Origin of the sequence: Flavobacterium sp. C4GT6, from assembly GCF_036347315.1 — a bacterium.
Lineage (GTDB): Bacteria > Bacteroidota > Bacteroidia > Flavobacteriales > Flavobacteriaceae > Flavobacterium.
Map to the genome: position 1 here is coordinate 1 of NZ_JAZGZU010000012.1, position 57,671 is coordinate 57,671.

A 57,671-nucleotide genomic window follows, 5' to 3' on the forward strand; every position below is an offset into this window, starting at 1 on the left:
AGTTAAGCCCGCTTGCGCAGATGGTACTGCAATTTGTGGGAGAGTATGACACTGCCTTTCTTTTCAAAACCCTATCCGATAAAGGATAGGGTTTTTTGTTTTATATAGGTTTGTATTTAAATTAAAAAATATTCGGTTTTATTCTATATTTTTAAAATGAGGCACAATGTTTGATTTTTCGTACTAAAAAATCTAAACTTTACTATATTAGAAATCATTAACCAAATTAAACCTATGAAAAACAAACTGTTAGGGTTAACCCTAATCGCCTTACTTTGTGCAGGAAAGATGAATGCACAGGATACAGAACAACAAGATCCAAGTGTTGAGAAAGAAATTAAAGGAGTACAAATAGGAGATCCCGGCTTGGTGTTATATTATGAATTTAAACTGGCTAATCAATTAACATTAAGAGCTGAAGCTGGTTATGCTGTAGGGGTTAAAGCCAATGCAGACTGGTTTTTTGATGATGGAAGTGAAGATGGTTTTTTTGCTCTTCCAGCATTTACAATAGAACCCAGATGGTACTATAATTTAGGCAGACGAGTAAGAAAAGGAAAAGATATTACAAGAAACAGGGCAAATTACTTTTCTGTTACCACAACTTATTATGCTGATTTTGGTGTTATAAAGATTAATGATGTAGGTGATGTACCTAGCTTTTTAAATATTGTGCCTATGTGGGGGATGAGAAGGACTTTAGGTAAAAAGTTTGATTATGAATTGGGTGCAGGGATTGGTTACGTGTATATTGGATCATATGTACACAGGGGGCATGTGCATAAATCAGAAGAAGGAGCGATATTGCTTTTAAGAGCCCGTTTTGGTCTTGGTTTTTAAACTTTAGCAATATTTTAATACGACTAGAGGTTGTATGTTGTAACTTTGGGTAGATTCAACTAACTAAATAGCTAAACATGAAAAAACTGATTTTTGCTTCAGCAATGCTGATGGCTGCTTTTACTGCAACCGCATCGGTTACTGTTTATTACAATGATTCTACTGTACTTTATGAGCAGGAGAACGAATATAAAGAGATTAAAATTAGTGAAATACCTAAGGAAGTAATGGATAATATCCACAAGGATTATGGAGATTATAAGGTGGTTAAAGCCTATAAGTCGGATAAAGGAAACTATAGGCTGGATATGAAAACCCAGGATGGTATTGGCCTAACGGCATCGTTTACCGGAGAGGGGAAACTGATAAAGATATATTCTTAAATATATATTATATAGTTGCTGAAAAAGAGAGGTTTATACCTCTCTTTTTTTGTTTTATGATGTGTTGTTTTATTGCCCTTTTGTTATAGCACAAAAGCGAAAAAGTCAAAGCTATGGTTCTTTAAGCTAAAAATTACTTCGTTTTTTAGACTTATTTCATCAGTTCGGCTTTCCAGCCTCGAGTTTCGACTCCACTTCGTTACGCTCAAAATGACAGAACGTGTTTGTCGTCCTGACGGTAGGAAGGATCTCATTAATATTTATGATAGAGATTGACACGTCATTCCTCCTCGTAATGACAATAATACTTAATACTGTTTTGTTTTTATACTTAGAGTAGTTATTTCTTTTCGTTTTGGTAGTATTCGCAAACATCTTTCATGATGCATTCGCTGTGTTTTGGGTTGCTTGGACGGCAGGTTTCACGCCCCAGGTAAGATATTGCCATTCCGGCATCGGCCCACATGTCACGTGGTAGTGCTTCCATCATTTGTTTCTCAATTTTAACGGCATCTTTACCCTGCGCAATCCCTAATCGGGGAGCAACGCGTATAACGTGTAAGTCGGCCATGATGCCTTCTACCGGTACACCTGCTTCACGCATTATTACGTTTGCCGATTTTCGCCCAACACCTTTAAGGGCAGTTAGCTCTTTCATGGTAAGGGGAATATTTTTGTCTTCTTTTACAGTAGATGCTATATCCTGAAGCCATGCTATTTTGTTGCCGTGAAAGCGTATTTCGCTCAGTATTGCGGTAAGCTGTTCGGTATTGGCTTTTGCGAGCGACTTCATATCGGGGAATTCTTTAAAGAATTTTGGTGCTACTTTATTGATATGGGCATCACTGTCTTGTGCCGAAAGTACTACCATTACCAGTAGCTGGTATATGTTTTTGTATTCCAGCGGATGTTTTGCGCCTTTGTATTTTTCCAGTAACGGCTTTAAGGCCTTAGCCCAGTCGGGTTTTTCGTTAAAGAGATCCATAGAATAAAGTTACTGTTTTATTTGATATGATTGATGTGTTTATGTCCTTTTGTCTTGACACAAAAGAACGAAAAAGTCAAGGCTTTGGTTCTTTAAGCTAAAAATTATGGCTCTCGGCTAAACCATCCGAACTAGGCTATCGCCTCAAACAGCGGATGCTTATTAACGCCTCGTTTATAATTTTCTATACGCTACAGAACCTAATACCGTTTGCTGACTCTTATGCTAACACTACTATTGTCATTCTGATTGCAGCGATAGCGGAATGAAGAATCTAAAAAGATTTCTCCACAAGGTCGAAATGACATAGGGAATTTATTAATAGATTGCCACGTCGTTCCTCCTCGCAATGACAGTAGGAAATAAAAAAGCCCCGCTGGTGGGCGGGGCGGTGTATCTGTAAAAAAATGTTATTCTTTAAAATCTACCGATAGGGAGTTAACGCAATAGCGTTGTCCGGTTTGGGTAGGTCCGTCGTCAAATACATGACCCAGGTGACCGCCACAGTTGGCACACATAATCTCGGTGCGAATCATACCGTGTGAGGTATCTTTTACATATTCAATTTTACCCGGAAGGGCTTCATCAAACGATGGCCATCCGCAGTGCGAATTAAATTTTGAGTTTGATGCAAACAGGGGTTCGCCACAGGCTCCGCATACATAAGTGCCTTCTTCAAAGTGCATGTTGTATTTGCCGGAGTGGGGGAACTCGGTTCCTTTTTGCCTAAGTATTTTATAACGCTCCAGGCCTAGTTGTTCTTTCCACTCGGCTTCTGATTTGTTTACATTGTAATCTTTCATTGTAGTTACTCCTTTTTCGCTTTTTTAAGTTCTTCTGCAGGGATAAATTTAATAGAAACCGAATTGGTACAAAAACGCTCTCCGGTTGTAGCTTTTGGTCCGTCGTCAAACACGTGCCCCAGGTGACCGCCACAGTTGGCACACATAACCTCGGTGCGGTGCATTCCGTGTGAAAAATCTTCCTCATAAATTACAGATCCTTTGATTGCCTGATCAAATGAAGGCCATCCGCAATGGGAATTGTATTTGTTGTCTGACTTGAACAATGGGTTTCCGCAGGCGGCACATACATATACGCCATCTTCAAAAAACTCATCATATTTCCCGGTATAAGGCCTTTCGGTAGCTTTTTCACGAAGTACCGAATATTCTTCGGGGCTTAACTGGCTTTTCCATTCGGCATCGGTTTTAGTTACCTTAAATTTGCTGTCAGTCTTTTCGGTTTGAGCCTTTTCGGCTTTATGTTCTTTCTTTTTAACCTGTCCGTTACATGCCGTAAGGGAGAACAGGATAAGCAATGCCATTAATTTTTTCATGATAGTAAGAATTGGGTTAACGTTTTGATGACAGTGCTGTCGCCCAAAATTTTTCGGTGCCCTAATCCCTGCGTTATCATAAGCTGGCTGTTTGCCAAATGTTTATGGATGTGGTGTGCAGCGGTTACGGGAACATCGGTATCATCTTCGTCGTGAATAACCAGTACGGGAACAGTTACTGCCTGTGCTGCTATATACGCCGAATAGCTGTTAATGGTTTCACCAAACTTTTTTTCAAACAGCTTCATCATCAGTTTACCTGTACCAATATTCATGCCTAACTCTTTTATAAAGTTGTTCATTATATCTTCTATAATATCGCCGCTGCCTATAATTACCGCCTTATCTACCTTTAGTCCCTGTTTTATGGCATTAAGTACCGACATGCCTCCCAGTGAATGCCCTACGGCATAAGTAAAGGGTCCGTATTGTTTTTCAAGCTCCAGTATGGCAGCGATAAACTCGGTCATATCACTCGTTTTTCCGGGCGCTTTACCATGCCCGGGCGCATCAAAACTAACGGTGCTGTAGCCTTTTTTTACCAGTTTTTCGGCGATGGACTGCAGTTGTGTTCCGCGTCCGCTCCAACCGTGTACCAGCAATACTTTTTTGTCGCTGTCGCCATAGTGATAAACCCTTATGGTTTTGTTGATTGCCGGAACTTTTACAAACTCCTGTCTGCTTTCGGCATTCATTTTTTCTTCCCGCTTAGGGATAGGGAATTTCATGGGGGTTATAAATAGCTTCATAGCAAACTTTGCCGCCATTTTTTGTGAGGTAGCTTCGAGTACTTTTGCCGTTACCCTTATGGGTTTTGGTATGGCCATTGACCTTCGGTTTGAACTGCTTACTGACATGGTGGTAGAATTATTTATTGGCAAGTTAGAAATTTCTTACCTTACATAATATTAAAATTGAATTAAATGCTACGTCCGTTTGATAATTATTTTGACAGGCTCAATGAGCCGGTAAAGGGTTGCCTGCTTGCCCTGAAAGATTTTATAAGTGGGTTTGACGATGCCATAACGCAGGAATGGAAATACAGCATGCCGTTTTTTTACCATAAAGGTAAGATGCTGTGTTACTTTCATACCCATAAGAAAACGGGTGAACCCTACATAGGGTTTGTAGATGGTGGCTTACTGGATTTCCCCGAACTGGTACAGGAAAAGCGGGCACGTATGAAAATATTACCCATAAACCCTGAGGCCGATATTGATTTGGCTTTGTTAGGGTCTATTTTAAAGGCTTCGCTTGATTTAAGAAAGTAATTAGCCTAATCAAAACGTTCACAATACTTTAACGGACTAAGGTTAATTATTAAGGAAATTACAGGAAAATATTTACTAATTTTGATTTAGCAAAACTAATTTTATCGTTATATGAGAAAGAGTATAGTTGTATTATCGGGGTTTATACTGATGATGTTTTTTGCCTGTACGACCAATCCTTTTACAGGGAAATCGCAGTTTAACGTTGTGTCAAACGATCAGATTTTCCCTGCTTCCTTCCAGCAGTATGATGCTTTTATTAAGGAAAACAAGGTGATTACCGGTACTGCCGAAGCAAAAATGGTTACCACAGTAGGCCAGAAAATTAGGGCTGCTGCCGAAAAATACCTTAATGCCAACGGCTATCAGGGGTATTTAAAAGATTACCAGTGGGAATATCATTTAGTACAGGATCCGTCGCTTAATGCATGGTGTATGCCGGGCGGTAAAATTGTTGTGTATAGTGGTATACTTCCGGTTACTAAAACCGAAGCCGGACTGGCAACTGTTATGGGGCACGAGGTATCGCATGCGTTACTTAACCATGGTGGTCAACGTATGACCGCGAGCCAGGCTCAGCAGGTAGGTGCTGTACTTTTAGGAGCTGCAACAACCCAAGAAAGCGAAGCTGCACAACAAATTTATATGCAGGCTTATGGTGTGGGATCTAACGTTTTAGGGATGCTTCCGTTTAGCAGAAGCCACGAGACTGAGGCTGATAAATACGGACTTATACTTATGGCTATTGCGGGATATAACCCGGATGAGGCAATTAGTTTTTGGCAAAGGATGTCGGCACAGGGTGCAGGCGGAACTCCGGAGCTGCTTAGTACACACCCTAGTGATGCTACAAGGATTGCTAACCTTAAAAAAATGATTCCGGAAGCTAAAGCCGAAGCGGCTAAGTTTGGGGTAACGTTTAAGTAATGATTTTAGATAAAAGATAATAGAAACACGACTATTGTTTTAAAGATATTGAGCCTCGCTTTTTAGCGAGGCTTTTTTATGAAATTAGATTTTAGGATTTAAAATTGAAAGATTTAATAAAGTGATGGGACGTGATTGTTATACATAAAGGAATCTGTTTTTTGATTATTTTTGACCTATGAAAAAAAATCACACCATTAAAATAGTTGTCTTTGTTTTGGTTTTTGCTTTGACAATAATTATAAACGTATTGATAGATAATTCAAAGTCATCAAGTACAGATGCTCCTCAGGTAACAGCTTTTGTTAATGAGATAGAGGAGAGTAATGACCTTAATGTTTTTCTTGATAATTATTTTCCTAATCAGCCAAAAGAGGTACGTGAACATTACTTTGTTATTGCCGAAAAAATAAAGCAGGCTGATGATGTTACGATTGTTTGTTATACAAAATATAATGAACCGGATAAAGCTAAGGTTAACGCTAAACCCGAACTGGTTTATATATTATTAGTAGATAACCAACCTATATATGTAATGACTGATGAGGAAACCGGTAAAGTAACATCGGTTATAGGCTTACGAAAAGGAGATGTAATAATAGGATGGGTGTAACAGGTTAAGTTGATATTTAATATATTGCTGTATGAAAAAACTCATAGCCTTACCCGTGTTGTTTTTATTGATAGTATCCTGTAATAATGGGATTGAGAAACCTTTAAAAACAGAAAAAGAGATTAGTCTTCTATTATATCTAATTAGAGATAATGTTGCTATTAAAAATGTAGATCTTGATACTCTCCCTTATTTTGGAAAAGATTCTCTGACGTTGCGAAAAATTGTGTTTTCTGATTCTGTTGTGTTTTATTATCCGTACAGGCATTTGATGGATTATACAGATACACTTATCATTAAAAATGATAAGGTTAATTTAAGACAGGAGTTAAAATACCTTTCCCAAAAAACAATTGCGCTTAACGGTAAGCCTGTTACAGTAAAAAAATATTCACAGGATGTTTTACCTACAGGACCAATGGGCAATATTTTTATAAACGATTCTTTGGGGATTGTTATGAGCCGTACATTAGCACACCCTAACTCAATGCATATTAACTGTTATGATACTCATAACCTGAAGGAATTACATATGGCTATTGCTGCAGATCGTTCGTTTTTTGAATTTGAAACAGATTAAAATTCTCTATGAAAAAACTCATAGCCTTACCCGTGTTTTTTTGATAGTAAAATACCTATAAAAGGGTATGGTGTATTTTGTGTTAAAATGTTAATTTTAACACTTTAACAAAATCACCACATCCAATGAAAACAAAATTACTTTTACTATTATTAATTGCCTTTTATGGGGCTAATGCTCAGGTTGCCGGACTTAAAGTTAAGAGCATATCACCGGTTAAGGCTAACAGGCTTGAAAATTCTTTTGCAGGAGAGTCTACAGCAGTGAAATCTAAAGAACAGATTTTAATAGAATATCATACCAAAGATATTAGCGTAGAGGAAGAAAAAATTAAAGAAATACAAACTGCACTTACTAATAATGCCAATAATTATGATCCTACGGCAAATCCGCCTGTTGAGCGATTTACCGATGATGAAATTAACAAGAAGCTTGAAACTATTGCCAACTACAAAAAGAACATTAAGGGGCTAAATACCCAGATAGACAGCCTTGAGCAGGTAATGCGAATTGATACTGTACTTTTTAAAAAACTCACTTATTTTCCCGGAGGAAAAAAATCAAGAGCTGTTTTTGATGTGCTTTATGAAAACGAAGGCAAAAGGTTTAAGGCTCTTGGTAATACAGGTGTAAGCTTTGGTAACAATTCGGGTTCAATTTATTCAGAGCTGGTAGGAGGTAGTCTTGGTGTTTTTAGGGTTAGCCTTGGTACAATGGTTTCCAGTAGTAATAGTAGTGACGAAGAAAGCGCACAGCAGGAAGAAGCCTATCAAAGGCTGGTAACCTATGGCGGTAATACTGTTTTAACTTTTGAGTATCCTGTTATTTATACACACTCTGCAAACCATGACTATAATTTGTTAGGTAGGTTTATAGCAAAAGGAGCAGCCGATTTACCGGCTTTTGGTACCACTACTGATGATTGGGCCGGAAGCGCATCTGTAGGGTTAAATTTTTATGGTGATGCAGCTATAGATAATAATGAACTGCGCTTTTTCTTTGAGGCGAGTACGTCTCTTTATTTTGGGACAGATGAGTATCAAACCAACCTTGGTATAGATAAGAGTAACTTTACATTTGGACAGGTAACACTGGGACTTGTATTTCTTGAAAACTTTAAAATATCGTTTGTAGTAACAACCTTTAGTTCGCAAAGTAACCTTAGAAATAAAAATGTTGTTGCCGGTGGGCAGGTACTGCGATAAGTATTTAAATGAATTATATTCTATAAAAAAGCTTTGGGAAACCAAGGCTTTTTTGTTTACAGAAATGCTATATTGCTGTATGAAAAAACTACTTGCCTTACCCTTATTGTTTTTACTATTTTGCTGTAAAGCCGTTCAACAACCTGCTGTTACATTAAACACTGTACATTTTAATAAATTTAATGACAACCAAAGTTTATATCAAAAACTCGGTATAAACGACCCCAATGCACTAATAGTATCGGTGTTAATATATAGTTCATGGAGTTGGGGTAAAAGCACCAGTTATCTGGCAGTGCTTAGTGACGGGAGAATGTTTAAATATCATCATCATGTTCATAGTCTGCAATATGAAGATGAATTACGAAGCGCTGAAATTACTGATGTTGAAGAGAAAGAAAAGTTTCTAAAACTTATTAATGCTACAGCAGATATTAATCCTGACAAACTTGATATACAGGTTAATGAAAAAGGGAAAAAGATGCTGGTATATGATGCCGCTCAATATGAAATTAAATTAAGTAAAGGGAGTAACGTACTGGAACTTAATAGTTATGCTCCACACGATTTTATTGAATATGGCGCTATAGGAAAGGAGGACAGGCAAAAACTTATTGATTTTGCAGATGAGATGTACTTTTATAATGATTTGTTTAGGAAGATTATATATATAGAATTTGACGCCGATGAGGAGGGAAGCAGCATAACCGAAGACAAACATAAAACAGAATTTAAATTACTGCCTGCCATAAGGGATGATAAGTTTGTTTACAACACTGATAAGCATAAGGTAGAGGAGGTGCTTTTTGATGATGTAAAGGATAAATTACTTACAAAGAAAAAGGCTGTGAAATGCTTTGAAAATTATACTCAGAATAAAGTTGACAGTTATCTTAAAAATACAGGTAATAATCCAAGGATGATAGCACCTTCGGCTTACTACTATCCTTCAGGCTATTTCAGTAAAATATACCTTTATAAAAAAACAGACGAAAAAAAAGGTCTCCTTTATGAGGTAGACTGGTATTGTAAAGCTCCAAAAATGCCTTTCGAAAAATAGCAGGTATATTGACTAATTATATTTTTTAAATGAAAAAACTACTGGTTTTACTAATACTTATTACAGGCTTTTGCAGTGCGCAAACACAAAAGATGACCCATACATTTAATTTTTATACCGAATACCATCAGTTTTATCTTGAAGATAAAGAAGCTAAAGGGGATACTGGTTCAAATGAGTTTTGGACTGATGAAGCTTTTGAGGCACGCTTTGCAACAAAGCAGGGGATTATTGCTGTTGGTACCTATTGTTATGGGAATGTAAAAGGAGAAATAACCGTTTTGCAAAATCCCGTTAAAGATATAGATTATAGTTTGTATGATCATGTTGTGGAAGGGGGGATTGACATCTCATCGGGAGAATTACTAATTATGGATTGCCCTACTAGTACGGTGGAGTTAACCATAAAAGTGACTCCGGGTAAATACAGGGTAAGGGTTTATGGCTCTAACTTTAAAAGCGTAGCTGAAACCGACCTGGCTAATGAGAGTGATAACGATTATTACAAAATTGAAATTTGGCCTGACGATGATATAGAAAGAAAGGTTCTGAAACAGTTTTCATACAGATAAAATATAAGAATGATAAAATTATTTTTCCTTACCGGCAATCCGGTTGCTGTTTTAGTTTTTGTTTTCATAGCAGCATTAATACCGTCTGTTATTGCCTGTGTATTGGTTAGGCTTTTTATCGCAAAAGAACTCAGGATGTGGTGGGTGTATTTAATAGTATTTGTAGTTACACTTATAATAAGCTTTTATGTTATTTTTTGGGAGCTTACATCTTCTTAAAAAATAAACGGTAAATGGCAGGAAATAGGGCAAATGAATCAAATAGTATGTTTTTGATTTCTTTTTTTTAGAGGTATAAACTATAGTACGGTAGAGTGGAGAAAGGCATTAGGTTTTGAAGGTATAAATTAAATTACCGGAAGAAGCGTATAGAAGCATCCGCTGTTTGAGGCGAAAGCCGAGTTCGGATGGTTTAGCTGAATGAGGTAATTTATAGCCTGAGAGACCATAGCCTTGACTTTTTCGTTCTTTTGTGTCAAGACAAAAGGACAGTCATTAACAAGATTCCTCTTTCCCGCTATCGCTCCAATCGGAATGAAAAACATTGCATTTACACCTATTACATACTAAAATCTAACCCTGAGATAATCCTATAATCCAAAAAATAAATTAGTTTTGGCAAAACAAACCAAATAATTAAGTATGTCGGTACAACTACAAAAAGGAGATAAAAAGCTCCTTAATGCCTGGGCTTTTTACGATTGGGCCAACTCGGTTTACAGTCTGGTAATTGCTTCGGCAGTATTCCCTATATTTTATGAGCAGCTTTTTAGCAGGGCAAAAATAGAATACATTGACTTTTTAGGATTTACGGTAAAAGATACCGCCCTAATGAGCTTTATTACTGCCTTTGCCTTTTTGGTCGTGGCATTTATTTCGCCGTTACTTTCGGGTATTGCCGATTATAGCGGAAACAAAAAGGGCTTCCTTAAACTGTTTTGTTACATGGGTGCACTTGCCTGTATTGGTTTGTACTGGTTTGACTTAGGTAATTTATACCTTAGTTTATCGCTTTACTTTTTTGGTCTTGTAGGTTTTTGGGGTAGCCTTGTATTTTACAACTCTTACCTGCCCGATGTTGCCTACCCGGAGCAGCAGGACAGCATTAGTGCAAAAGGATACTCAATGGGGTACATAGGTAGTGTAATACTGCTTATACTTAACCTGGCTATGATTATGGGTATGATGCCGGAAATGCTTAAAATTAAAGGCACAGATGAAAATCCTGCTGCCCTAAAAGCCATGCGTATATCGTTTGTAATGGTAGGGATATGGTGGATACTGTTTAGCCAGTATACTTATTACTATTTACCAAAAGGAAACAAAAACAACAATAAGGTAACCCGCCATGTACTGCTTAACGGTTTTAAGGAGTTACGCAAAGTGTGGGATCAGTTAAAGCAAACTACCCAACTTAAACGTTATCTGGGGGCATTTTTTGTTTACAGTATGGCTGTACAAACCGTAATGCTGGTAGCTACTTACTTTGGAGCAAAAGAGATAGAGTGGGGTAGTGACGATGCTAAGAGCATGGGGCTTATAGGTAGTATATTGTTAATACAGCTTGTGGCAGTTGCGGGAGCGATATTAACCTCAAAACTTTCGGCAAAATTCGGAAATATTAAAACTCTTATAGGGATAAATGCCGTTTGGGCTGTTATATGTATAGCGGCTTTCTTTGTAACCCTGCCTATGCACTTTTACATCACTGCCGGTTTTGTGGGGCTTGTAATGGGAGGTATACAATCGCTGTCAAGAAGTACCTATTCTAAAATGTTACCTGAAACTCAGGATACTGCCTCGTTTTTTAGCTTTTATGACGTGACCGAAAAAATAGGAATCGTGATAGGTATGGTACTTTATGGTGCTATTGACCAGATTTTCGGAAGTATGCGATATTCTGTGATATTCCTTACATTATTCTTTGTAATAGGTATAATATTACTGGCTAGGGTATTAAAAAAACATTAAGATATTAAAAAAAATACTTTATATTTGGGCACCTAACAACTATAAAACCATATGAAAAACTTTAGAAGATTATCGGCTTTAGTATTGTTTCTTTCGGCATTCAGCTTTGTTTCATGTGATACAGAGCCTGTAGATCCGGTTCTTTTAGACAATGTAAACAATCCTGAAAATCCGGGTACTAATCCAAACAATCCTACTAATCCGGGTACAAGTGATGGTAGTTACTGGCCACTAGCTGTTAATAACGAATGGGTTTTTGATATTGAAGATGAAGGGGAAAGCACTATGTTACTTACGGGTACACAAACAATAGACGGTAACCTGTACTATACATCAAGTACTGGGTTTGCTGATGCCGGAACGGGAGGTTTTACTGGTGAATCGAGCATGGGGGTTAGACATAATAACGGTGACTACTCTATGAGAGTAAGTGTTGATATTCCAAATCAGGAAGGAATGCAAATTACGGTATCACCATATGAGTATATTTTATTAAAAGACTACCTGGAGCCAGGACAAACCTGGGCTGAAGATTTACAACAAACAACCAGCTATGAGATAGATGGTGTTAATATCCCTCCAATTGTTATGGATATTCATGTTGATAACATTATTCAGGAAAAAGGAATTACTGTAGATATTAACGGTACTACTTATGAAGATGTTATTAAGGTAAAACAAACAATGATTTATTCCAGCGAAGCGGTTAATACAACAAACATTGTTTACTTTTGGTTTGCTAAAAATGTAGGTCCTATTAAATCAGAAACACAAAATTCAGGAGGATTTACATCAAGCAGTACGCTTGTGTCTTACTCGCTGAACTAAGAATACGAATACACGAATAAAAAATAAGAAGTTATGAAAAAGATGAAAATTGTACAGGCGTTTGCGCTTCTGTTTTTGGCCATGGGCTTTATAGCCTGTGATACAGAACCGGTAGACCCGGTATTATTAGACAATATTGGTAACAATCCAGGCGGTTCAACAGGATCATTTACCGTAAACTTTAGCGGAGAAACCTACACAGCCACGACTACTCTTGCTGTAATAAATGACGGTATGCTTGTGGTTTCAGGACTAAGAGGCTCACAGGGGGAATCGGTTAGCTTTGCTGTGCCAAACCCTGCTGTAGGAACTTTTTCGGGTGATGATGTACTTATGTACTATCAGCCGGTAGGAACAGAATATCAGTATCTTAACTTTGGTTCAGAAGGTTCATCTGGATCTGTAAACATAACAAACATTGATGCCCTTAACCAAAAGGTATCGGGTACATTCAGCTTTACCGGATGGTGGAGTAATGACGAGGAAGATGTAGCCCCAATTGAGTTTACTGCGGGGGCATTTACAAACATATCTTACACAGGTTCTATACCGGGTACAGGTGGGGGAAATACTACTGACGATTTGTTTACAGCTGTTCTTGACGGTACAGACTACCCAATTGCTAATATTGCTGTGGCTGTTGCCGATGGTGGATTAGGTGAGACTATAAGCATTAACGGACTTGATGCTTCTCAAAATAATGTGGTACTTACTATTGATGCTTCATTGACTCCGGGTACATACCAAATTACCGGAAACATGCTTGAAGACGTGGTAGGTGCACGATATGTAACTGTATCTCCGGAGTCTATGTACATGGCTACAACCGGATCTATAGTTATAAATAGCAAAACAGAAGAGAGAATTGCAGGAACATACAGTTTCTCTGCTACAAACGGTACCGAAGTAGTTAACTTTACAGGTACTTATGATGTAGACTACAGCTTCTAAATTTTAGTTTCGAACTACTAACTCAAACTACTATATCTACTGGTACGCCCCGCTTTATGTGGGGCGTTCTTTTTTAAGAAAATCCCTAATGTGGCATAATGATTGACATTATACTGCGTTAACATATCAGCTAATACATTGTTATTACTGATATACAAGTAAATAATACCCCCAATATAAACGGGGCATTTGCATAACAGCAAATGTTTAATGACAAAATGACCTATTATAAGTATGTCTAATCAAAAAATATTAAATATTGACAGTTTGTCACTTCAGGAACTGGATACAGATGCCGATTTGATTCCGTTAATGACCCCTGAAGATGAGGAAGAAATGAACCGCGAGGTACTGCCTGCAGATTTGCCTATACTGCCATTGCGCAACATGGTGCTTTTTCCGGGGGTAGTAATCCCAATTACAGCAGGCAGGGACAAGTCGATCAAACTGATAAACGAAGCCAATGCCAGCGGTAAAATTATTGGGGTAGTGGCTCAAAAAGACGAAAAGGTAGAAGAGCCTTCAGCAAACGATATCCATAAAATAGGTACAGTAGCCCGCATATTGCGCGTGCTTAAAATGCCCGACGGTAATACAACTGTAATCATTCAGGGTAAAAAACGCTTTGAAATTGATGAGGTAACTACCGAAGAGCCATACCTGCGTGCTACCGTTAAGGAAGTGAATGAAGAACGCCCTGAAAAGGACGATGCCGAGTTTAATACCATTATAGATTCGATTAAGGAACTGGCTATCCAGATTATTAAGGAAAGCCCGAATATCCCTACCGAGGCTACCTTTGCCATTAAGAACATTGAGAGCGACTCATTCCTTGTGAACTTCGTTTCTTCAAACATGAGTCTTACCGTAAAGGAAAAGCAGGAACTGCTTGCCGAGGGTAGCCTTAAAAACCGTGCGCTGGAAACCCTTCGCCACATGAACCTTGAGTTGCAAAAGCTGGAACTTAAAAACGATATCCAGAGTAAGGTACGTTTTGATTTAGATCAGCAGCAGCGTGAATATTTCCTTCATCAGCAAATGAAAACCATTCAGGAAGAACTGGGTGGTGTTTCACACGATCAGGAAATAGAGGAAATGCGCAAAAAGGGCAAAGCTAAAAAGTGGAACACAAAAACAAAAGAACACTTTGATAAGGAGGTTTCGAAGCTGCAACGTATGAACCCGCAGGCGGCAGAATATGGTATTCAGCGTAACTATTTAGAGCTGATGCTTGATTTGCCATGGAACGAATTCTCTAAAGATAAGTTTGACCTTAAACGTGCCGAGAAAATACTGCACCGTGATCATTTTGGACTTGAAGACGTTAAAAAACGTATTATAGAATACTTGGCTGTATTAAAGCTGAGAAACGATATGAAATCGCCTATATTGTGTTTATACGGCCCTCCGGGGGTTGGTAAAACATCCATAGGTAAATCGGTTGCTGAAGCACTGGGACGTGAGTACATCCGTATATCGCTGGGCGGACTTCGTGATGAGGCCGAAATTCGCGGTCACCGTAAAACATACATCGGTGCTATGCCGGGTCGTATTATCCAGAGTATTAAAAAGGCAGGGACAAGTAATCCTGTGTTTGTACTGGATGAGATAGATAAACTGTCTGTAGGGCCAAGCGGAGACCCATCAAGTGCATTACTTGAGGTTCTTGATCCAGAGCAGAATTCAGAGTTTTATGATAACTTCCTTGAATTGGGGTATGACCTTAGTAAAGTGATGTTTATAGCTACGTCTAACAACATGGCAACTATTCAGCCTGCGCTTCGTGACAGGATGGAGATTATAAACATGACAGGTTACACCATTGAAGAAAAGGTAGAGATTGCAAAACGCCACCTGTTACCAAAACAGCTTAAGGAACACGGACTAACCGATAAAGACCTGAGTATTGGTAAAAAACAGATGGAGAAAATCGTAACCGGATACACTAGGGAGTCGGGCGTACGCGGACTGGAAAAACAAATTGCCAAAATGGTAAGGCATACTGCAAAATGCATTGCCATGGAGGAAGAATATAACCATAAGGCTACCGAAGCTGATATTATTGAGGTACTGGGCTCACCAAGAATGGAGCGCGATAAGTATGAAAATAATGAAGTGGCAGGTGTGGTTACAGGTCTTGCCTGGACAAGTGTAGGCGGCGATATATTATTTATTGAGTCGTTACTGAGCAAAGGTAAGGGATCGTTAACTATGACGGGTAACCTTGGTAATGTTATGAAGGAGTCGGCTACCATCGCTCTGGAATACATTAAGGCCAATGCAGAACAGCTTGGTATTAGTCCGGAAGTGATTTCCAGCTATAACGTGCACATTCACGTACCGGAAGGAGCTACACCAAAAGACGGGCCAAGTGCGGGTATTGCTATGCTTACATCGCTGGTATCGTCGTTCACGCAAAAAAGGGTTAAAAAGAATCTTGCCATGACAGGGGAGATTACTCTTCGCGGACGTGTATTGCCTGTAGGTGGTATTAAGGAGAAAATCCTTGCTGCTAAGAGGGCAGGTATTAAAGAGGTTATACTATGTGAGGAAAACCGTCGTGATATAGAGGAAATCAAACAGGAATACTTACAGGGGCTAACGTTCCACTATGTGAGCGATATGAAGGAAGTGGTTAAACATGCCATTACCGACCAAAAGGTGAAAAACGCAAAAACACTATAATTTCAAATAGGTTTACTTTATTTGAAACAGGAAACGGCTAAGGGGTATCTTAGCCGTTTTTTACAGTTATTATTTATTTTTAAATATAAATCTTAATTTTTATATTTGATAAGTAATGACTTATTAAATGCTTAGCGAACTAAAATCAATTCATACATTTTTAAAAGTTTATAATACAGGAGGTAATCCAGTATTGGTTACTTGCAATGATTTTAATTCTTGGATTTGTAAGCATGGGAGATTATTTGCTTCTCCTTTGTTTAATGAAGTTATTGGTTCCTGTTTTGCAAGATTATGGGAGTTAAGAACTCCTGAAATAGCCCTAATCAATGTTTCGGTAGATCATTTACCTATAGATAAATCAAATACTGTTCAGCCTATTTTTTTTAATAAGCCTTGTTTTGGTTCCTTTTATATAGAAGATAGTCAGGTGATTGATGAACCCACGATATTATCTTTCAAGGATGAAAGTTTTAAAAAAAAATTAAAAAATAAAGAAGATTTTTTATTGATAGCTCTTTTCGATATTTGGCTTTCTAATGAAGATAGAAATTATAACAATAGTAACTTACTATTGGATTATAGTGATGGAGATAGCTATTATTTTACAGTCTTTGATCACGATGCGATATTTAATTCAAATTCGTTAAATCATGGATTATATTTAATTAGTGATTCGGAATCTATAATATCTACAGATTTAGCTAAAATTTTATTTGTAAATAATAAAAAACTTGTAGAGCTCGTTAATAACATAGTTGAAAAGTTTTATTTTTGTGTTTCAGTTTGCAAAAGAGAATTAAAAAACATTCTTTCAAATATACCTGAGGCATGGAATTTGAATATCAGTAATTTAGAAGCTAATTTAATTAAGTTTTTATTTAATGAAGATTAGTTAAAGGAGTGTGAAAATCATTTTAGAGAATTGATTCAAGCAAATATTAAATAATGAAAACCTTTTATAATATAATATACCTTCCACTTAATGCTAATCTTAGAGAGAAGATTAGTATAGGACTTATTATGTCAAATGGTGAGGAAACTATTTTTAAGGTATCATACCAAAAATTAGCAATTCTAAAAAACTTAATATCCTCAAAAAAATATAGTTTTATTAAAACTTATTTTAAAAACATTGAGCACGATTTAAATTTTGAGATAAAATCTGATAAATATGAAATAGGTTTAAACTCTGAATTTAAAAAAAAATGGGTAAATCAGTCTTACATGAATTACCTTCATAGATATTCAAATAACCTTGTAAATTTTTCTGATACCGGCAATTTGGATATGGATTTAAATGAAGGAGTCTTTAAAAAACTATTTTCTAAATTTATTTTTGATTATGATGATGAATTTGATATAGTTAGTTCAAGAGAAAGTATTTACTCAAAAGTAGAGAAAAAACTTTATTCTAAAATTGAGAAGAGAGTAAATATTAATGTAACAGTAAGACCTAGTGATTTTGAAGAGTTGTTAACTCCAGTTGATGTCAATTTTATTGGGAAAAATGGAGTTATTGTAGCTGGGCAGACAGTTGATTTTGCCAAAAGACATTATAATTTAGAAAATGACTTAACAAGGTTTATATCTTTTACTAAAGCAGTTGATTATTCTTGTAAAAGGAAAGGTGAATACTTTTTAATTGGTCAAGAGCCTGATAAAAATGTTACAACACAAAATCATAAGACTTGGGAATATGTTAAAAATAGTCATCTAGTTAAATATGTAGATTTTAATGAAATTGATAGAATTAGTGACTATATTGAAAATAAAGATGTAGTACCTTTATTTGATAAAGAAGTATAAAACAAAAAACGGCTAAGGGATATCTTAGCCGTTTTTTTATGTTTCAGTGTTTGTCATTCCGATACGAAACGCAGTGTAGTGAGAAATCTCTGAAATTTGAATAGAGATGTCTCCTGCGGTCGACATGACATACTGCGCGCAATGGCGGTTGCGGTTTTGTCCTTTTGTCTTGACACAAAAGAACGAAAAAGTCAAGGCTATGGTTTCTCAGGCTATAAATTCCCTCATTCGGCTAAACCATCCGAACTCGGCTATCGCCTCAAACAGCGGATGCTTTTATACGCCGTTTTCGGTAATTTACTTAATGCCTTAAAATCTAATGCCGTTTGCTTACTCTTGCTGTCATCCTGACGACAGGAAGGATGTTTTTTCCATTCCGACTGTAGCGATAGCGTAACGGAGGAATCTTATTCAAAATTTAAAATTCATCATTTAAAATAGATTACTACGGTATATTGAAGTCTGTATTCTTATGTCTTTTATCTGTTATCTAAATCAAAATTCTAATCTTTAATTACTCTTATCTCGTAAGTAAAAAAATAATATCTTCGCACCTGCGTTATAGTATGCAGAAAAACCTACAGACGGCAATGTTCAAAAAAGCGTTTATTTACTTCTTTATCTTATTTACGGCGGTGTCTTACAGCCAGATAGGGGGTAAATACACATATCAGTTCCTTAATCTAGTTACCTCTCCGCGTCAGGCGGCTTTGGGTGGTAAGATTGTTACCCTGTATGATTATGACGTAAATCAGGCTATTTATAACCCCGCAACCATTAATCCGGAGATGGACAACCACCTTACGGCAAACTATGGTAGCTACTACGGGGAGGTAAATTATGGTACTGCTGCTTATGCCTACACGTGGGACAGGCACGTGCAAACTTTCCATATGGGGGTTAACTATGTGGATTACGGTACGTTTGAAGGGCGTGACGAAACCGGACTCCTAACAGGCGATTTTACCGGTAGTGAAATTGCTATTTCTTTTGGATATGCCTACAATGTACCCTGGACAAACCTTTACCTGGGGAGTAACCTTAAACTTATATCTTCTACACTGGAAAGCTATAACTCCTTTGGGGTGGCACTGGATATAGGGGCTATTTATATTGATACCGACAACGATATTAACTATGCGCTGGTATTGCGTAATATGGGTACGCAGTTAACTACTTATGCAGGACTGCAGGAAAAGCTTCCGTTTGAGATTATAGCGGGGATATCGCAGGAGGTAGAAAACGTGCCTATACGCTGGCACATTACGCTGGAAAACCTACAGCAGTGGAATATTGCTTTCTCAAACCCTAACCGTGCCGAACAGAGCATTGACGGGGAGGTGACCGAAGAGAAAGTTTCGTTTATCAATAATGCACTTCGTCACGTTATATTGGGTGCCGAACTGTTTCCGGGTAAGAGCTTTAACCTTAGGTTAGGCTATAACTTTAGGAGAGGGCAGGAACTAAGTATACAGGACAAGCGAACTTTTTCGGGAATTTCTGCGGGAGTAAGCGTAAGGTTTAATAAATTGCGCTTTGATTATTCGTACTCAAAATACACCCTTGCAGCAAATACAAGCCTTATAGGGTTAACCATTAACCTGCAGTAAATTGGATAAAAAAATTACGATTGCCATAGATGGCTTTTCGTCTACCGGAAAAAGTACGCTGGCTAAGCAACTGGCCAGGCATTTGGGCTATGTATATGTGGATACCGGTGCTATGTATCGTGCCGTTACGCTATATGCTATGCAAAACGGACTAATAGGTAACGATTTTTTTAACCGCGAAGGCCTTATTGAGCACTTAGATGATATTACACTACAGTTTTTGTACAATCCTGTACTGGAGTTTGCCGAAATGTATCTTAACGAAGTAAATGTAGAGAAGGAAATACGTACTCTAGCCGTGTCACAACTGGTAAGCCGCGTTGCCGAAGTACCACAGGTGCGCCACAAGCTGGTAGATCAGCAAAAGCACATGGGGGAGGCAAAAGGTGTGGTTATGGACGGACGCGATATAGGTACCGTAGTGTTCCCTAATGCCGAGCTTAAGATATTTATGAATGCCTCTCCCGAAACGCGTGCTCAGCGCCGTTTTAAAGAGCTTACAGGGCTAGGGCAGGAGGTAACTTATGATGAGGTGTATAAAAACGTGGTAGAGCGTGATTATATAGATACTCATCGTGAAGACTCTCCGCTTGTTAAGGCTGATGATGCCATTGAGATGGATAACTCTAATATCACTAAGCAGGAACAGCTCCAAAAGGTTATTGATATTGTAGATAAGCTACTGGCAGAATAATATTTACCTGCATTATGCAAAAAAAACTACTTTTTATATTTGGAGCCATAGTGGTTTTTCAGTTGTTTTATTTTTTAAGGAAAAGCATTATGCAACGCCGCAATGAAAAAGGTGTTTCCTTTTTTAATACTGCTCAAATACGTACTTACTTTGTAATTGTCCTTATTGCTTTACTGCTGTTTTTTATGATGACGTAGGTACTCTCCTTGTCATTCCGATACGAAACGTAGTGTAGTGAGGAATCTCATTTAAAATTCATCATTTAACATAGTATTGATAGTTGTCCTTTTGTCTTGACACAAAAGAACGAAAAAGTCAAGGCTGTGGTTTCTCAGGCTATAAATTCCCTCATTTGGCTAAACCATCCGAACTCGGCTATCGCCTCAAACAGCAGATGCTTTTATACGCCGCTTTCAGTAATTTACTTCACGCCTTTAAAACCTAATGCCGTTTGCTACTCTGTCGTTCTATTCTGATTGTCATTCCGATATGAAACATAGTGTAGTGAGGAATCTCTGATTTTTGAATAGAGATGTCTCCTGCGGTCGATATGACATACTGAATGTAATAACAGTTGAGGTTTTGTCCTTTTGTCTTGACACAAAAGAACGAAAAAGTCAAGGCTGTGGTTTCTCAGGCCATAAATTCCCTCATTTGGCTAAACCATCCGAACTCGGCTTTCGCCTCAAACAGCGGATGCTTTTATACGCCGTTTTCGGTAATTTACTTAACGCCATCAAAACCTAATGCCGTTTGCTTGCTCTGATGTTTTTAAGGTGTTGTCATTGCGAGCGTAATGCAATGGAGCGTGGCAATCTCTCATTAGATTACTTTGTCGTCCCTCCTCGTAATGACGCAAGAGGTTGTTATCCTGACGTTAGGAAGGATCTCTTTTCCATTCCTACTGTAGCGATAGCGTAACGGAGGAATCTTATTCAAACTTTACGTATCTATAGTATTAGCATGTAATATCTTACATGTTTTAACTGTTGAAAACTACTGAATTTTTAAATGTTAAAAAGTGTTAAACTTTTAAGTAAAATAATTATTTTGGCAGCATAATTAACCAAACCTTTACCTTATGAAACCACCAATTAACATCTACAATTATGTAGAGGAGTATCATCGTCATAACGATAAACTAAACAGGGAATTTGAAATTAATGAAATCAACCTTGGAGTAATCAAATCGTTTATCACACCTAATTTAAATGATCCAGAACTGTATAGTACTTATACTATTGATGAGGTTACTGCCGATAAAATCAATAAACATCTTTCAAAAAAAATTAGCTTTGATTTTGATACTTATGAGTATTGTTTTCAAAGATATGGCGACTATGATGAATAGTTAGCACATGGGGATGTTTTAAATAAAAAGCTTAAATTGTATTAATTATTTTTATAAACATCCCCATGAAAAAAATAATCCCCTTTATTTTAATTGCGCTGTCATCTTGCAGTAGCAGTATTTCGTTAGTAACGGTTAACGATGAGTACGGTTACAATATAACAAGCAAAAACCTCAAAGAGTTTAGTAACCCCGCCAAGACTACTGTAAAGCAGGTGAAAAGTAAAGAGGTGAGTGCCGAGTTTGATTACATGAAAAAGTATCTTATTACCGGTAAGGATCATCTTATTCCAAATGGAATTTTCACTTATGCCTTAGTAAAGGGAAGTGATACTATATATGCCAGTTCTAACCTTACTTATTGGTTTTATAAAGAGAGGGTGATCTTGTATCAGTCGCCTATCATAAATGTAGAAACCATAGCTGATTTACAGTAAACATTTATATTTGCACAAAATATAACCTTACCTATATGAAGTATCTTTCTTTATTAGTTGTATTGCTGTTGTTATCATGTAAAACTAATAATAGTATATCCCAAAATCCATGTAACACTGATTACTTGTATAAGCTTGAAAATGCCGATACATTAAACGACAGGAAAATATTCCTTTTCTTAAAAAACTACAATAATACGGAGTGCGCTAATAATGCAGAATACTGCCAGTGGAGAAATGAACTATTGTTTTTGTTGTTGGCTAACCATACAAATCAGTTTTTAAGTCAGTTAGACAGAATACCCGATAAAGCAAAAATACTGGATGAACTGGCTTCTCCTGTTCATGACGGAATAGATATTACTTCTGTTTTAGATAAGGTTAAAACTTATGATAAATATCCCGAAACAAAGCAGGAAGTGATTGTTGCTTTAAATACGGCAAAGCTAAAAGTGCGAAATACACGATTCTATTAAGCCTATATAATACCTAATATTTACTTTGTACTAAACCTTACTATAATGAAATACACTATTGCTTTTTTAATTGTCTTTTTATGTGCCGGATGTGAAATTAAAAAAGAGTATATAAACGATCCCGAAGATGTTGCCATGAGCAAACATTTAGCAAATTCGTTTTATGAAACCATGTCTCATGAGGAAAGAGTACCGCTTTATAAACTAATGGGGGATGAGGTAGATTTGGATGAATTTAAGTCAGTTATTGATGAGAAAGATTCGCTTTATGGAAATATAGCCTATGTTAAGGTTATTGATGTGCAAACAAAAAAAAGCGAAGGGACAGCCGGACTTCATGTTGAAAGTGAGGTTAGTACCGAAATATACCGTGAATTTGCCAAAGTTTACGAAAAGATACTTATAGTGCAGGAAGGGTATGAAGAGCCCAGGGTACAAAAATTTATCACTGATAGTGTAGGAGAAATCAATATTGAATACAGGGATTATAAAAGGCGTATTGAAGAAGAGGAAAAACGCAAATATGAATCTTCTAAATAATAAGAATTTTGCATAAAACAGTGCATTGGTCGGCTATAATTTGCTTTTCATCGAATAATTAAGAAAAATACTGTAAATATTTTTCTTACAATAGTTTACAAGGAATTTTTCTTATTAAATTTACTTCCCAACCAAAAACTACGGCCTGTTATGAAACACATTAGCTTAATGCTATTTGCAGTACTTGTTTGCGCATGTACACAACAAAAACAAAAGGAAACAGCACTACAGCCGGCTATTAAAACCGGCATGCACGTAACCCCGTGTGACTCTAATTTACTGTCACAGCTGGAGGGTACTAAAAATGTTAGCAACTATGAGGTTTTTCAGTACCTAAACACTTTTGAAAAGCTGGATGCTAATGTAAACCCCGAGTGTAATTACAGAAGGTTTAAAATTTTGTTCAGCTTACTGGATACTCATACCAATACTTTTTTACAAAAGCTGGATGAGGTATCGCCACAGGCAAAACAAAATGTATTTAAACTTATTATTATTGCCCAGATTAAGGAAGGAGATGTTAGACGTCTTTCTGAAAAGGTTACAGCAGCCGAGGCACAACCAAGAACCAAATCTGAAATGCTGGTTACCCTAATGAAGAGCTTAGGGCAGCACGAATAATATAACCGTATGAAAAAATACACCTTACTAACCCTGTTACTTGTTGTAACATGCACATCTGTATTATACTGGCAGTATGATTACACGCCTTTTTACCCGGTAAAACATGTAGGGAAGGAGTATGTTGTAGATAATATTGAGAAACAGTCGCATCAGTTTAATGAGAACTTGGTTAAGGTGCTTGGTTACTACAATGTAAACTTTAAAGTATGTAACGGGGTAGTGCACGTTAAAAATCAGCTTTATGCTAACAAACCCCTAATGTACAATTATACCCGAAAGGCTAAAGATGAAATGTGGTTTAACGATCATCATTTTGCTTATTACAAACAAAAATAAAATTGAATACCGAAAGAATAGCCTACAAGCTTTTTTTAGATGATGTTAGGGAAGTCCCTATGGTATACCCCGACCTTACTAATAAGGATTTTGTGATTGCAAGAACCTACAGTGAGTTTGTAGAGATTATTAAAGAAAACGGGCTCCCTTATTTTATTAGTTTTGATAATGACCTGGGAGAAGATGAACAGGGAAACCTACTGCCTGATGGTTATGCCGCTGCACAATGGCTGGTATACCAAAGCGGACTCGATTTAAAGAAACTTATTTTCAGGGTACATTCATCTAACCCGGTGGCATCGGTACAAATAAAATCGTTACTGGATAATTACATTAATCTTATAAACGAAAACTGATTTGTGTTTATATCCTGTCCAGGTTTTTTACGGTAAAGTCATTCTCGGTATTACCTGTATTTAGTGTGGTATTGGGCTCAAAAAGCAATACTTTTACTTCGCTTACAGCGACCGGTTTATGGTTGGTTCCTTTTGGGATAACAACAAATTCGCCTGCGTTTATTTCCAGCGTTTTATTGTCCAGTTCCATAAGAAGTTTGCCTTCCATAACCAGGAACATTTCGTCTTCATTATCGTGTTTGTGCATCACAAACTCATCTTTAAGTTTTACTACCTTTACCAGCTGTCCGTTAAGTTCGCCTACAATTTTAGGATTCCAGTATTCGGTAAAAGAATCAAATTTTTCCTTAAGGTTTACAGTTTTTATTTCCATGTTTAATTTTTATCAAATATACTGTTTTAAGTCGTGAAGTAATATGTATGCATGGTATAAAACTTAACCTTCACAATTCACTATATTTCAACTTTTTTGGTAGTTTTACGGCTATGTACAATCAATACATATATACATGGGTATAAAAGGCCGTTTGGTGTTAATGAACTTCCTTCAGTTCTTTATATGGGGTTCGTGGTTAATTTCATTAGGTAACTATATGGGCGCCTCGCTTGGATTTAGCGGTATACAGATAGGCGGAGTTTACACTACTATGGGTATTGCTTCGCTTTTTATGCCGGGACTGCTAGGTATAGTTGCCGACAGGTGGATTAACGCCGAAAGGTTACTGGGGCTCTGCCACCTTATAGGGACTGTACTTATGCTATATGCCACAACGGTGACCGATTATTTTTGGTTTTACATTATAATGTTACTTAATGCCTGTATGTATATGCCTACTATTGCATTGAACAATTCGGTTTCTTATAACGTACTGGAGAAAAAGGGATACAGCATTGTGACCGATTTTCCACCAATACGCGTGTGGGGTACTATAGGTTTTATTGCTGCCATGTGGACGGTTGATTTTTTAGGTTATACCCAAAGTGCAGGTCAGTTGTATGTTGGGGCTGTATCGGCTTTACTGCTTGGCTTTTATGCCTTTACCATGCCACCGTCGCCACCATTACAAAAAGAAACCAAAAAGAGCCTTATCTCTACCTTGGGGCTGGATGCCTTTGTATTGTTTAAACAACGCAAAATGGCAGTGTTCTTTATATTTGCCATGCTGCTAGGTGCTGCACTGCAAATAACCAATGCCTTTGGCGGACCTTTCCTTGAAGACTTTAAAACCGATTATCCTCATTCCTTCGGAGTACAACATCCTAATTTACTGTTGTCTATCTCTCAGGTTTCTGAAACTGTATTTATATTATTAATTCCGTTCTTCCTAAAACGTTATGGTATTAAAACTGTTATGCTATTTAGTATACTGGCATGGGTTTTCCGCTTCGGGCTGTTTGGTATTGGTAACCCGGATGACGGATTGTGGCTACTGGTGCTGTCTATGATTATTTATGGTATGGCGTTCGATTTCTTTAATATATCGGGTTCTATGTTTGTGGAGAAAGAGGCCGATCCAACCATACGTTCGAGTGCACAGGGTTTATTTATGATTATGACAAACGGTATAGGTGCTTTTGTAGGCGGACTGGCAAGCGGATGGGTAGTAGACCATTTTACCGAAAACGGTATTCGCAACTGGCAATACATTTGGTTTACTTTTGCTGCTTATGCTTTGATACTTGCCATTATTTTCCCTTTTGTATTTAAGGTAGAAAAAGGAGAGATGGTTAAGGAAGAATAAATAGAGACTTTTATACTTTGGGTATTTGGTAACTATTGATGTTTTTGTTTAGGTTTTCCGTATTTGCGGGAGTTGCTCGACGTTTTGTCGTGGTAATTTGCTTTTTGTCGAAAAATACACCCTCTTAATCGATGTTTCAAATAATTGGGGAGTTATAATTCAATAATAAATTCGTACTTTAATCGCTAAATTGTTAGTTATTATGAATATTTTATAATAAAACGGAATGATTAAACAAAAATTTAATATTTAGTTTCTTACAAGGATAAAATTTAGTATTTTCGTAAACAACCATAATCACCTTAAAACCACCACCTTATAATGAAACAGATGCCCCTTTTACTGTTTTCCGTACTGCTATTGCTGGTGGGTTGTAAAAAAGAACCCAAAAAGATTGCGGAAATAGAGCCTGTAGAAACTATTGTTCCTCAGGTTGAGTATACTATTAGCCTGCAGCCATACAATGGTGTATGGGTTCCAAAAAACTATGTAGATTCATTAAAGGTAAGCCGTTCGCCGTTTGCCTCATCAAAATATCTTAAAGGTATAAACAGTGTTGTTATTGCAGCCGCACCCGAAGAGCCTAAAACGCCCATAAAAATATATTATGGTACCGAAGGCGAACAGGGTATGATTATACAAAAAGATGCTGAACCTTATATTAGCTACAATACGCTTGACGGTAATGTGGAAGAGCGATTGTACATTAACAACGACATGCTTACATTTAACCTTAACGGACACAAGGCCGAACTGGTTAGGGTAGCTGAGGTTGCTAATGCCAAAGACGAGTCTAAAGGGGTAAATGATATTACTAACAGGGTACTGTTTGATAATAAGAGCTATTCCTGCCATTGCCCTGATTTGGGAGGTTTTACTACTAATATAAAACTGAATGCCGATGGTAGTGCCCAAAATCTTTTTGGGTATGATAACTATGAGGTGGCGACTGTTTTTGTATCGGATATCTATCCGATGGATAAAATATACTTTAAAAACGGAAGTGAGTGGGGTAAAAGCTACCATTACAAACTGGAAGGCGATAAAATAAGGCTGTTTGATATGGTTATTAACGATGAAGGTGCCATTGATATTAAACCGTTTTGTGTGCTTGAGGAAACTCAGTTTTTTAAGCTTACGCCCGATGAAAAGCAGGCTTATATTGACGAAAATAAAAGAAGCCTTGACGAGCTTGTAGTAAGCCATTATGGTGAGTATGCCACTATGGGTGATATGATGGAAATTACCGGAATACTATCGTCATTAAAACAGCAAAAAGATAATCTGTCGTTTTACATGTATGTAGCGGGGCAGGTTTATAAAAATAAAATGGCCGATTCATCTAACCCCATTGGAGAGAGCCTTGGTATTAGTGCCGATGATTATTTTTATCACATTTTCCTGGAAAGGCCAGAGCTTTTTTATGCCTACCTGGGAGCCGATAAAACGCCTTACCTGCAACGCAGGCTAAGACAGGCGGTTAAAGACAGGCTACAGCTTGAAAATGATGCTGCCGACGGTACAAAGTATGCTGATTCACTTTATAATGTGCATATCCAATACTGCAAAGGATATGAGTGGTCTGTAAAATCAGTATTTAAGTAAGGGTTTAAAAAGTACAGTTGGTTTTTAAATCCATATTTGCTTTTGTAATCGTATTGTAGTTATTGTGCTACAAAAGTGCAGTTTATCGACAAATTAAACCTTTTTATAGGTTTTTTATCATGAATTGTTATCTAAACGATAGGTGATTTACTTATTTGTTAAATTTAAGTATGGTTCTCACAACGAATCAAAAGTATTATTGTTTATCCTGTTTAAGAATTACCACGCTATACCCCATGAATCTTAAAGAAAAACTATTGCTTACGGTTCCCGAATTTGACTTTAGGGAATACCAAAACGAAGACGATTTTATTGTTGTTTGTTTTTTTGCCCTCTTCACGGCAAATAATATGCACAGTACTACAATTATGGAACATTGTGCCAACTGCATTGCTTTTATATACAATAATAAGTACCCCGACTATGATGCTATGCTGGACCAAATTGCACTAACCCTTTTTGATGAAGATCAGTTTAATGAAGCGTTTTTGAATTTGCTTCCGGCTGAGGTGCAACAGCGTTTTCACAACTCTATAGCGATGTGGAGGCAGGGTAGTGGTAGTGTGCAGTAGTTTTTATTTATGTTGTATTTTAACATTAGCGGGACGCTTGCGCCAGCGAGGGGGATATTAGCGCCAGTGTACGAAGCATTTTTATAAAATAATATAGAAAATAAATGGAATTATCATTAGAAAGTTTATTAAGCATATTAGCAATTTTTTTATCTATTGTTTCTTTATGGGCAAGTTGGCATCTATCTGATGTATACGGATTAAAAAACAAAATTTATGAAAAGAGATTATCTGCGGCGTTAGATTTAATTGAGGCTATTAAGTCTTTAAGTTTTAACAGCCACATGATAGATAAAGATGTACAGTTTTTAGGAGGGTTCGATACATTAAAGTTTAAAAATTATTTTAGAGATGATTATGAGGCTTTTAAAGAATCTCCTCTGTACTTCGCTATAGGAGAATATTATATGATATTTAAAAAACTGAAAGATTTACAGTCTAATCCTTATTTGGACAAGAAAATAGTTAGATCATTAGATTTTTTAAATACTCTATTGTCTACAACAGATACGTCATATATAAGAAATGGAGTAATTCTTACTCAGGAATATAATTATCAAGGAAGACTTTGTAATCCTGAATCCTTTTCATCTTTAGAAGAGTATATTGATAATATGGAAAATATACTGAAAGTTACAACAAAATGGTTAAGAAAAAAAAGTAGATTAAATGAAGAGTTTAATATTTGAGAAGCTAGTGACAAAGTTATCTTTGTGTCTCAAACTTAATTAAAAGCTTACAACAGTATTTCTCTGCTAGCGCGAGCGTTCCGCTCGTGCCAGCATAGGGGATTGAAAATATATTAATCTAAATCAAATTTTTGTAGTATGTTGAGTTTAAGTATATCTTCAAAGGGTAAATTTAATACTTCTTCAAAAGTTAATGAGATTGTATCTTCATCGTAAATCAAAGTATAAAATTCCTCTTTAGTCTTTTTTATTATTACCGGAAAGTTACCTACTAATGCGTTTGATATATTTTTATTTATCAGGTAGTCTTCGGTATTGTATATTAAATAATAAAAATCAGGAAACTCTATAAAATACTCTTCATCAATGATGATTTTATAGCCAATTTGCTTAGTTAAATATTGTAAAAGTAAATCGATTGTATTTTGTATGTTATTCATTAGGTGTTTTCTAAAATAGAGTTTCTATTCAATATTTTACTAGCCTAAGCTTGAATGAGCGGGACGCTCGCACCAGCGAAAAAGCGTCTAATTTCTCAAGTCTATTATCTTGTATCTAAATACTACCTCACCATAGAGAAATGCCCTTTGTGTTCGCGTCCGTCCTGACGTTTAACAAGGAACCAGTAATCAGTACTAGGCAACCTGTTACCGTGAAAGGTTCCGTCCCAGCCTTCGTAGTTCGGCCCAAAGGAAATAAGTAGTTTACCATACCTGTCGAAGATATAAATTTCCATATCCGGCTCAAAGAAAGAGTACTGTATGCGCCATGTTTCGTTTACTCCGTCGCCGTTTGGCGTAAAGAACTTAGGGTAGGTAAGCAGGTATACATCACCAAGATCGGCACCACAGTCGTACTTATCCCTTACGTACACAGTGTATGGTCCTGGGGTAAGGTTTGTGAATAATGGCGAATCCTGATAGATATATCCGTCCAGTGAATATTCAAACTCCTGTGGGTATTGTGATGGTTCTACAATTACATTTATAGTGTTTTCGGCTGTAGTCCAGTCGGTAATATCAATTTGTGCGATATGCGGAATGGCAGTCATGGTAACAGTAAACGAATGGGTAGTTTGGCATCCGTTTTCGTTAGTAGCGGTAACGGTGTAGTTTCCGCTATCGGTAAAGGTTACACTTTGTGTGGTCTCTCCGGTAGACCATTCGTAGCTTTCGTAGCCGTCTGGCGCAGTGACAGTAGTACTTTGTCCTTCACAAAGAGCATAGAAATTGTCCATATTAAGCGCAGGGGCTTCCTGTAGTATCAGCTCAAATTGTGATACAGATACACAGTCGGGGTTGGCACTATGTGTTGCCCTGGCATATATGGTGGCATTACCCGATGTATAGGTATCCGGTAACGGATTGATACCTGCATTTGCATCGCTCTCACTGATGTGGAAGGTAATGGTTACTAAATCAGGATCCTGATTATCCAGTACAAATGGCACCTGTGCAGCAAGGTTGAAATCTTCCTCACCATCGTTACCTACATCACACAGTGTAATATTGGGAGCTGTGTTTGCTGTAACCAGTGAAGGCAAATCATTTACATTAAAATACATTGGTACTATTGTACCACAAGGATCTTCTATCTGCAGGAGGTAAGAGGCTGTTTCCAGTCCGTAAAAAATATTACTGTTGCCGTTATCTATCATTACGGGATTCCCGTTCATTTCAATAATACGGTAGGTAAGCGGTTCTACACCTGTGGCATTAACCAGTACATCGTTTGTTGCACCACCGTCGCAGGCAATGTTTAAAATATCTCCAATAAGGAGTCCGTTAGGTACAATAAATTCTTCCAGTATTTCAATACAGGTTTTTTTATTGACACCACTACCATAGGTAGAGAACGATTTTATTACTCTAAATGTACCATGATAGGCTACGCTATATAGTGTTTGATTATTTGTTAGCTCAATCGCTGTATCTACATCAGGTTCTGTACCTTCTATATAATCTATATCACCGCCCGGAATACGCCATGTATCGGTTGCTTCGTTGTACTGCTGGAGCCAGTATTTAACCTGATTAATAGCATTACTGCTATGAGATACATAAACGTCAAAAGAACCACAGTTAAGGGTAATATCTACTTCAGTCGAATTGATTTGGTATCCGTTAAGATTTATTGTTTTTGTTTTTAAACCACAGTCATCGGTAACCTCTATGGTGTATGATCCGGCAGGCAGGTTATCCATATATATGGTTGCCGGAGATGTAGCAAACGGCATAATATCATAAGGCAGTGCTTCGCCAAAAGCAGCCGGAGCAACTGTAATGTAAGCTTCGGATATGGGAGGTTTTTGTGTTGCTACAAAAAGTGTTGCATAGCCTTCCTGACAATCTACTCTTTGCCCTGTAGGAATATCGGGATCGGCCACCTCAATAACAAACTCAATAGGATCGTATTCCTTGCCGCATTCATCGGTAAGCATAACAACATATAGTCCCGGCGGTAATCCCGGTATGGTAAGAAGATTTATCTCATCACCCGGCTCATCAGAATATTCGTAATACTCCATTACATCGTCAGGGAGCGTTTCGTTATACTCATCAGGAGCTTCCACAACTTCTGCTGTTGCTATAATAAATCCGGGTATGGATATTTCTACAGACCCCAATAGGGAACTACAGTCGGCTTGGCTTGGACTGGCAACGGGGACTACGTCTATTTCTTCAATCTCAATAGTAAATGGTCCTACACGTCCGCAGGAATCAGAAATATAACCTGTATAAACACCATAGGGACATTCGTATTGCTCACTGCCAAATTCTATTTGATCGTCATCCGCAACATAAGGTCCCGGGTAGTTATCGTTTGCCAGTGCAGGATCCCATCCGGCAGGGTAAGTTTCGAAAGTAATGGTATAAGGCCCCACAAACTTAAAGGGTTGAAGGAGTAGTTTTTTACCAAAACAATTAGCATTGTCAAACTGTACTACAGAAAGCATTGTTACATATACTTCACAGTGTTGAGTGTAGGTAGTACAGTTGTCTGTTACTTCAATGTCATAGTAGTATGTTTGTTCATAATATAAAGGTATAACTGCAGATGTTATTAAATTCATATTGTCGTATAGCCCTTCTACTACTATAGGTGTGCCTCCACCCGGGGGATATACGGTAAGTGTTATACTTTGTACTGTAGTTGCAGCTTCAAACTCGTTAGTGTATAATGTATTTGTCACCGTTACCAGGTCGCAGCCCGGTAGTTCCACGTCTGGTAACCCTGCTGTATCTCCCAGTATGAGCTCTTCTGACTGAGAGAAAAGTGTTACGGCCTGTGGTACACCAAACCCACAGTCGTCGTTTACTCTTACTGTATATATACCTGCAGGTAAATCAGTAAATGATGGTGTGGCTTGTGGCGGAAAGGTTACCGGTCCGCTTATAATTTCATAGCTTACCGCAGTTCCGCTGTTTACGGTTATGTTTATAACTCCGTCATTACAAACGGGATCTGTGGTTGTGATAGAATAGGCAACGGTTTGGGTATTATCTTCAATTATAACCTCAATGGGTGTTGATGTGGTTGCTCCCTGTTTAACTACTATTCTGTAAGTACCGTCGGTAAGACTGGTAACTACCGGGTTGGTGGAGTTCCAAATGGGATTGTCTAAATCGGGTAGTTTGTATACTATATAATATACATCTGTTCCTGTTTGTGCATTTTGTGCAGCGAGTGTAATGGAGCCGTTACCGGGACAGGTTTCATCTGTTTTGTTTACCATTGTTACACTAAGCTGTGAATAGGCAGCTGTGCTAAAAAAAAGCAATAGGAGTAGTGTTACAAAATTCCGGTTTAGAAAATGTAGTTTTAAAAAGGTGTGATTGATTGATAATTTCATAAAAAAATTAAGTTTTTAGGACTTAATTTCAAGTTGTTTCCGGGTTCTAAGGTAAATAAAATAATCTATATAAAATATATGTTAAATAATTTGTTTTTAAAAGTTATGTTTGTAACAAATTGTGTGTAAAATTTTACAATAATCAGGGCGTGATAATGTTGTGTTGCTAAAGCATTGTTTGTAAATGTTTTGTAGAATTATAAAAGTTTTGTACCTTTGCGCACCTTTTAGCAGGAGATGGTTTCTAAAAGGTTTAAAATCAAATATGTAAAACACTTCCGTAGCGTTTTGTTACTGCCCAAAGAAACCGGCAAAACAACGGGATACAAATTATTAGATCAGCAATGTCTGAACAAGTAAAAACACAAGAGGAATTTTTAAAAGAGTTTAACTGGCATAACTTCGAAGAAGGTATTGATCCTGTAGATGAGCAACACCTAAGAGAATTTGAAGAGCTAGTTGAGAAAACTTTCATTTCTACTGATAATGATGAAGTAGTAGAGGGTACAGTAGTAAGAATCACTGACAGAGATGCTATCGTTGATATCAACGCTAAATCTGAAGGTGTTATCTCTTTAAATGAATTCCGTTACAACCCTGGCCTAAAAGTAGGGGACAAAGTAGAGGTATTAATCGACGTTCGTGAAGATAAATCAGGACAGTTAGTATTATCCCACAAAAAAGCACGTACAATTAAAGCTTGGGACAGAGTTATCAATGCTCATGAAACAGGTGAAATCGTTAACGGTTTCGTTAAGTGCAGAACTAAAGGTGGTATGATCGTTGACGTATTTGGTATTGAAGCATTCTTACCAGGTTCTCAAATTGATGTTAAGCCTATCAGGGATTACGACCAATATGTAAACAAAACTATGGAGTTCAAAGTTGTTAAAATCAACCACGAATTCAAAAACGTAGTAGTTTCACACAAAGCGCTTATCGAAGCGGATATCGAAGTACAGAAGAAAGAAATCATCGGTCAGCTTGAAAAAGGCCAGGTACTTGAAGGTGTTGTTAAAAACATTACTTCTTATGGTGTATTCATCGACCTTGGAGGTGTTGACGGACTTATCCACATCACTGACCTTTCATGGAGCAGAATTAACCACCCAAGTGAAGTTCTTGAACTTGACCAAAAACTTAACGTGGTTATCCTTGACTTTGATGATGAGAAAACAAGAATCCAACTTGGTCTTAAACAATTACACCCTCACCCATGGGATGCACTTGATGCAAACCTTGCAGTAGGTGACAAAGTTAAAGGTAAAGTAGTAGTTATTGCTGACTACGGTGCGTTTATCGAAGTTGCTGAAGGTGTAGAAGGTTTAATCCACGTTTCTGAAATGTCTTGGTCTACGCACCTAAGATCTGCTCAGGATTTCGTAAAAGTTGGTGATGAGGTAGAAGCAGTTATCTTAACTCTTGACAGAGAAGACCGTAAAATGTCTCTAGGTATTAAGCAACTTTCTCAAGATCCATGGACTGATATCACAGCTAAATACCCTGTAGGTTCTAAACACACAGGTATCGTTAGAAACTTCACTAACTTTGGTATATTCGTAGAGTTAGAAGAAGGTATTGACGGTTTAATTTATATCTCTGACCTATCTTGGACTAAGAAAATCAAGCACCCATCTGAGTTTGTAAACGTAGGTGATAAACTTGATGTTATTGTTCTTGAGCTTGATGTAGAAGGACGTAAATTATCTCTTGGTCACAAGCAAACTACTGCTAACCCATGGGATAAATATGAAGAGTCTTTTGCAGTAGGTACTGTTCACACAGGTGAGATTGCTGAGATCGTTGACAAAGGTGCTACTGTAGAGTTTGGTGACGATATCGTTGCTTTCATCCCTACAAGACACCTTGAGAAAGAAGATGGTAAAAAACTTAAAAAAGGTGAAAGCGCTGACTTTAAAGTAATTGAGTTCAATAAAGAATTCAAAAGAGTTGTAGCTTCTCACACTGCTATCTTTAGAGAAGAAGAAGAGAAAAATGTTAAGGCTAATAACGAGTCTAACAACTCTAACAACAATGCAGAGAAAACCACTCTAGGTGATATCAATGCACTTGCTGAATTAAAAGAAAGAATGGAAAAAGGTGAGAAATAATCACTGACTCCTCTTTTAAATATCAAAGCCCTGACCATTGGTCAGGGCTTTTTTTATATGTTTACTCCGTTTGTCATCCTGACGATAGGAAGGATCTCATTTCCATTTCGACTGGAGCGATAGCGAAACGGAGGAATCTCATTCAAAATTTAAAATTCCTCATTTATAATAGAGTTGTTTATTGTCCTTTTGTCTTGACACAAAAGAACGAAAAAGTCAAGGCTATGGTTTTTCAGGCTATAAATTACCTCATTTGGCTAAACCATCTGAACTCGGCTATGGCCTCAAACAGCAGATGCTTTTATACGCCTCTTTCACCAATTTACTTAACGCCATCAAAACCTAATGCCGTTTGCTTACTCATGTTGTCATCCTGACGATAGGAAGGATCTCTTTTCCATTCCGACTGTAGCGATAGTGTAATGGAGGAATCTCAGAATTTTGAATAGAGATGTCTCCGGTCGACATGATATACTGAGGGCAATAAGAGTTGTTTACTGTGACTGAATACTGAATACTTCTTCTTTTGTCCTGATACAAAAAGACAAAAAAGTAAGGGCTGTGCAGCTATACGAAAATTTGTATATTAGCTTTTTAAACCTCCTTACCATGAGATACTTAAGTTCACTGTTGTTTTTGGCTTTCTGCTTAACAGCAAATGCCCAAAATTATCCTAAATACAAAACTACAAGGGTAAAAGATACTGTTTTTACCCAACCGGAAAAGACCAATGAAATTATTATAGCCGAGACTCAGCTGGCAGAAGAACCGGAAAGCGAATTTGATGAGCTTTTTGAAAAAGCACGCCAACTTGCCGTTGCTAAAGAGTTTAAACAGGCGATTGCTGTTTTTAACGAAGCCTTGGTTATAAGTCCGCCCGAAAATGAATATCTGGTTTTACATTTAAGAGGGAATTGTTATTTTTCACTTAAGGAATTTGATCAGGCTATAAGTGATTATACAAGAGCCTTGAAAGAAACTAAACTTCCGCATGATAATGCTAAGGGGAATTTATGTATGATGCGTGGACTGGCTTACGGTTCGCGTGATGGTGAGGGAGATAAAGAGAGAAAATGTGCCGATATTGCCGTTGCTCGTGCAACGGGAGCATTGAGTGGAGATAGGACTATACTTGAAGAAGGTTGTGATTAAGCTATGAGGAATATATTTATACTATTTATTTTTTTAGGGCTTATAGTAAGCTGTAAAAATAGAGATACGCAATTAGATGGTCAGGTAGAACTTACACTACTTAATGATTCACTTGTCTTTTCGGGTACTAATATAGTAAGGTATAAAATTACTAATAACAGCAATGAGAAGTTGTTGTTTTTTCCTGTAAATGGGCAACAGCTCTACAACAGCTGTCTTACTTTTGATATAGTTGATAACAAAGGGAAATCTGTTAAAAAAGGAGATGGAATTTCTTTTATTGCCAGAGATACATGTTGGTCTTGTGATTTAGCAGTACAAAATAAAAAATCAGACATGTATTCAAAAATATTCAACGGTAAATTTAAAGGTCAGGATTTATGGTGCTATATGGCCTATGTGCGAGATAAAGTGATTATATCACCCGGAGAGAGTTGGGAATTTCATGCTTTGGCCAGTTTTCCTGTTGAGTATTTTAACGGTAGCTTTATAAGGTATGACCTTAAAGAAGATTCAGATTATGCTTTAGCGCTTAATTATAAGTCAGATAGACAGCTTTCTGAAAAAATACCCAATTTTGAAAAGGAAAATTTAAAACTTAATAACATTAGGATATTTGAAGGTGAGTTTACCTCAAATAAGGTGAAACTTGTGTATGTTGCCACACCTTAATTTGTTTATGGTACTATGCTTGTGTATTGTACGTTATAATTAATACTTTACCCTTTAAATAAGCTTGCAATGAAAAGGATTTTTTTAATACTGATAGTTTTATTTACCTATACCGGCTTACAGGCACAGGAGTATGCTAAGCGCAGGGTTAAAAAAGGTAAGGCTAAAACCGAGCAGGAAGCTACAGAACAGCCTGATTCACAAAAAACTATGGTGACCGATACTGTTGCAAAAGAAGTTCCTGTTGATGATGAGTTTGAAAAGCTGATGCGAAGAGGAGCAAAAGAGGTGAGTACCCGTAAATACCTGGATGCTATAGCGACGTTTAATAAAGCAATGGCCTATAACCGAGAAACCGCACGTGTTTTGCGTTGCCGTGGAGAAGCTTTTTACAGTAGTAAAGATTATCTTAGCGCTATAAAAGATTACACCGAGGCTATTGAACTGGGTACCGATTACCCGGGGGAGGTATATTACTCACGCGCTATGTGTAAGGCAAAACTAACCGAACCCGATTATGAAGGTGCCTGCATCGATTTTAAAAAGGCAAAAGAGTTGGGCTTTACCATAGAAGGACGCGATGTAATAAGCCTGTACTGTAACTAAACTTAAAACAACACCTTACAACTATGTACAAAAAAAGTATTATTTATCATATTTTAAAACGATCACTTCAGGTTTTTTTAATATTTGCGTGCTTTATGGCGTTGGTTAAAATCGTTTCACTGTTTTCTCCCTTTGAGTCGATTCTGTTAAGTTGGGAGTTAGCATTACCTATATTACTGTTTACAGGTATTGTTGTAAGGAGTAACGTTATTCGTTACAGAAAATGGAAAAAAGGTGAAGAGGTTGGAAATGTAGATCACCCCGCTGTTACATTGTTTGTTAAGAGATGTTTACAGCTCTTTTATATTTACATAGTAACGGGAATTACTTTATATATGTTTGGTCTCAATAAGGGGTTACAAAATGCTGTAAATATGTTACCTGTTGTGTGGTTTGTATTGATTATTGTTTGGGATAATATTAAACGTTACAAACAAAACAGGGTAGAGGCATGAGGTGGCTATTTACGATTCAAAAAAGTAAATCTTCTATTACTGAAGCAAAAGGAATAATAGATAATTTATTCACTATCTTTAACGTTATAACTTAATAACCAGTTTTTTTTAACACACCTATCAAAACCTTTTATTTATGAAAAAAACAGTTTACTTAGCCTTTATGTTAGCCATGGGGACAGGGATGATTTCCTGTAGTACCGAAGATGCTATGGATAATGAGACTACTATCCAACAAAAACAGGCAGAAGCATCTGTAGAGGCATATAAAGAAATGGATTTCTCCAACCTGTTTACTGATGTACACTGGAACCTGAATATCGATTTTTCTCTATTGTACAGTTATGCCAATATGGAGGAGCTAAAAGCTAATTCTGATAAAAACCTTACCGAAATTATTGATGAATTTAGGGAGCTTATTGCCGAAAAGGAAGAAAATGGTATTACTGACATAGTTGCTACTATTGAGTTTAAAAAGGGTGAGGCACGCCTTAAACAGTATCTTTTTCTGGATAATAGTTTAATGAAAGAAAAGGTAGAGTTTGCCGGTAGAAACGGGGTAGAATCTATAACCAGTGGAGAGTACAAAGCCCCAAATTCCATACTTACTAATACTGTTGATGGTAGTATGCCAACGGTAAGTGATTATTTAGTAAAAAGCCTGCAAAGCAGCGATAGTGTAGTATTGCAGTTTAAAGTTAATGCAAAAGCCGATAAGGGGAGCGTTTATATCATGTAAACTAAAAACAACACCTATTATAAAATGAAGAAGCCTGCTAAATATAGCAGGCTTCCGCGTTTTTGATAAAAATAGATATAGAGTAAAACAGAGTAGAGTAAAGTTTAAATAAGTTAAAAAATTGCCCAAGAGACTTATAAGTTCAGCTGTGATCCCCCATGATAACGCACCTAACTAGCTCAAGGGCAATTAGAATAACAAAGTAATACTAAATATTAATCTAAAAATAAGAACGTATATTAATCGAAGCACCGCAGTGCATTATTTACAGTTTTAAAAAACTGCCCGAACGTATTGGCCTCCTTTAATCCCTCATGACGCAGGCTGAACCTCATTTCAGGCAATTTTTTTGAAGAAAATATATAATAGTAGGGACTATTGTTTTCCCAAATAGCATTTAAAAATGCTGCCTGTTTTGCCGATAGGTAAGGTTACGGCCTATATGTTTAAATGTGTTTGCCATAAAGGACATTCACATGATGACAATCTTTAAAAAAATTGCCCGAAAGAAAGTTAGTTTGTAATCCCCCACAATGATAACGTACCTAGCTTATTTTGCTTTCAGGCAATTAGTATATAAAATAGCAAAGTAAATTCTTTAATAATATTTTAAATAAATCCTATAAAACTTATTACACACTTGCAAACCCCTACCGGGATAAGCAAGGCAACCAAAATGAATGCTATTATTTGCCACCAGTTCTTAATTTTTTTCGAAAAGGCGTAATTAAGCATCGTTATAATAATAAGCGATATGATAATCGCGGTAAAAAACACATATATTGTTAGTATGCCTAGACTGTGGGCTAAAAAAAACGGTTCCATAATTTTAATACAGTTAAAGTTGAAAAAGCAAATTGTCTAAAAAGAGTAAACAAAATTCTCCCCCGGCGCATTAGCAAAAGCTATTGCACTTAATTAGCTGGCAAACAGAACTTAGGGCAACACTTAGCTAAGGTGCTGGCTCAAAACTGTTTTGAATGTGGTAGTGATTTTTTTAGTTGGTTAACCCGGTACCTGTTTTAAAATCAAGCAGGTCTTTTACATATTGCGGCTGCAAGTGCATGTATTCGTCACAGCTTTGTAAAAGTTTGGAGTAACCTCTTTCTACAGCAGCCCAAAAAAGTTGCTGCTCATCATCACACAGGCTGCATACTTCAAGTCTTCGGCAAATGGTTTTATGCTCTAAACTATCAATAAAACCCCATCCCATTTCGTAGCGTTCGTTAAAACCCTGTGGTGGAATGTGCGACTTTAGCCTGTTGATAAGATTTTTAGAAGTGGCCTTTGGGCTAAGGCCTGCTAACTCGTTTAAAGTAAGCTTAATGATCTCGTCATAACCTTTCCATTTAATGGAGAAGATTTGACCGGAACTTAGTTCGATAAATCCGCTTAGCATGTTTGTAATTTGTTTTTTGGTGGATAATTATTGGTTGGTTGGTTTGTGTGTATTCAAATATTTTATTGCATTAGTTTTTAATTTTAGTGTTTTTTTATGTTATCCCTACTGTTCCGTATGGGATTTCTTTATCGTCGTCTTTTTCTATCACTATGCCGTTTACCATTAGCGGAATTTGCTGCACTTCCTCAAACAAATTGGCCTGTTCCAAAATCACTGTGTTATAATCCTGCGGATTTAACAATAGTTTATGGTTTGTATTAAGACCCTTTTCAATAACTACATTTTTAAGTGCTTGTAAGCTAACGCTTTTACCTATATATTTTAAATGTGTCATCATAGGTTGCTTACTGATTTGATCGAAAATTAGTTAAAATTTTATAAAAGATTGTTTAATTAAAACCAAAAATCGATGAACGACGTAAATCTTCCTATAAAACGTTAATTTTTCCAATTATGAAAAACCTTAAAAGAATTTATCCGATTGCAATAGTGGCTTTTATGCTGCTTTTAGGTACGGTTTCCTATGCGCAAAAAACTGTTATGGTGGGTGGAGCGCCCATGTATCCTACTAAAGATATTGTAGATAATGCCGTAAACTCTAAGGATCATACTACCCTGGTAGCGGCAGTTAAAGCTGCCGGACTGGTAGAAACCCTTAAAGGTGACGGACCGTTTACCGTGTTTGCGCCAACAAACGAAGCTTTTGAAAAATTACCTAAAGGAACTGTAGAGACCCTTTTAAAACCCGAAAACAAAGCATTACTTCAAAGCGTATTAACTTATCATGTGGTGGCTGGTAAATGGAGTGCTGCCGATGTTGTTAAGGCTATTAAGAAAGGTAATGGTAAGTATGTTGCAAAAACAGTACAGGGTGGCGAACTTACTTTTATGCTTGATGGTAGTGATGTATGGGTTATGGATGAGAAAGGCGGAAGAGCTAAAATTACTATTGCCGATGTGAATCAGAAAAATGGTGTTATACATGTAATTGATACTGTATTAATGCACAATTAAAATAGTTTGGATTTCATATACATGATTTAATCAGTGTATGGTTTGGTTTAAGTTGATTTATGTAAAAAGCCCCGATTGATAATCGGGGCTTTTTTATTTTTTTGTCATCCTGACGACGAGAAGGATCTCATTCAAAATTTGAAATTCATTATTTATAATAATGTTGTTTATTGTCCTTTTGTCTTGACACAAAAGAACGAAAAGGTCAAGGCTATGGTTTCTCAGGCTATAAATTACTTCTTTCGGCTAAACCATCTGAACTCGGCTGTAGCCTCAAACAGCAGATGCTTTTTTACGCCTCTTTCACTATTTTACTTCACGCCTTCAAAACCTAATGCCGTTTGCTTACTCCGGTGTTGTCATCCTGAAGTTAGGAAGGATCTCTTTTCCATTCCGACTGAAGCGATAGCGTAACGGAGGAACCTCTTCTAGATTACTTCATCGTTCCTACTTGTAATGACAGTAACGGTTTGTCATCCTGACGATAGGAAGGATCTCATTTAAAATTTAAAATTCACAATTTAAAATAATAGAAATACCTTACTGTTCAATGAGTTCTTTAAGTCTGTTGGTTACTACTTCCCAGTTTTGCAGGGAGTGTAGGGCTTTTTCTTCGTCGTAATTGGTTTGTGATATGGTGAGTTCTGTTCCTCCGGGAATTTTTTTTACCTTATATGAAACCTTAAGGTAGTGATGAGGCTCATCGGGCAGAGCAGTCCAGCTGCTGTGATAGCTGTAAGAGAGGTTTTCGTTTTCGTTATACTCCAGTACAATACCTTTGTCTTCATAACGTGTGCCTTTATATTCGCCATAAAAACGAATGGGCTTTCCTACTTTCCATGTGGTTTCGAGATTGGAGCCAAAAAAATACTGCCTAACCATTTTGGGGTCGGTAAGGGCTTTCCATACATCACTAACATGGGCATTAACCACTGTTTGGTGTGTAATTTTGAAATCGGTTTGCATAGTTTTTTTGGGTATTTGTTATTGCTTAGGTAAACAAATATAAATATCTCAACGTTGAGATAAAAGAAGGAATCCCATAAAAGGCTATGTTTTTAACAGATATTTTATTGATTTTCAGGTGGTATTTTTATAAATGGTTTGATTGGGAGTTATGGAGTTAAAAATGTAAAGGTTATTATTGTTAAGGGAATAACTAAAAGAAGTGTTGGTTTTTTCATTTTAAGTATTACTTTAATCGGTCAATCAAATCTGATATTTCAGATTTAAGTTCTTCGTTGTGCTTTCGGGTTAGTTTTTTAATCTTTCTAAAAAACTGCTCACTCTTTTTATGTCCCATTACTATTTTAGTTGTAGTTTTTGAGTTTGTATTAGTATAATTAATACTATACGTACCTCCAGGGAAATAGGATAAGTTTAGATATTCGGGGTCAGAATTATATTTTTCGATGTAATCAAATAACTTGTTGTAAGTAGTATTGTCTAAATAAAAGGTGTAATTGAAAAAACTGTTTGTGATATAAGTATTACTGTCATTTTCTGTTTTTGGTAAAAAATTAATTATTGGATAGGGCTGGTCCATAGGTCCTAATGGCTTTAGTGTTATACTTTGTGAATAACAAGCCACAGAGATAAAAAACAGAAGGAGTAAGGTGACGTTTTTCATGGTAATAAGGTTACATTCAAAAATAGCAAAAGTTTATCTGTTTGTGCCGTAATATATAAGTTGAAGATAAATAAAAAGCTCCCCAAAGGGGAGCTTATATATAACGATGTAAAATCAGTTTTTTATGGTTTTACCCTAATTTCAAACATTTTGTCCCAGTTTTTACCGGTAATAAAAATGGTTTTGGTTTTAGGGTTGTAGGCAATACCGTTTAGTACATCCATATCAGGGTGCATGGTTACCTGTTTTTTAAGCGGACTTATATCCAGTATATGTTCTACAGCTCCGGTAGCAGGGTCTATTACGGCGATACCGTCTGTTTGGTATACGTTACCGTATATTTTACCTTCTATCCACTCCAGCTCGTTAACCGATTTGATTTTACTGTTAGTAGTATATACATTTACATAATCAATCTCCTTAAGGGTTTTAGGGTCCAGTTTCCAAATCTTTTCGGTACCGTCACTCATATATATATACTTGCTGTCATCGTGAGTAAGTCCCCAGCCTTCAATCTCTTTGAAGTATTTAAATTCTTCAAGTCTTTCAAAAGTATCGGCATTATACACAAACCCGGTGCGGCTTTGCCATGTTAGCATGTATATTTTATTGTCTACTACGGTGATGCCTTCACCAAAGTATTTGCCTTCCAGTTCGGTTTTTTTGTATACCTCTCCGGTTTTATAGTTGGTTTTTCGAAGAGTAGATAGTCCGCGTCTTCCGGTACTTTCAATAAGCGTATCACGGTAAAATTCCAGTCCCTGTGTGTAGGCCTGCATATCGTGAGGGTAGGTGTTAACCAGTTCGTACTCCAGTTTGGTAGGTGTAACGCCACTGCCTAGTTCTACACGCCCTGTAACTTCGCTGTTATCACCGTCACTATAAACAAGTGCTTTAATGTTTTTGTACCCGAATTTTTCATTTTCAAATTTAAAATCCAGTTTAGTGTTTCCGGTAACGCTACCCACTTTAGTGTCGTTTATGTAGTAAATAACCGAGTCGATAGTTGCATTTTTAGGGTTTTCTATACCTAAAGGAAACGTTTCGTTAGGGTGATATAGCTGTTTTAGGCCTGTAGTATCGAGCTTAAATAAATTTTTTTGAGAATTTTTTTTGCCGTCACAGCTCATTGCGGCAGCTCCCAATAAAATGAATGCTAATAAGTTATGTTTTTTCATGGTTTTATTAATAGTGATTACAATATACAATTGTATTTTACAATTGGCAATGACCTTTGCGAAAATACAAAAAGATTGTATATTTGCACCGGCAAGTCCTACACGACCAGCTCCTGTAGAATCCTCCAGGGCGGGAACGCAGCAAAGGTATACGGTTGTAGCGGTGCGATGTAGGTCGCTTGCCATTTTTTTCTTTTATAAAAGCGGTCTCCCAATGGGAGATTTTTTTGTTTATAGGGTTAGTTATTCTTTTGTCTTGTCACAAAAGAATAAAAAGGTTCAAAACCTAATGCCGTTTGCTTACTCGTGCTGTCATCCTGACGAAGGAAGGATCTCTCTCTTCCATTCCGACTGAAGCGATAGCGTAATGGAGGAATCTCTTTTTGATTACTTCGTCGTTCCTCCTCGTAATGACACATAAGGTTGTCATCCTGATGTTATGAAGGATCTCATTTAAAATGCATCATTTAAAATAGTGTTTCGGTACACATTTATTATCTAATTGTCTTTAACTTAAAATCCGTATTTTCGCCATTCAATTATAAATCTCCAATTAACCAATAATGAAGAGAGTTGTTTTTATTACCGGAGGATCTTCGGGTATAGGGAAATCCATAGGCGAATTTTTATCTGAAAAAGGATATACCGTTTATGGTACAAGCCGTAACCCGAAAAGGGTAACAGGCTCTAAGTTTCCGCTTGTGGCGCTTGATGTTCGTGATGCTGCTACTATTAAGGCTGCAGTTGCCGAAGTAATAGAGAAAGAGGGTAGGCTGGACGTGCTTATTAATAATGCCGGAGTGGGTATTACGGGGCCGCTTGAGGAAATCCCTGCCGATGAAATTAGAAACAACTTTGAAACCAATGTTTTTGGACCGATTGAAGTGATGAAAGCTGTAATGCCGCAAATGCGTGAGCAGAAAAGCGGACTCATAATCAACGTTACTTCTATTGCCGGATACATGGGGCTGCCATACCGCAGTGTTTATTCGGCTTCAAAAGGGGCACTGGAACTTATTACCGAAGGTCTTCGTATGGAGGTTAAAGGTTTTGGGGTTACCATCACTAATATTGCACCGGGCGATTTTGCTACAAACATTGCAGCAGGGCGTTACCATGCTCCGCTTGTAAAGGGTTCGCCATACGAAACCCCATACGGTAATACGCTTAATATGATGAACGAGCATGTGTACGGTGGCAGCAATCCGCTTGAAATGGCCGAAGCGGTTTACTCTATAATGAAAGACCCTAACCCTAAAGTACACTACAAGGTAGGGGCATTTATGCAAAAGTTTTCTATCGTTTTAAAAAGGTTACTGCCTGATAAAGTGTATGAAAAGTTGTTAATGAATCATTATAAATTGTAGTTTTGTAAAAAAATTTTCCAGAACATATTTTAAAGTAAGAACATGAAATTTTTTATTGACACAGCTAATCTTGACCAGATTAAGGAAGCTCAGGAGCTTGGCGTTTTAGACGGAGTTACAACTAACCCATCTCTAATGGCGAAAGAAGGCATTACAGGCAGAAACAACATTTTGAAACATTATGTTGACATCTGTAATATTGTAGACGGCGACGTAAGCGCTGAGGTTATCGCTACCGATTTTGAAGGTATGATTAAAGAAGGTGAAGAGCTTGCCGAACTACACGAGCAAATTGTGGTTAAAATACCTATGACTAAAGATGGTGTTAAGGCTGCTAAGTATTTCTCTGATAAAGGTATCAAAACAAACGTAACGCTTGTTTTCTCTGTGGGTCAGGCTTTACTTGCTGCTAAGGCAGGTGCTACTTATGTGTCTCCGTTTATCGGTCGTCTGGATGATATCTCTACAGATGGTTTAACACTTATCGAAGATATCCGTCTTATCTATGATAACTACGGTTATGAAACAGAAATTCTTGCTGCATCTGTACGTCACACTATGCATATTGTGAATTGTGCTAAAATTGGTGCCGATGTTATGACAGGTCCTCTAAGTGCAATTACAGGTTTATTAAAACACCCACTTACCGATAGTGGTTTGGCTCAGTTTATTGCCGACTACGAAAAAGGTAACAAGTAATATTTTAAAAAGGCTGCTTTGGCAGCCTTTTTTATTGGGGTTAATTTAAAGATTAAAGATTGAAAAATCACTCATTCTGTCATTCCGATACGTAATGTAATGAAGTGAGGAATCTTCGCGGTCGAAATGACATACGGTGTTGTAATTGTGAGCCTGCGAAGCAATCTTAAACTATTCTTTTGTCTTGACACAAAAGAACGAAAAAGTCAAGGCTATGGTTTCTCAGGCTATAAATTACCTCTTTCGGCTAAACCATCTGAACTCGGCTCTAGCCTCCTCAAACAGCAGATGCTTTTTTACGCCTCTTTTGCTAATTTACTTTACGCCATCAAAACCTAATGCCGTTTGCTTACTCTTACTTGTCATCCTGACGTTAGGAAGGATCTCTTTTCCATTCCGACTGAAGCGATAGTGCAATGGAGGAATCTCTATTAGATTACTTCTCGATGACAGTTGAGGTTTTGTCCTTTTGTCTTGACACAAAAGAACGAAAAAGTAAAGGCTATGGTTTCTCAGGCTATAAATTACTTCTTTCGGCTAAACCATCTGAACTCGGCTCTCGCCTCAAACAGCAGATGCTTTTTTACGCCTCTTTCACTAATTTACTTCACGCCATCAAAACCTAATGCCGTTTGTTTGCTCTTGCTGTTGTCATCCTGACATTAGGAAGGATCTCTTTTAAAACAATAACCGATTTACTTTTTTTGGGTTAGCCTTTTGTATATCTGCTTGTATTTTTTTCGGGCGGTGTGCGATGGGTACTTTCTGTAAGGGGTAAGGTTATTAAAAATAAGTGCTATGGCAAGCAGTATTAAACATCCTGATAGTACAGGTGATAGCACATACATATAGCCCAGTGCCTTTATTTGTGGTGATGCTGTTGCTGCGATTAATGCTGTTGCACCACCGGGTGGGTGCAGGGTTTTGGTTATTTGCATCATTACAATGGATAATGATACGGCAAGCGGAGCGGCGACCCATAGCAAATCGGGGAATATTTTTTGTACCGTTACGCCAATTATAGCCGATATAACGTGTCCGCCAATTAAGTTACGCGGCTGTGCTAACGGACTCTCAATTACTCCATATACCAATACGCAGGTAGCTCCAAAAGATCCTATTAAGAACACCAACTCTCTTTCAGGTATTAATCCGTACTGCAGATAGGCGATTATACCTAAACCTATAAATGAGCCTGTAAAAGCCCAAAAATGTTCTCTAAAGTCTACTAAAGTTTCCCTGTATAAAACGTAGCGGGTTTTGCGATAGGTTTTTTTAATCTTTTTTATTGGCATGAACGTGAATGATGTTATAAAATATGTGCAAAGATAGCGGGATATTTGCTTTTCATTCTTAATAAAAGAATCTATTTATTAGCAGTAAAGTTATTGTTAGTGTGTGGAGTAATCATAAAACGATTAATATTAATTATTATATTAGACGATTCTTATTCAGTTATATGAAAGCCACGCTAACAACCTTACTTTTCTTTTTGTGTTTTACAGCAACAAAAGCTCAGCAGTTTAAAATATCGTATGATACCATACCGGTTAACCTTAAAGGGTCTTTGAGGAGAGCCATCTTTTTTAAGGATAAGTATTATTGCTTTACTGATAGTGATAATTTGCCATATAGCTCAGATCCTTACAGGGAGTTTTACATTTTGTCTCGTGAAGGAAAAGAATTGGATAATATTACTGTTCATGATAAAATGAATACTCTAAATTTTGATTTTTATGCTGTTAACGATACTGTAATCATTAAAACAGATAATTATACTACTTTTTATCTGGATGAGGTGAACAGGCAGTGGCATAAGCATGAAGCGCCTTATAACCTGGTTTTTGAAAATAAAAAATACATGGTAAATTATCTTTATTATGGGGAATGGGGTGAAAATCTTTGGTTTTTTAATAAAAAAACGGGGACAGAATATGAGGTTGCTACCAATACTGAAAATGTTATAGAACACAAAGGTGTTTACTACCTTGTTTCGATCGATAAAATACTTTCGGTTGATGATCCTGAGAAGCTAAAACCGGTAACTGAGCAAACATCTTATAAGGCAGTTGTAGAGAAAGGAGAGATATATACTAACACGTCTGAAAAAGGTTTAAAGCTACTTTATGAGACAGGTGGAGACAAGTGGTTTAAAGGACCGCATATCGCAACATCGTTTATATATCGTAATAAGTTACATCATTTTATTATTGATGACAAAAGTGCTGTTATCGCTACTTTAAATGATGGTAAAATGGATACTGTACAGCATTTTACATTAAATGAGGGCAACGAAAAAATTAAAAACAAGTACAGTTTAATTAATGTAGACGGGGATACCATTAACCTTGTTACTCTTGTAAATACTTATTCTGAAAAGCTGTTAACCGATGAACAGGATATGGAAGTGTTTACCAGCTTACTTAATTATAACCTGAAAAGTAAAGGAGCTGTTTACCTTGATAAAATTGAACAGACTGAGGAAGGGGTTGGTGCTGTAAATAAAACACAGAAACATAAAATCTCTATTGGGAAAGATTATTATCCTAATAAAGAAAACTTTATTTTAGAAACACCCCGCATTTATATAAAAGCAACCGATTTAGGTATTACCATTAGTTCTCACTACTATTATACTGAGCAGGATAAAAGCATAAAAACGTTTTTGATAAAATGGAAAAGTGATAACGAAGAAGTAATGGATTATAAATTTGAAGAACTTTTTAGCCTCATTACAAATAGTGTAGGACAACCGTTTAGCACAGAGTCGGGTGAAAGGATGAAAGCCTGTTGGAAAAAAGACGGAGTAACAATGTTCCTTAAAATGATTAGTTTGGGATCTCGCAGCGAAATTAATTTTTGGACCTATAAGGAATAGTCTATGGTTACTCTGTAGCTTTTAGGGTATTAATATAATTTGCATATTTAAACAGTTCTTCCCTTCCTGCTTTTACAATTTTATCAAGGTGTCTGTCAAAGGAGAAAGAATATACTTCCTTTCCCTTAATTTTAATATAGTAGGTGTCTCTAACGTGAAGAGTAGATTGGTTTGAAAGCGACAATATACATGTGTTTTTGGCAGGTACATTTTTAAAAGTCATTAAAAATTCAGTCACTTCATCTGCGGTAAAAATGAGATTTTTTCCGTTATCTGTACCTGTTAGGTTGTTATTATATAATGATATACGTTTGTACTCTACTTGGCTATCAAAACAACCGTTAATGAATTTGATTTGTAAAATATCTATATCATTTGTGGCAGTATTAAAATAATCAACCTGTTTGGTTATATGTTCGGGTAAACCTTCATAGCCTGTCCCCATTTTTTCATTATAAATTATAAAATCACAGATGGTAGCATTTTTATATACAACAGTGTGCGAACAACCTGTAAGCAGGGTGCTTATAAATACTACTGTAAAAGTTTTGAGTAAGGTGTTTTTCATAAACAAACAACTGTTTATTACCTAACGGTAAATGTATAATTCTCTTGTATTAGAGAGATGTTTATAAATCTTGTTTTCTCAATTAACCTGCTCAAAATTCTTATTTCCAATAGCTTTTATGTACATTTACTAAAATCGAATATTATGTACAGTTACAAAGAAGCGGTTTACCTGGTTGATTATTATAAGGATAAGGTAATAGGTAAGCCTATAATACCAAGTAGTAAGAAACTAATAGATCTTGTTGAGGTTGAAAATAAAAATAACGATTCTTACAGCGTAAAATGTGTGGTAACCGAACAGAAAGGAGCTAACCTTTTTAGGGATATACACGCCATTACCAAGGAACTGGAACTTACCGAACCTAAAGTGGTTTTATCGCAATGGGGTGCTAACAATGCATAATACTGTTACTCAATAATCATTTCGATATGCTTATCCCTGTAGTCTTTCAGGATTTTTGACTTGAATACCAATCCGTAAAACTTATCGTCTTTCAATATAGGGTAGTATTCTGCCTTAGTGGCATCAAACTTATCCATTATCATTTCTACCGAATCTTCCAGCGATACAGTATCGCCCACCGGACTCATAAGTTCTTCCAGTTTGGAGTACTTTATTTTAAACGGACTAAAGGCTATGTGCCTTATGGTGTTAAAGTCTATCATACCTACCAGTCGTTTTTTCTCGTCTACCACGGCAAAAATACTCTGGTTAGTGGTACTTAGCAGTTGTATAACATCGTCTGGTGTTTGGGTAGGCAACAGCGTAGGAACATCGGTAGTCACTACGTTAAGTATGTCAATAGAGTTAAGTACGTTTCTGTCTTTGTCAGATGTAAATACCTCACCCTTGTCGGCCAGGTGTTTTACGTCCATTGAGTGTACCTCAAACTGTTTTGATACTGCAAAACTGATGGAAGACACTATCATTAGCGGAAGCATCAGGCTGTAACCTCCGGTAATCTCCCCAATAAGGAATATGGCTGTAAGCGGTGCATGGAAAAGTCCGCTCAAAATACCCGCCATACCTACTATGGTAAAGTTACCCACGGGCAGGTCTTTATCCAGCCCGGTAAGCGTTATAAGCTTGGCAACAAAGAAACCAAGATAAGATCCTACAAAAAGGGAAGGGGCAAAGTTACCACCATTACCACCACAAGAAAGTGTTAGTCCCGTTGCAAATACTTTTAACATCATGGTAACCCCTGCAAACAGTAATAGTATCCAGGCGTTGTCTTTAAGGCTTTCTACAAGAGTGTTTTCCATAATGGCTTCGGGATTTAGTCCGGATAGTACTTTAAGGCTCTCATAACCTTCACCAAACAGGGTAGGGAAAAAGAAAATAAGTATTGCCAACGGAATAGCTCCATACAGTGCCTTGCGGTACTGTCCCATTTTAGTACGGGCAAAATGCTCTTCTATACGCTGAAACGTACGGGCATGGTATAACGATACAAATCCTGCCAGTATACCCAGCAGTACGTAGTAATGTATATTGTGATAGTCAAACGACTGTTCTTTAGGAAATGTAAGTAATACCTCTTCGTTAAGTACAATGGTAGAAACCAGTGCACCTGTAGCAGCCGATATCATAATTGGGATAAAGGCGGTTATAGTAACATCGGTAAGTACTACTTCTATGGCAAAAAGTACCCCGGCAATAGGAGCGTTAAACGCTGCGGCAATACCGGCAGCTACACCACAGGCCAGTAGTAGTATCCTGTCTTTTTTAGAGAGCTTATATTTTTGTGCAAAGTTAGACCCAAAGGCCGCACCCGTAATGGTGATGGGCGACTCAAGTCCTGCCGATCCTCCCAAACCTACGGTAAGGGAACTGGTTAATATTTGGGCATACATTTGCGTACGCGGAATAATACCGCCTTTTTTTGCCACAGCATAGAGTATGCGTGAGCTTCCTTTCTCAATTTTATTGTTAAGCACCCTGCGCACTACCCATACCGTTAGCACTATACCCACTATAGGCAGTATACTGTTAATAAACGGAAGTTTAAGGTAACTGTTTACGTAGTTAGCAAAACGGAAAACATTATGGGCAAATCCTTTTAGTATAATTACCGCAAACCCGGTGGTGATAGATACCAGTACACACGACAGGTATATAAAATGCCTTTCGGACAAAAGGCTTTTAAGTAAAAAAAACAGGGTTTCAAGACGCCTAAAGTTATTTCTTAAAAATAATCTGATTTTAGAAATCGTTCTTTTGGGCATTGCGTTTCACAAGATTTTAATTGAGGAAAATAATTGAAAAAATAAAAACGCTAAGGTACTGCATTTGTAAATTATTTTCGACTAAATCATAAATTTTTTAACGCTTCTCTCGTGCTTAGGGGTTTAAGTGCTGTTGTTGTTACGAATTTCCTAACGGCATCAGGGTTGGTTTTTCCGTACTCGCGTAGTGCCCAGCCTATTGCCTTTTGTATAAAAAACTCTTTGCTGTCCTTGTGTTTAAGGCATTGCTCAAACAAAATCGCCTGATTGGTGTCCTTTTTATATCCCAACTGAAACAGAATCGCCGTACGGTTTAACCACATGTTGTCACTGTTGGAAAAACGATTTATAACGGCTGTGGTTTCTTCGGGGAACTGCTGCAGGTAACCACCCGCTAAATATTTGGCAATGGTATCTACAGTATCCCACCAGGAGTGGTTAATAATAAGGAACTCTATAAGGTGAATATCGTTTTTTACAAACTTGTTTTTAAGCTCTTTTGTAAGTAGCTCTACAGCACAGTAGTGGTAATCTCTTTTTTCTTTGGTATATAAAGCACGGGCTATATTGCGGCAGTCGGATTTAATCTCGTTCTTATGGTTAATGCAGGCTTCCTTAAATATAACTCTCCTGTCGTTTGTTTTCAATCCGTAAAAAGTAAACAGTCCGCGCAAGTAATTGTGCATGTACAGTGCGTTTTCGGCATTGGTATTAGCTTCAAATCCGGAAGTGAGTTCCTGTATGAATGTCATATTCCCAGTTCAGTTTTTTTATCCGCTACAAATTTCTGCATATCCTCAAAAAAGGCAAAAAATTCCTGTTCGTATTCGGTATAATATTCCTGTAGCTGTACTCCGGCGTTTGTCATGCCCGATTTGTGCTTGGTACGATAGTCCATTTGCATCAGTATAAAACTGATTCCCTCAATGGTGGCATACTTGTTAAGCCAGTCTTCCTTTTTAAGGTGTACCATCATACGCTGGGTGCGGGGTGCCAGTATATCATAATTATCGTCAAGGCTTTTGTAAAACGCGGCGGCATATTGGGGCAGGGGCGTGTTGCAGTACCTGTTCCAGTTTTTTGCCAGCAGGTGGTCGTAAAACATATCCATTATAACCCCCGAATAGTGATGGTAGTGTTTATGCAGCCTTTTTGTTCCCTGTCGGAAAATAGGGTGGGCATCGGTATAGCTGTCAATAGCTCTGTGCAGCAGTATGCCTTTTTGCACTTCGGGCGGAAAGTGGTCTATTTTGTTTCCCTGTATGGCATCGGCCATGAAATTGCCTATTTTAACAAGGTCGTTATCGCCCGAAAGGTATATGTGTGCCAAAAAGTTCATAGGCACAATTTAGGGATAAGTTTAATAGCAATCAATAGTAAAAACGGGCAATTACGGGATTATCGTAATTTGTTAGTTAAAAATATGTTTAGGATTGAGCTTAAAAAAACTGCATTGCTATCTTTGTGGTGTAAAAAAGAACCTACTAACTAAATTTTATAATGACGTTAATTAAATCAATATCAGGGATTAGGGGAACCATAGGTGGTAAAACCGGAGATAACCTGACTCCCGTAGATGCCGTAAAATTTGCCTCTGCTTACGGTACGTGGTTAAAATCACAAAGCAATAAAGAAAAACTTACTGTAGTTATAGGGCGCGATGCCCGTATATCAGGACCTATGATTCATAGCCTGGTAATGAACACTCTTGTAGGGCTTGGTATAGATGTGGTTGATTTAGACCTTTCTACTACGCCTACGGTTGAGGTTGCCGTTCCGTTGGAGCAGGCAGATGGTGGTATTATACTTACTGCCAGCCACAACCCAAAACAATGGAATGCACTTAAACTGCTTAACGAAAAAGGGGAGTTTCTAAGCGGTGCCGATGGTGCAAAGATTTTAGAGATTGCTGAAAGTGAAGCGTTTGATTTTGCCGATGTAGATAATCTGGGCGAAATTACATCAAACGATGCTTTTATGGATATTCATATTGATGAGGTACTAAACCTGCCGCTTGTGGATGTGGAGGCTGTTAAGGCTGCCAAATTCAAAGTAGTGGTAGATGGTGTAAACTCATCGGGTGGGGTTATTATCCCAAAACTACTGGAACAAATGGGAGTAGAAGTGGTGAAGCTATACTGCGAGCCAAACGGACACTTCCCGCACAACCCTGAGCCTTTAAAGGAACACCTTGGTGATATTTGTGAGCTTGTGGTTAAGGAGAAAGCTCATTTTGGTGTTGTGGTTGACCCGGATGTAGACCGACTTGCTTTTATTAGCGATGACGGAGAAATGTTTGGTGAAGAATATACCCTTGTGGCTGTTGCCGATTATGTATTGAGCAAAACTCCGGGGAACACGGTAAGTAACATGTCATCTTCTCGTGCGCTTAGGGATATTACCGAAAAACACGGTGGTACTTATGAGGCAAGCGCTGTAGGTGAGGTTAATGTTGTGGAACTGATGAAGAAAAACAATGCCGTTATAGGTGGAGAAGGTAACGGTGGTATTATTTACCCTGAGCTTCACTATGGTCGTGATTCATTGGTGGGTGTTGCCCTTTTCCTTACGTACCTTGCCGGAAAGAATATGAGTGTTGCTGCTCTTAGAGCCAGTTACCCTCAGTACTACATGAGTAAAAATAAAATTGAGCTTACGCCACAAATTAATGTAGATGCTATTTTAGAAGCTATGGCTACTAAGTATGCAAACGAGGATATTTCTACTATTGATGGTGTGAAAATTGATTTTGCTGAAGAGTGGGTACACCTTAGAAAATCAAACACCGAGCCTATTATCAGGATCTATACCGAAGCCAAAGGACAGGACAAAGCCGATGCTCTTGCTGTTAGGATTATAGATGAGATTAAACAGGTAGCGGGAATTTAATAAGCTATTTAAATATCAAATTATATAAAGCCTTCCTTTTCAGGGGGGCTTTTTTTGATTCACGGCTATCGCCTCAAACAGCAGATGCTTTTATACGCCACTTTCGGTAATTTACTTCACGACTTTAAAACCTAGTGCCGTTTGCTTACTCTGGTGTTGTCATCCTGACGGTAGGAAGGATCTATATGTAAGGAGGTGTAGCACTCAGTACTTAAGCTACTTATTTGCTAAGTGCCTTTCTTGTAAATACTTTCCTGTTATAGAAGTTAAAGTTTTGATTTTTAAATATTTATATGGTTTTCCGTATAGGGCGTCTGTCTTTTTTAGTGTATCTTTATTAGTGGTAAATTAGTATTTACTAATTATTGGTTAATGATGGCCCCGGTTACATATAGCAACCGGGGCTTTCATTTTTTATTTCTTACGGAATTAAAATATGAATATTCGAATACCTGTATAATTAACATTTATGCTTTTTCGTTATATTGATAAAACTAATCACTTTAACTGAAAATGAAAGCCTTACTGCCATTCCTGCTTATTATTTTAACACTGCAATATAGCCATGCTCAGGATGATGAGGATGTTTTTCCTTACGACTCTTTAAAAACCTATACTTGTGGCTGGAATAAACATCTCACTGTTGAGCAGCGCAATGCTATATTCCCGTTTAGTGAAAGTAAAAGAGTGGTTTTAATAGCTTACCCTAATCACCTATTTATGATTAACAAAATAAATGAGGATAGTTTAGACATAGCCGCCGCATCAAAATATTACAGGTCGCAGGTTTTAAGTAAATGGATTGTTGAGAATGATGATCGTAAAAGGGTTTACTTTTCTACTGAGGAAATAGAGCTTACTAAAACCGGAATAAATCAATTATCAAACTTATTGTTTAATTATACTACCGATAAAGAAAAAAAAGGACCTATATCTGTTGGTTTAACCGGTTGTTATGAACCCAGAAATGCCATATTATTTTTTAACGAAAAAAATGAAATAATAGCCTGTATTGAGATTTGTTTTGAATGCAGTTCAATTAGCGCAATAAAAGGTAAGAATGATTTAATTTATAGTGCTTTATTGGAATTTATTATGGATAGTGATGATTCATCCTGTATTGAAAAGTTCACGTTACTTCACAATTTTTTTAAGGCTCAGGGTGTAAAATTCGGTATAGAAGAAGATTAGGGTATGAAAAAAATAGTTGTACTTATAGCTTTCCTGTTAATTGCTGTAAACGGTTTTACGCAGGTAAACGATACTGTAAAGAAATACGAATGCGACTGGAACAATAACCTTACTGTTGAGCAACGTAATTCCATATTCCCGTTTAGTGAAGCAAAAAAGTGATGCTTATATCGTATGCTAATTTTGACTTACAGTACACTTCTAAAAAAACTTCTTCTCAAAACGGAATAAACTTTGGTTCGCTTATTACTTATTGATAGCTTTTTCTTACAGTTTTATTTGTTTGTGTTTCAGTGTCTTAAGCAAATCTTAAGAATATATTTTGATAGTTAAAAAAATACTATGCACTCATAATAAACAGTTTATATTTAATTTTAACATAAATTTAATACGGATTTCCGTAAAAATTTAACAAGTCTTTATAAATTTGAGCCGCTTCGCTGAAATAGATTTGAGTAGAATCAGCGTTGAAAACAAAATCAATTGTTATAGGCAGGGTTTAGTACCCCTGCCTTTTTTTGTAGGATTTTAACAAAAGCTGTCAGTCTTCCTTAAAATCGTGTTATACTTTTCATAAATAAGCAATTGGCTAAAAATATAGCCTGTTTTGCCCCGTTACATTCTACATGTCGGTCACCTTACTGAAACCAAATCACATTTCACGAAACTACTAACTCTAAAACTGATTGACATGGATTACATTGTTCCAATACTGGCAGTGGGGCTACTATGCTACCTTGCTTTTTTAATTTATAAGGATCTTAAAAAACGCCATAGGAAAAGAGACTTTTACTAATATAACTCTCATAATTTTTAATTATAGTTTTTTATATGTTGAGCCGGTAGCTTAGGTGTAATATTCTAAGCTTTCCGGTATTTTTTTATAAATATCACAAACAGGGGGCGTTAGTTTATAAAAGTAATTGACTATAACGTTTTAATTTTCCTAAATTTGCGCTTTATAAAGACTCAAGAATGTTAGAAGCTGCAAACACTACTTTAGGTACACAAATGGAACAGTACTTTGAAAAGTTCCGTAATAATATTGTAGGTATTAACCAGGAGTTTGACACTCCCTTTGGTAAACAAAAAATTGTTTATACCGACTGGACTGCCAGTGGCAGGCTGTACCGACCTATAGAGGAAAAACTGCTTAACGAATTTGGCCCGTTTGTGGCTAACACCCATACAGAAACTACTGTTTCGGGTACGGCAATGACAAATGCTTACCATGAAGCACGCCACATTATAAAACACCATGTTAATGCCGGAAAGGATGACGTGCTTATTACCGATGGTAGTGGTATGACAGGAGTGGTAAACAAATTCCAAAGGATACTGGGACTTAAAGTACCGGAAAACCTAAAGGAATTCACTACTATACCAGAGGAGAAAAGACCTGTGGTATTCGTTTCACACATGGAGCATCATTCTAACCAAACCTCATGGCTGGAAACCATTGCCCGCGTTGAGATTATTCCTGCATGTGAGAAGGGGCTTATCTGTCTTGACAGCTTTAAGGCGCTTTTAGAGAAACATAAAGACCGTACGCTTAAAATAGCGTCGGTAACAGGATGCTCTAACGTAACAGGAATCAGGACTCCGTATCATGAAATAGCAAAACTGGTTCACCAGTACAACGGTGTTTGCTTTGTAGACTTTGCCTGCAGCGCACCTTATGTAAATATAGATATGCACCCGGCAGATGAAGAGGCTTACCTTGATGCTATTTTCTTCTCTCCGCACAAGTTTCTTGGTGGTCCAGGCACATCGGGAGTGCTTATCTTCAACAAAAAATTATACAAAAACATGGTTCCCGATCATCCGGGAGGTGGCACCGTTAGCTGGACCAATCCTTGGGGTGAGCACAAATACCTTGATAACATTGAGGAGCGTGAAGACGGTGGTACACCAGGCTTCCTTCAGGTTATTAAAACAGCACTTTGCGTTAAGCTAAAAGAGCAAATGGGGGTAGAGAACATGCT

General features: G+C 37.2%; 62 protein-coding genes and 1 other RNA gene (1 of these 63 running past the window's edge). 46 read left to right on the forward strand and 17 right to left on the reverse strand.

The window, feature by feature from the left end:
- The first annotated feature begins 234 nt into the window (after positions 1-234).
- Both V3Z67_RS13345 and V3Z67_RS13350 read left to right on the forward strand, forming a co-directional pair.
- Positions 235-840 carry a hypothetical protein gene (locus V3Z67_RS13345; RefSeq protein ID WP_330443776.1) on the forward strand — a complete coding sequence of 202 codons (606 nt, stop codon included), beginning with the start codon at positions 235-237 and terminating at the stop codon, positions 838-840.
- Positions 841-917: 77 nt separating this feature from the next.
- Entirely contained in the window at positions 918-1,223 is a 306-nt protein-coding gene (locus V3Z67_RS13350; protein WP_330443777.1) for a hypothetical protein, read from the forward strand.
- 340 nt (positions 1,224-1,563) lie between these two features.
- On the opposite strand, the gene V3Z67_RS13355 is transcribed toward V3Z67_RS13350, so the two are convergent.
- The 4 genes from V3Z67_RS13355 to V3Z67_RS13370 all read right to left on the reverse strand — a co-directional run bounded on the left by V3Z67_RS13355 (position 1,564) and on the right by V3Z67_RS13370 (position 4,404).
- The gene (locus tag V3Z67_RS13355) at positions 1,564-2,208 is read right to left on the reverse strand and encodes an endonuclease III domain-containing protein (RefSeq protein WP_330443778.1); all 645 of its coding nucleotides are present in this window, start codon (positions 2,206-2,208) and stop codon (positions 1,564-1,566) included.
- 410 nt (positions 2,209-2,618) lie between these two features.
- Complete coding sequence (gene msrB, locus V3Z67_RS13360; protein WP_157483649.1) at positions 2,619-3,011, reverse strand: peptide-methionine (R)-S-oxide reductase MsrB; 393 nt, start codon at positions 3,009-3,011, stop codon at positions 2,619-2,621.
- Between the two features lie 5 nt (positions 3,012-3,016).
- Complete coding sequence (msrB, locus tag V3Z67_RS13365; protein ID WP_330443779.1) at positions 3,017-3,547, reverse strand: peptide-methionine (R)-S-oxide reductase MsrB; 531 nt, start codon at positions 3,545-3,547, stop codon at positions 3,017-3,019.
- Positions 3,544-4,404 (reverse strand): alpha/beta hydrolase, encoded by an 861-nt coding sequence (locus tag V3Z67_RS13370; RefSeq protein ID WP_330443780.1) that lies wholly within the window; start codon positions 4,402-4,404, stop codon positions 3,544-3,546. The genes msrB (V3Z67_RS13365) and V3Z67_RS13370 overlap by 4 nt, the downstream gene beginning before the upstream one ends.
- A 66-nt stretch (positions 4,405-4,470) precedes the next feature.
- Here V3Z67_RS13370 and V3Z67_RS13375 point away from each other — a divergent pair, with 66 nt between their 5' ends.
- From V3Z67_RS13375 to V3Z67_RS13490, 24 genes are all read left to right on the forward strand, one after another.
- Entirely contained in the window at positions 4,471-4,818 is a 348-nt protein-coding gene (locus V3Z67_RS13375; protein ID WP_330443781.1) for a DUF1801 domain-containing protein, read from the forward strand.
- A gap of 111 nt (positions 4,819-4,929) precedes the next feature.
- Positions 4,930-5,745, forward strand: coding sequence for a M48 family metallopeptidase (locus V3Z67_RS13380; protein ID WP_330443782.1), 816 nt, complete (start codon positions 4,930-4,932; stop codon positions 5,743-5,745).
- Positions 5,746-5,923: 178 nt separating this feature from the next.
- Entirely contained in the window at positions 5,924-6,358 is a 435-nt protein-coding gene (locus tag V3Z67_RS13385; protein ID WP_330443783.1) for a hypothetical protein, read from the forward strand.
- Between the two features lie 31 nt (positions 6,359-6,389).
- The gene (locus tag V3Z67_RS13390; protein ID WP_330443784.1) at positions 6,390-6,938 is read left to right on the forward strand and encodes a hypothetical protein; all 549 of its coding nucleotides are present in this window, start codon (positions 6,390-6,392) and stop codon (positions 6,936-6,938) included.
- A 125-nt stretch (positions 6,939-7,063) separates the two neighbouring features.
- Entirely contained in the window at positions 7,064-8,143 is a 1,080-nt protein-coding gene (locus V3Z67_RS13395; protein ID WP_330443785.1) for a hypothetical protein, read from the forward strand.
- A gap of 79 nt (positions 8,144-8,222) precedes the next feature.
- On the forward strand, positions 8,223-9,203 hold the full coding sequence (locus tag V3Z67_RS13400) for a hypothetical protein (RefSeq protein ID WP_330443786.1): 981 nt from the start codon (positions 8,223-8,225) through the stop codon (positions 9,201-9,203).
- Between the two features lie 29 nt (positions 9,204-9,232).
- Positions 9,233-9,775 (forward strand): hypothetical protein, encoded by a 543-nt coding sequence (locus V3Z67_RS13405; protein WP_330443787.1) that lies wholly within the window; start codon positions 9,233-9,235, stop codon positions 9,773-9,775.
- A gap of 9 nt (positions 9,776-9,784) precedes the next feature.
- Entirely contained in the window at positions 9,785-9,994 is a 210-nt protein-coding gene (locus V3Z67_RS13410; RefSeq protein ID WP_330443788.1) for a hypothetical protein, read from the forward strand.
- A 423-nt stretch (positions 9,995-10,417) separates the two neighbouring features.
- Entirely contained in the window at positions 10,418-11,746 is a 1,329-nt protein-coding gene (locus V3Z67_RS13415; protein WP_330443789.1) for an MFS transporter, read from the forward strand.
- Between the two features lie 51 nt (positions 11,747-11,797).
- Positions 11,798-12,574 (forward strand): hypothetical protein, encoded by a 777-nt coding sequence (locus V3Z67_RS13420; RefSeq protein WP_330443790.1) that lies wholly within the window; start codon positions 11,798-11,800, stop codon positions 12,572-12,574.
- Positions 12,575-12,607: 33 nt separating this feature from the next.
- A complete protein-coding gene (locus tag V3Z67_RS13425) occupies positions 12,608-13,525 on the forward strand; it encodes a DUF6252 family protein (RefSeq protein WP_330443791.1) in 918 nt (305 codons plus the stop codon).
- A gap of 234 nt (positions 13,526-13,759) precedes the next feature.
- Complete coding sequence (gene lon / locus V3Z67_RS13430) at positions 13,760-16,210, forward strand: endopeptidase La (protein WP_330443792.1); 2,451 nt, start codon at positions 13,760-13,762, stop codon at positions 16,208-16,210.
- A gap of 127 nt (positions 16,211-16,337) precedes the next feature.
- Entirely contained in the window at positions 16,338-17,105 is a 768-nt protein-coding gene (locus tag V3Z67_RS13435; RefSeq protein WP_330443793.1) for a HipA family kinase, read from the forward strand.
- 53 nt (positions 17,106-17,158) lie between these two features.
- A complete protein-coding gene (locus V3Z67_RS13440; protein WP_330443794.1) occupies positions 17,159-18,019 on the forward strand; it encodes a hypothetical protein in 861 nt (286 codons plus the stop codon).
- Between the two features lie 590 nt (positions 18,020-18,609).
- On the forward strand, positions 18,610-19,629 hold the full coding sequence (porQ, locus tag V3Z67_RS13445; RefSeq protein ID WP_330443872.1) for a type IX secretion system protein PorQ: 1,020 nt from the start codon (positions 18,610-18,612) through the stop codon (positions 19,627-19,629).
- A gap of 1 nt (position 19,630) precedes the next feature.
- Positions 19,631-20,323, forward strand: a complete 693-nt coding sequence (cmk, locus tag V3Z67_RS13450) for a (d)CMP kinase (protein ID WP_330443795.1) — start codon at positions 19,631-19,633, stop codon at positions 20,321-20,323.
- Between the two features lie 14 nt (positions 20,324-20,337).
- The gene (locus V3Z67_RS13455; protein WP_330443796.1) at positions 20,338-20,520 is read left to right on the forward strand and encodes a hypothetical protein; all 183 of its coding nucleotides are present in this window, start codon (positions 20,338-20,340) and stop codon (positions 20,518-20,520) included.
- 884 nt (positions 20,521-21,404) lie between these two features.
- Positions 21,405-21,674: a DUF7683 domain-containing protein gene (locus V3Z67_RS13460; RefSeq protein ID WP_330443797.1), complete on the forward strand. Its 270-nt coding sequence runs from the start codon at positions 21,405-21,407 to the stop codon at positions 21,672-21,674.
- A 65-nt stretch (positions 21,675-21,739) separates the two neighbouring features.
- A complete protein-coding gene (locus tag V3Z67_RS13465) occupies positions 21,740-22,111 on the forward strand; it encodes a hypothetical protein (RefSeq protein WP_330443798.1) in 372 nt (123 codons plus the stop codon).
- A gap of 35 nt (positions 22,112-22,146) precedes the next feature.
- Entirely contained in the window at positions 22,147-22,587 is a 441-nt protein-coding gene (locus tag V3Z67_RS13470) for a hypothetical protein (protein ID WP_330443799.1), read from the forward strand.
- A 45-nt stretch (positions 22,588-22,632) separates the two neighbouring features.
- The gene (locus tag V3Z67_RS13475) at positions 22,633-23,127 is read left to right on the forward strand and encodes a hypothetical protein (RefSeq protein ID WP_330443800.1); all 495 of its coding nucleotides are present in this window, start codon (positions 22,633-22,635) and stop codon (positions 23,125-23,127) included.
- A 150-nt stretch (positions 23,128-23,277) separates the two neighbouring features.
- The gene (locus V3Z67_RS13480; RefSeq protein WP_330443801.1) at positions 23,278-23,748 is read left to right on the forward strand and encodes a hypothetical protein; all 471 of its coding nucleotides are present in this window, start codon (positions 23,278-23,280) and stop codon (positions 23,746-23,748) included.
- A 9-nt stretch (positions 23,749-23,757) separates the two neighbouring features.
- Positions 23,758-24,087: a hypothetical protein gene (locus V3Z67_RS13485; protein WP_330443802.1), complete on the forward strand. Its 330-nt coding sequence runs from the start codon at positions 23,758-23,760 to the stop codon at positions 24,085-24,087.
- 2 nt (positions 24,088-24,089) lie between these two features.
- A complete protein-coding gene (locus tag V3Z67_RS13490) occupies positions 24,090-24,443 on the forward strand; it encodes a cyclic-phosphate processing receiver domain-containing protein (RefSeq protein ID WP_330443803.1) in 354 nt (117 codons plus the stop codon).
- Positions 24,444-24,450: 7 nt separating this feature from the next.
- On the opposite strand, the gene V3Z67_RS13495 is transcribed toward V3Z67_RS13490, so the two are convergent.
- The gene (locus V3Z67_RS13495; protein ID WP_330443804.1) at positions 24,451-24,816 is read right to left on the reverse strand and encodes a cupin domain-containing protein; all 366 of its coding nucleotides are present in this window, start codon (positions 24,814-24,816) and stop codon (positions 24,451-24,453) included.
- A gap of 136 nt (positions 24,817-24,952) precedes the next feature.
- Between V3Z67_RS13495 and V3Z67_RS13500 the strand changes: the two genes are divergently transcribed.
- The 4 genes from V3Z67_RS13500 to V3Z67_RS13515 all read left to right on the forward strand — a co-directional run bounded on the left by V3Z67_RS13500 (position 24,953) and on the right by V3Z67_RS13515 (position 29,051).
- Positions 24,953-26,185: a nucleoside permease gene (locus V3Z67_RS13500; RefSeq protein ID WP_330443805.1), complete on the forward strand. Its 1,233-nt coding sequence runs from the start codon at positions 24,953-24,955 to the stop codon at positions 26,183-26,185.
- Between the two features lie 321 nt (positions 26,186-26,506).
- Complete coding sequence (locus V3Z67_RS13505; RefSeq protein ID WP_330443806.1) at positions 26,507-27,790, forward strand: hypothetical protein; 1,284 nt, start codon at positions 26,507-26,509, stop codon at positions 27,788-27,790.
- A gap of 236 nt (positions 27,791-28,026) precedes the next feature.
- Positions 28,027-28,362: a hypothetical protein gene (locus V3Z67_RS13510; RefSeq protein ID WP_330443807.1), complete on the forward strand. Its 336-nt coding sequence runs from the start codon at positions 28,027-28,029 to the stop codon at positions 28,360-28,362.
- 104 nt (positions 28,363-28,466) lie between these two features.
- The gene (locus tag V3Z67_RS13515; RefSeq protein WP_330443808.1) at positions 28,467-29,051 is read left to right on the forward strand and encodes a hypothetical protein; all 585 of its coding nucleotides are present in this window, start codon (positions 28,467-28,469) and stop codon (positions 29,049-29,051) included.
- Positions 29,052-29,164: 113 nt separating this feature from the next.
- Here the strand turns inward: V3Z67_RS13515 and V3Z67_RS13520 are convergent, their stop codons facing one another.
- Positions 29,165-29,491, reverse strand: a complete 327-nt coding sequence (locus tag V3Z67_RS13520; RefSeq protein ID WP_330443809.1) for a hypothetical protein — start codon at positions 29,489-29,491, stop codon at positions 29,165-29,167.
- A gap of 122 nt (positions 29,492-29,613) precedes the next feature.
- Positions 29,614-32,904 carry a T9SS type B sorting domain-containing protein gene (locus tag V3Z67_RS13525; protein WP_330443810.1) on the reverse strand — a complete coding sequence of 1,097 codons (3,291 nt, stop codon included), beginning with the start codon at positions 32,902-32,904 and terminating at the stop codon, positions 29,614-29,616.
- Positions 32,905-33,248: 344 nt separating this feature from the next.
- On the opposite strand from V3Z67_RS13525, the gene rpsA reads away from it, so the two are divergent.
- From rpsA to V3Z67_RS13555, 6 genes are all read left to right on the forward strand, one after another.
- Positions 33,249-35,015 (forward strand): 30S ribosomal protein S1, encoded by a 1,767-nt coding sequence (rpsA, locus tag V3Z67_RS13530; protein ID WP_330443811.1) that lies wholly within the window; start codon positions 33,249-33,251, stop codon positions 35,013-35,015.
- A 609-nt stretch (positions 35,016-35,624) separates the two neighbouring features.
- The gene (locus tag V3Z67_RS13535) at positions 35,625-36,167 is read left to right on the forward strand and encodes a tetratricopeptide repeat protein (RefSeq protein ID WP_330443812.1); all 543 of its coding nucleotides are present in this window, start codon (positions 35,625-35,627) and stop codon (positions 36,165-36,167) included.
- Between the two features lie 3 nt (positions 36,168-36,170).
- On the forward strand, positions 36,171-36,839 hold the full coding sequence (locus V3Z67_RS13540; RefSeq protein WP_330443813.1) for a hypothetical protein: 669 nt from the start codon (positions 36,171-36,173) through the stop codon (positions 36,837-36,839).
- Between the two features lie 69 nt (positions 36,840-36,908).
- Positions 36,909-37,445, forward strand: a complete 537-nt coding sequence (locus V3Z67_RS13545; protein ID WP_330443814.1) for a tetratricopeptide repeat protein — start codon at positions 36,909-36,911, stop codon at positions 37,443-37,445.
- A gap of 95 nt (positions 37,446-37,540) precedes the next feature.
- A complete protein-coding gene (locus V3Z67_RS13550; RefSeq protein WP_330443815.1) occupies positions 37,541-37,900 on the forward strand; it encodes a hypothetical protein in 360 nt (119 codons plus the stop codon).
- A 136-nt stretch (positions 37,901-38,036) separates the two neighbouring features.
- Entirely contained in the window at positions 38,037-38,639 is a 603-nt protein-coding gene (locus V3Z67_RS13555) for a hypothetical protein (protein ID WP_330443816.1), read from the forward strand.
- Positions 38,640-39,636: 997 nt separating this feature from the next.
- On the opposite strand, the gene V3Z67_RS13560 is transcribed toward V3Z67_RS13555, so the two are convergent.
- Both V3Z67_RS13560 and V3Z67_RS13565 read right to left on the reverse strand, forming a co-directional pair.
- The gene (locus V3Z67_RS13560; RefSeq protein WP_330443817.1) at positions 39,637-40,038 is read right to left on the reverse strand and encodes a hypothetical protein; all 402 of its coding nucleotides are present in this window, start codon (positions 40,036-40,038) and stop codon (positions 39,637-39,639) included.
- Positions 40,039-40,132: 94 nt separating this feature from the next.
- Entirely contained in the window at positions 40,133-40,378 is a 246-nt protein-coding gene (locus V3Z67_RS13565) for a hypothetical protein (protein WP_330443818.1), read from the reverse strand.
- Positions 40,379-40,494: 116 nt separating this feature from the next.
- Between V3Z67_RS13565 and V3Z67_RS13570 the strand changes: the two genes are divergently transcribed.
- On the forward strand, positions 40,495-41,055 hold the full coding sequence (locus V3Z67_RS13570; RefSeq protein WP_330443819.1) for a fasciclin domain-containing protein: 561 nt from the start codon (positions 40,495-40,497) through the stop codon (positions 41,053-41,055).
- A 540-nt stretch (positions 41,056-41,595) separates the two neighbouring features.
- Here the strand turns inward: V3Z67_RS13570 and V3Z67_RS13575 are convergent.
- From V3Z67_RS13575 to V3Z67_RS13585, 3 genes are all read right to left on the reverse strand, one after another.
- On the reverse strand, positions 41,596-42,021 hold the full coding sequence (locus V3Z67_RS13575) for an SRPBCC family protein (RefSeq protein ID WP_330443820.1): 426 nt from the start codon (positions 42,019-42,021) through the stop codon (positions 41,596-41,598).
- A gap of 226 nt (positions 42,022-42,247) precedes the next feature.
- Entirely contained in the window at positions 42,248-42,685 is a 438-nt protein-coding gene (locus V3Z67_RS13580) for a hypothetical protein (RefSeq protein ID WP_330443821.1), read from the reverse strand.
- 122 nt (positions 42,686-42,807) lie between these two features.
- Positions 42,808-43,863, reverse strand: a complete 1,056-nt coding sequence (locus tag V3Z67_RS13585) for a glutaminyl-peptide cyclotransferase (protein ID WP_330443822.1) — start codon at positions 43,861-43,863, stop codon at positions 42,808-42,810.
- An 89-nt stretch (positions 43,864-43,952) separates the two neighbouring features.
- On the opposite strand from V3Z67_RS13585, the gene ffs reads away from it, so the two are divergent.
- From ffs to fsa, 3 genes are all read left to right on the forward strand, one after another.
- An RNA gene (ffs, locus tag V3Z67_RS13590) (signal recognition particle sRNA small type) lies at positions 43,953-44,051 on the forward strand.
- Between the two features lie 375 nt (positions 44,052-44,426).
- Positions 44,427-45,230, forward strand: coding sequence for an SDR family oxidoreductase (locus tag V3Z67_RS13595; protein WP_330443823.1), 804 nt, complete (start codon positions 44,427-44,429; stop codon positions 45,228-45,230).
- Between the two features lie 42 nt (positions 45,231-45,272).
- Entirely contained in the window at positions 45,273-45,929 is a 657-nt protein-coding gene (fsa, locus tag V3Z67_RS13600; RefSeq protein WP_330443824.1) for a fructose-6-phosphate aldolase, read from the forward strand.
- A 695-nt stretch (positions 45,930-46,624) separates the two neighbouring features.
- Here fsa and V3Z67_RS13605 read toward each other — a convergent pair.
- Positions 46,625-47,224 carry an HPP family protein gene (locus tag V3Z67_RS13605; RefSeq protein ID WP_330443825.1) on the reverse strand — a complete coding sequence of 200 codons (600 nt, stop codon included), beginning with the start codon at positions 47,222-47,224 and terminating at the stop codon, positions 46,625-46,627.
- 164 nt (positions 47,225-47,388) lie between these two features.
- Here V3Z67_RS13605 and V3Z67_RS13610 point away from each other — a divergent pair, with 164 nt between their 5' ends.
- Positions 47,389-48,807 (forward strand): hypothetical protein, encoded by a 1,419-nt coding sequence (locus tag V3Z67_RS13610; protein ID WP_330443826.1) that lies wholly within the window; start codon positions 47,389-47,391, stop codon positions 48,805-48,807.
- 7 nt (positions 48,808-48,814) lie between these two features.
- Here V3Z67_RS13610 and V3Z67_RS13615 read toward each other — a convergent pair whose 3' ends face one another.
- Positions 48,815-49,375 carry a hypothetical protein gene (locus tag V3Z67_RS13615; protein WP_330443827.1) on the reverse strand — a complete coding sequence of 187 codons (561 nt, stop codon included), beginning with the start codon at positions 49,373-49,375 and terminating at the stop codon, positions 48,815-48,817.
- Between the two features lie 144 nt (positions 49,376-49,519).
- On the opposite strand from V3Z67_RS13615, the gene V3Z67_RS13620 reads away from it, so the two are divergent.
- Positions 49,520-49,780, forward strand: coding sequence for a hypothetical protein (locus V3Z67_RS13620; protein ID WP_330443828.1), 261 nt, complete (start codon positions 49,520-49,522; stop codon positions 49,778-49,780).
- Between the two features lie 5 nt (positions 49,781-49,785).
- Here the strand turns inward: V3Z67_RS13620 and V3Z67_RS13625 are convergent, their stop codons facing one another.
- The 3 genes from V3Z67_RS13625 to V3Z67_RS13635 all read right to left on the reverse strand — a co-directional run bounded on the left by V3Z67_RS13625 (position 49,786) and on the right by V3Z67_RS13635 (position 52,945).
- Positions 49,786-51,606, reverse strand: a complete 1,821-nt coding sequence (locus V3Z67_RS13625; protein WP_330443829.1) for a chloride channel protein — start codon at positions 51,604-51,606, stop codon at positions 49,786-49,788.
- Positions 51,607-51,692: 86 nt separating this feature from the next.
- Positions 51,693-52,358, reverse strand: coding sequence for a DNA alkylation repair protein (locus V3Z67_RS13630; RefSeq protein WP_330443830.1), 666 nt, complete (start codon positions 52,356-52,358; stop codon positions 51,693-51,695).
- Entirely contained in the window at positions 52,355-52,945 is a 591-nt protein-coding gene (locus V3Z67_RS13635; RefSeq protein ID WP_330443831.1) for an acyl carrier protein phosphodiesterase, read from the reverse strand. Before V3Z67_RS13635 ends, V3Z67_RS13630 begins: the two co-directional genes overlap by 4 nt.
- Before the next feature lie 161 nt (positions 52,946-53,106).
- Between V3Z67_RS13635 and glmM the strand changes: the two genes are divergently transcribed.
- The 4 genes from glmM to V3Z67_RS13655 form a co-directional block, all read left to right on the forward strand.
- Positions 53,107-54,495: a phosphoglucosamine mutase gene (glmM, locus tag V3Z67_RS13640; protein WP_157483645.1), complete on the forward strand. Its 1,389-nt coding sequence runs from the start codon at positions 53,107-53,109 to the stop codon at positions 54,493-54,495.
- 513 nt (positions 54,496-55,008) lie between these two features.
- The gene (locus V3Z67_RS13645) at positions 55,009-55,686 is read left to right on the forward strand and encodes a hypothetical protein (RefSeq protein ID WP_330443832.1); all 678 of its coding nucleotides are present in this window, start codon (positions 55,009-55,011) and stop codon (positions 55,684-55,686) included.
- 3 nt (positions 55,687-55,689) lie between these two features.
- The gene (locus V3Z67_RS13650) at positions 55,690-55,848 is read left to right on the forward strand and encodes a hypothetical protein (RefSeq protein ID WP_330443833.1); all 159 of its coding nucleotides are present in this window, start codon (positions 55,690-55,692) and stop codon (positions 55,846-55,848) included.
- An 813-nt stretch (positions 55,849-56,661) separates the two neighbouring features.
- On the forward strand, positions 56,662-57,671 hold the 5' portion of the coding sequence (locus V3Z67_RS13655; RefSeq protein WP_330443834.1) for an aminotransferase class V-fold PLP-dependent enzyme. 487 nt of this gene lie beyond the right edge of the window; 1,010 of the gene's 1,497 nt are visible here — the first part of the coding sequence; it begins with the start codon at positions 56,662-56,664; the stop codon falls past the right edge of the window.

Bases quoted from the DNA above. Each gene is read 5' to 3' on its own strand.
- V3Z67_RS13375 (WP_330443781.1), top strand. From the start codon at position 4,471: ATGCTACGTCCGTTTGATAATTATTTTGACAGGCTCAATGAGCCGGTA.
- V3Z67_RS13555 (WP_330443816.1), top strand. From the start codon at position 38,037: ATGAAAAAAACAGTTTACTTAGCCTTTATGTTAGCCATGGGGACAGGG.
- V3Z67_RS13550 (WP_330443815.1), top strand. From the start codon at position 37,541: ATGGCGTTGGTTAAAATCGTTTCACTGTTTTCTCCCTTTGAGTCGATT.
- V3Z67_RS13355 (WP_330443778.1), bottom strand. From the start codon at position 2,208: ATGGATCTCTTTAACGAAAAACCCGACTGGGCTAAGGCCTTAAAGCCG.
- V3Z67_RS13610 (WP_330443826.1), top strand. From the start codon at position 47,389: ATGAAAGCCACGCTAACAACCTTACTTTTCTTTTTGTGTTTTACAGCA.
- V3Z67_RS13575 (WP_330443820.1), bottom strand. From the start codon at position 42,021: ATGCAAACCGATTTCAAAATTACACACCAAACAGTGGTTAATGCCCAT.
- msrB (WP_330443779.1), bottom strand. From the start codon at position 3,547: ATGAAAAAATTAATGGCATTGCTTATCCTGTTCTCCCTTACGGCATGT.
- V3Z67_RS13440 (WP_330443794.1), top strand. From the start codon at position 17,159: ATGAAAACCTTTTATAATATAATATACCTTCCACTTAATGCTAATCTT.
- V3Z67_RS13615 (WP_330443827.1), bottom strand. From the start codon at position 49,375: ATGAAAAACACCTTACTCAAAACTTTTACAGTAGTATTTATAAGCACC.
- V3Z67_RS13595 (WP_330443823.1), top strand. From the start codon at position 44,427: ATGAAGAGAGTTGTTTTTATTACCGGAGGATCTTCGGGTATAGGGAAA.
- V3Z67_RS13415 (WP_330443789.1), top strand. From the start codon at position 10,418: ATGTCGGTACAACTACAAAAAGGAGATAAAAAGCTCCTTAATGCCTGG.
- V3Z67_RS13570 (WP_330443819.1), top strand. From the start codon at position 40,495: ATGAAAAACCTTAAAAGAATTTATCCGATTGCAATAGTGGCTTTTATG.
- V3Z67_RS13520 (WP_330443809.1), bottom strand. From the start codon at position 29,491: ATGAATAACATACAAAATACAATCGATTTACTTTTACAATATTTAACT.
- V3Z67_RS13545 (WP_330443814.1), top strand. From the start codon at position 36,909: ATGAAAAGGATTTTTTTAATACTGATAGTTTTATTTACCTATACCGGC.
- V3Z67_RS13420 (WP_330443790.1), top strand. From the start codon at position 11,798: ATGAAAAACTTTAGAAGATTATCGGCTTTAGTATTGTTTCTTTCGGCA.
- msrB (WP_157483649.1), bottom strand. From the start codon at position 3,011: ATGAAAGATTACAATGTAAACAAATCAGAAGCCGAGTGGAAAGAACAA.
- V3Z67_RS13605 (WP_330443825.1), bottom strand. From the start codon at position 47,224: ATGCCAATAAAAAAGATTAAAAAAACCTATCGCAAAACCCGCTACGTT.
- glmM (WP_157483645.1), top strand. From the start codon at position 53,107: ATGACGTTAATTAAATCAATATCAGGGATTAGGGGAACCATAGGTGGT.
- V3Z67_RS13350 (WP_330443777.1), top strand. From the start codon at position 918: ATGAAAAAACTGATTTTTGCTTCAGCAATGCTGATGGCTGCTTTTACT.
- V3Z67_RS13565 (WP_330443818.1), bottom strand. From the start codon at position 40,378: ATGATGACACATTTAAAATATATAGGTAAAAGCGTTAGCTTACAAGCA.
- V3Z67_RS13500 (WP_330443805.1), top strand. From the start codon at position 24,953: ATGGGTATAAAAGGCCGTTTGGTGTTAATGAACTTCCTTCAGTTCTTT.
- V3Z67_RS13400 (WP_330443786.1), top strand. From the start codon at position 8,223: ATGAAAAAACTACTTGCCTTACCCTTATTGTTTTTACTATTTTGCTGT.
- V3Z67_RS13425 (WP_330443791.1), top strand. From the start codon at position 12,608: ATGAAAAAGATGAAAATTGTACAGGCGTTTGCGCTTCTGTTTTTGGCC.
- V3Z67_RS13370 (WP_330443780.1), bottom strand. From the start codon at position 4,404: ATGTCAGTAAGCAGTTCAAACCGAAGGTCAATGGCCATACCAAAACCC.
- V3Z67_RS13460 (WP_330443797.1), top strand. From the start codon at position 21,405: ATGAAACCACCAATTAACATCTACAATTATGTAGAGGAGTATCATCGT.
- V3Z67_RS13475 (WP_330443800.1), top strand. From the start codon at position 22,633: ATGAAATACACTATTGCTTTTTTAATTGTCTTTTTATGTGCCGGATGT.
- V3Z67_RS13585 (WP_330443822.1), bottom strand. From the start codon at position 43,863: ATGAAAAAACATAACTTATTAGCATTCATTTTATTGGGAGCTGCCGCA.
- V3Z67_RS13345 (WP_330443776.1), top strand. From the start codon at position 235: ATGAAAAACAAACTGTTAGGGTTAACCCTAATCGCCTTACTTTGTGCA.
- V3Z67_RS13620 (WP_330443828.1), top strand. From the start codon at position 49,520: ATGTACAGTTACAAAGAAGCGGTTTACCTGGTTGATTATTATAAGGAT.
- V3Z67_RS13485 (WP_330443802.1), top strand. From the start codon at position 23,758: ATGAAAAAATACACCTTACTAACCCTGTTACTTGTTGTAACATGCACA.
- V3Z67_RS13480 (WP_330443801.1), top strand. From the start codon at position 23,278: ATGAAACACATTAGCTTAATGCTATTTGCAGTACTTGTTTGCGCATGT.
- V3Z67_RS13525 (WP_330443810.1), bottom strand. From the start codon at position 32,904: ATGAAATTATCAATCAATCACACCTTTTTAAAACTACATTTTCTAAAC.
- V3Z67_RS13630 (WP_330443830.1), bottom strand. From the start codon at position 52,358: ATGACATTCATACAGGAACTCACTTCCGGATTTGAAGCTAATACCAAT.
- V3Z67_RS13650 (WP_330443833.1), top strand. From the start codon at position 55,690: ATGAAAAAAATAGTTGTACTTATAGCTTTCCTGTTAATTGCTGTAAAC.
- lon (WP_330443792.1), top strand. From the start codon at position 13,760: ATGTCTAATCAAAAAATATTAAATATTGACAGTTTGTCACTTCAGGAA.
- V3Z67_RS13510 (WP_330443807.1), top strand. From the start codon at position 28,027: ATGAATCTTAAAGAAAAACTATTGCTTACGGTTCCCGAATTTGACTTT.
- V3Z67_RS13405 (WP_330443787.1), top strand. From the start codon at position 9,233: ATGAAAAAACTACTGGTTTTACTAATACTTATTACAGGCTTTTGCAGT.
- V3Z67_RS13435 (WP_330443793.1), top strand. From the start codon at position 16,338: ATGCTTAGCGAACTAAAATCAATTCATACATTTTTAAAAGTTTATAAT.
- V3Z67_RS13505 (WP_330443806.1), top strand. From the start codon at position 26,507: ATGAAACAGATGCCCCTTTTACTGTTTTCCGTACTGCTATTGCTGGTG.
- V3Z67_RS13380 (WP_330443782.1), top strand. From the start codon at position 4,930: ATGAGAAAGAGTATAGTTGTATTATCGGGGTTTATACTGATGATGTTT.
- V3Z67_RS13395 (WP_330443785.1), top strand. From the start codon at position 7,064: ATGAAAACAAAATTACTTTTACTATTATTAATTGCCTTTTATGGGGCT.
- V3Z67_RS13390 (WP_330443784.1), top strand. From the start codon at position 6,390: ATGAAAAAACTCATAGCCTTACCCGTGTTGTTTTTATTGATAGTATCC.
- V3Z67_RS13495 (WP_330443804.1), bottom strand. From the start codon at position 24,816: ATGGAAATAAAAACTGTAAACCTTAAGGAAAAATTTGATTCTTTTACC.
- V3Z67_RS13560 (WP_330443817.1), bottom strand. From the start codon at position 40,038: ATGCTAAGCGGATTTATCGAACTAAGTTCCGGTCAAATCTTCTCCATT.
- V3Z67_RS13385 (WP_330443783.1), top strand. From the start codon at position 5,924: ATGAAAAAAAATCACACCATTAAAATAGTTGTCTTTGTTTTGGTTTTT.
- V3Z67_RS13540 (WP_330443813.1), top strand. From the start codon at position 36,171: ATGAGGAATATATTTATACTATTTATTTTTTTAGGGCTTATAGTAAGC.
- V3Z67_RS13470 (WP_330443799.1), top strand. From the start codon at position 22,147: ATGAAGTATCTTTCTTTATTAGTTGTATTGCTGTTGTTATCATGTAAA.
- V3Z67_RS13625 (WP_330443829.1), bottom strand. From the start codon at position 51,606: ATGCCCAAAAGAACGATTTCTAAAATCAGATTATTTTTAAGAAATAAC.
- V3Z67_RS13535 (WP_330443812.1), top strand. From the start codon at position 35,625: ATGAGATACTTAAGTTCACTGTTGTTTTTGGCTTTCTGCTTAACAGCA.
- fsa (WP_330443824.1), top strand. From the start codon at position 45,273: ATGAAATTTTTTATTGACACAGCTAATCTTGACCAGATTAAGGAAGCT.
- V3Z67_RS13635 (WP_330443831.1), bottom strand. From the start codon at position 52,945: ATGAACTTTTTGGCACACATATACCTTTCGGGCGATAACGACCTTGTT.
- V3Z67_RS13645 (WP_330443832.1), top strand. From the start codon at position 55,009: ATGAAAGCCTTACTGCCATTCCTGCTTATTATTTTAACACTGCAATAT.
- rpsA (WP_330443811.1), top strand. From the start codon at position 33,249: ATGTCTGAACAAGTAAAAACACAAGAGGAATTTTTAAAAGAGTTTAAC.
- V3Z67_RS13465 (WP_330443798.1), top strand. From the start codon at position 21,740: ATGAAAAAAATAATCCCCTTTATTTTAATTGCGCTGTCATCTTGCAGT.
- V3Z67_RS13410 (WP_330443788.1), top strand. From the start codon at position 9,785: ATGATAAAATTATTTTTCCTTACCGGCAATCCGGTTGCTGTTTTAGTT.
- V3Z67_RS13455 (WP_330443796.1), top strand. From the start codon at position 20,338: ATGCAAAAAAAACTACTTTTTATATTTGGAGCCATAGTGGTTTTTCAG.
- porQ (WP_330443872.1), top strand. From the start codon at position 18,610: ATGTTCAAAAAAGCGTTTATTTACTTCTTTATCTTATTTACGGCGGTG.
- V3Z67_RS13580 (WP_330443821.1), bottom strand. From the start codon at position 42,685: ATGAAAAACGTCACCTTACTCCTTCTGTTTTTTATCTCTGTGGCTTGT.
- V3Z67_RS13515 (WP_330443808.1), top strand. From the start codon at position 28,467: ATGGAATTATCATTAGAAAGTTTATTAAGCATATTAGCAATTTTTTTA.